Annotated in this window: 35 protein-coding genes and 1 riboswitch (1 of these 36 cut by a window edge); of the genes, 28 read left to right on the forward strand and 7 right to left on the reverse strand. The window is 53.5% G+C overall.

Going from position 1 to position 51,960, the window contains the following annotated elements; all coding sequences use genetic code 11:
• The 4 genes from TJ79_RS21970 to TJ79_RS21985 all read left to right on the forward strand — a co-directional run.
• Positions 1-1,223, forward strand: partial view of a PT domain-containing protein gene (locus TJ79_RS21970; RefSeq protein ID WP_040952499.1) — the 3' portion only. It extends 547 nt beyond the left edge of the window; 1,223 of the gene's 1,770 nt are visible here — the last part of the coding sequence; its start codon lies beyond the left edge, outside the window; its stop codon occupies positions 1,221-1,223.
• 189 nt (positions 1,224-1,412) lie between these two features.
• A complete protein-coding gene (locus TJ79_RS21975) occupies positions 1,413-1,940 on the forward strand; it encodes a hypothetical protein (protein WP_040952500.1) in 528 nt (175 codons plus the stop codon).
• Positions 1,941-1,964: 24 nt separating this feature from the next.
• A complete protein-coding gene (locus TJ79_RS21980) occupies positions 1,965-2,369 on the forward strand; it encodes a GNAT family N-acetyltransferase (RefSeq protein ID WP_040952501.1) in 405 nt (134 codons plus the stop codon).
• Positions 2,370-2,557: 188 nt separating this feature from the next.
• A complete protein-coding gene (locus TJ79_RS21985) occupies positions 2,558-5,071 on the forward strand; it encodes a U32 family peptidase (protein WP_040952502.1) in 2,514 nt (837 codons plus the stop codon).
• A 340-nt stretch (positions 5,072-5,411) separates the two neighbouring features.
• Here the strand turns inward: TJ79_RS21985 and TJ79_RS21995 are convergent, their stop codons facing one another.
• Both TJ79_RS21995 and TJ79_RS22000 read right to left on the reverse strand, forming a co-directional pair.
• Positions 5,412-6,032 (reverse strand): ABC-2 transporter permease, encoded by a 621-nt coding sequence (locus TJ79_RS21995; RefSeq protein ID WP_040952504.1) that lies wholly within the window; start codon positions 6,030-6,032, stop codon positions 5,412-5,414.
• A gap of 28 nt (positions 6,033-6,060) precedes the next feature.
• A complete protein-coding gene (locus tag TJ79_RS22000) occupies positions 6,061-6,945 on the reverse strand; it encodes an ABC transporter ATP-binding protein (protein WP_052339862.1) in 885 nt (294 codons plus the stop codon).
• A gap of 237 nt (positions 6,946-7,182) precedes the next feature.
• On the opposite strand from TJ79_RS22000, the gene TJ79_RS22005 reads away from it, so the two are divergent.
• Together TJ79_RS22005 and TJ79_RS22010 are read left to right on the forward strand one after the other, a co-directional pair.
• The gene (locus TJ79_RS22005) at positions 7,183-8,469 is read left to right on the forward strand and encodes a glycoside hydrolase family 18 protein (RefSeq protein WP_040952505.1); all 1,287 of its coding nucleotides are present in this window, start codon (positions 7,183-7,185) and stop codon (positions 8,467-8,469) included.
• A gap of 240 nt (positions 8,470-8,709) precedes the next feature.
• The gene (locus TJ79_RS22010; RefSeq protein ID WP_040952506.1) at positions 8,710-11,499 is read left to right on the forward strand and encodes a glycoside hydrolase family 3 C-terminal domain-containing protein; all 2,790 of its coding nucleotides are present in this window, start codon (positions 8,710-8,712) and stop codon (positions 11,497-11,499) included.
• A gap of 191 nt (positions 11,500-11,690) precedes the next feature.
• On the opposite strand, the gene TJ79_RS22015 is transcribed toward TJ79_RS22010, so the two are convergent.
• Positions 11,691-12,308 carry a TetR/AcrR family transcriptional regulator gene (locus tag TJ79_RS22015; RefSeq protein WP_040952507.1) on the reverse strand — a complete coding sequence of 206 codons (618 nt, stop codon included), beginning with the start codon at positions 12,306-12,308 and terminating at the stop codon, positions 11,691-11,693.
• Positions 12,309-12,422: 114 nt separating this feature from the next.
• On the opposite strand from TJ79_RS22015, the gene TJ79_RS22020 reads away from it, so the two are divergent.
• From TJ79_RS22020 to TJ79_RS22055, 10 genes are all read left to right on the forward strand, one after another.
• A complete protein-coding gene (locus TJ79_RS22020) occupies positions 12,423-12,992 on the forward strand; it encodes a cysteine hydrolase family protein (protein WP_040952508.1) in 570 nt (189 codons plus the stop codon).
• 96 nt (positions 12,993-13,088) lie between these two features.
• Positions 13,089-14,285, forward strand: a complete 1,197-nt coding sequence (locus tag TJ79_RS22025; protein WP_040952509.1) for a multidrug efflux MFS transporter — start codon at positions 13,089-13,091, stop codon at positions 14,283-14,285.
• A gap of 369 nt (positions 14,286-14,654) precedes the next feature.
• Positions 14,655-18,128 (forward strand): galactose-binding domain-containing protein, encoded by a 3,474-nt coding sequence (locus TJ79_RS22030; protein WP_040952510.1) that lies wholly within the window; start codon positions 14,655-14,657, stop codon positions 18,126-18,128.
• 216 nt (positions 18,129-18,344) lie between these two features.
• Positions 18,345-20,450, forward strand: coding sequence for a sensor histidine kinase (locus TJ79_RS26250; protein WP_081757081.1), 2,106 nt, complete (start codon positions 18,345-18,347; stop codon positions 20,448-20,450).
• Between the two features lie 20 nt (positions 20,451-20,470).
• On the forward strand, positions 20,471-21,553 hold the full coding sequence (locus TJ79_RS26255; protein ID WP_052339864.1) for a response regulator: 1,083 nt from the start codon (positions 20,471-20,473) through the stop codon (positions 21,551-21,553).
• A 175-nt stretch (positions 21,554-21,728) separates the two neighbouring features.
• Positions 21,729-21,860 carry a chemotaxis protein CheB gene (locus TJ79_RS26890; RefSeq protein ID WP_202903360.1) on the forward strand — a complete coding sequence of 44 codons (132 nt, stop codon included), beginning with the start codon at positions 21,729-21,731 and terminating at the stop codon, positions 21,858-21,860.
• A gap of 14 nt (positions 21,861-21,874) precedes the next feature.
• Positions 21,875-22,264: a hypothetical protein gene (locus TJ79_RS26260; RefSeq protein WP_052339865.1), complete on the forward strand. Its 390-nt coding sequence runs from the start codon at positions 21,875-21,877 to the stop codon at positions 22,262-22,264.
• Between the two features lie 26 nt (positions 22,265-22,290).
• Positions 22,291-23,949 (forward strand): EAL domain-containing protein, encoded by a 1,659-nt coding sequence (locus tag TJ79_RS22045; RefSeq protein WP_052339866.1) that lies wholly within the window; start codon positions 22,291-22,293, stop codon positions 23,947-23,949.
• A gap of 20 nt (positions 23,950-23,969) precedes the next feature.
• Positions 23,970-24,473: a chemotaxis protein CheX gene (locus tag TJ79_RS22050; protein WP_040952511.1), complete on the forward strand. Its 504-nt coding sequence runs from the start codon at positions 23,970-23,972 to the stop codon at positions 24,471-24,473.
• A 146-nt stretch (positions 24,474-24,619) separates the two neighbouring features.
• Positions 24,620-24,802: riboswitch (cyclic di-AMP (ydaO/yuaA leader) on the forward strand.
• A 150-nt stretch (positions 24,803-24,952) separates the two neighbouring features.
• Positions 24,953-25,369 (forward strand): hypothetical protein, encoded by a 417-nt coding sequence (locus tag TJ79_RS22055; RefSeq protein ID WP_040952512.1) that lies wholly within the window; start codon positions 24,953-24,955, stop codon positions 25,367-25,369.
• Between the two features lie 89 nt (positions 25,370-25,458).
• Here TJ79_RS22055 and TJ79_RS22060 read toward each other — a convergent pair whose 3' ends face one another.
• The 3 genes from TJ79_RS22060 to TJ79_RS22070 all read right to left on the reverse strand — a co-directional run bounded on the left by TJ79_RS22060 (position 25,459) and on the right by TJ79_RS22070 (position 28,264).
• Positions 25,459-26,808, reverse strand: coding sequence for an FtsW/RodA/SpoVE family cell cycle protein (locus TJ79_RS22060; RefSeq protein ID WP_040952513.1), 1,350 nt, complete (start codon positions 26,806-26,808; stop codon positions 25,459-25,461).
• Positions 26,793-27,137 (reverse strand): PadR family transcriptional regulator, encoded by a 345-nt coding sequence (locus TJ79_RS22065; RefSeq protein WP_040952514.1) that lies wholly within the window; start codon positions 27,135-27,137, stop codon positions 26,793-26,795. Before TJ79_RS22065 ends, TJ79_RS22060 begins: the two co-directional genes overlap by 16 nt.
• A 137-nt stretch (positions 27,138-27,274) precedes the next feature.
• Positions 27,275-28,264 (reverse strand): oxidoreductase, encoded by a 990-nt coding sequence (locus TJ79_RS22070; protein ID WP_040952515.1) that lies wholly within the window; start codon positions 28,262-28,264, stop codon positions 27,275-27,277.
• Positions 28,265-28,453: 189 nt separating this feature from the next.
• On the opposite strand from TJ79_RS22070, the gene TJ79_RS22075 reads away from it, so the two are divergent.
• On the forward strand, positions 28,454-30,043 hold the full coding sequence (locus TJ79_RS22075) for a sigma-70 family RNA polymerase sigma factor (protein ID WP_040952516.1): 1,590 nt from the start codon (positions 28,454-28,456) through the stop codon (positions 30,041-30,043).
• Positions 30,044-30,148: 105 nt separating this feature from the next.
• On the opposite strand, the gene TJ79_RS22080 is transcribed toward TJ79_RS22075, so the two are convergent.
• Positions 30,149-30,829, reverse strand: a complete 681-nt coding sequence (locus TJ79_RS22080; protein ID WP_040952517.1) for a metalloregulator ArsR/SmtB family transcription factor — start codon at positions 30,827-30,829, stop codon at positions 30,149-30,151.
• A 202-nt stretch (positions 30,830-31,031) separates the two neighbouring features.
• On the opposite strand from TJ79_RS22080, the gene TJ79_RS22085 reads away from it, so the two are divergent.
• From TJ79_RS22085 to TJ79_RS26270, 11 genes are all read left to right on the forward strand, one after another.
• Positions 31,032-32,321 carry an ABC transporter ATP-binding protein gene (locus tag TJ79_RS22085; RefSeq protein WP_052339867.1) on the forward strand — a complete coding sequence of 430 codons (1,290 nt, stop codon included), beginning with the start codon at positions 31,032-31,034 and terminating at the stop codon, positions 32,319-32,321.
• Positions 32,314-33,024, forward strand: a complete 711-nt coding sequence (locus tag TJ79_RS22090; protein WP_040952518.1) for an ABC transporter permease subunit — start codon at positions 32,314-32,316, stop codon at positions 33,022-33,024. Before TJ79_RS22085 ends, TJ79_RS22090 begins: the two co-directional genes overlap by 8 nt.
• 14 nt (positions 33,025-33,038) lie before the next feature.
• A complete protein-coding gene (locus TJ79_RS22095; RefSeq protein ID WP_040952519.1) occupies positions 33,039-34,442 on the forward strand; it encodes a GldG family protein in 1,404 nt (467 codons plus the stop codon).
• Positions 34,439-35,356: a DUF4340 domain-containing protein gene (locus TJ79_RS22100; protein ID WP_040952520.1), complete on the forward strand. Its 918-nt coding sequence runs from the start codon at positions 34,439-34,441 to the stop codon at positions 35,354-35,356. Before TJ79_RS22095 ends, TJ79_RS22100 begins: the two co-directional genes overlap by 4 nt.
• A 146-nt stretch (positions 35,357-35,502) precedes the next feature.
• Positions 35,503-36,933, forward strand: coding sequence for a pyruvate kinase (gene pyk / locus TJ79_RS22105; protein WP_040952521.1), 1,431 nt, complete (start codon positions 35,503-35,505; stop codon positions 36,931-36,933).
• A gap of 231 nt (positions 36,934-37,164) precedes the next feature.
• Positions 37,165-38,784 (forward strand): amidohydrolase, encoded by a 1,620-nt coding sequence (locus TJ79_RS22110; protein ID WP_040952522.1) that lies wholly within the window; start codon positions 37,165-37,167, stop codon positions 38,782-38,784.
• A gap of 332 nt (positions 38,785-39,116) precedes the next feature.
• Positions 39,117-39,878: a cell wall hydrolase gene (locus TJ79_RS28290; RefSeq protein WP_052339868.1), complete on the forward strand. Its 762-nt coding sequence runs from the start codon at positions 39,117-39,119 to the stop codon at positions 39,876-39,878.
• A 184-nt stretch (positions 39,879-40,062) separates the two neighbouring features.
• The gene (gene pcrB / locus TJ79_RS22120; RefSeq protein WP_052339869.1) at positions 40,063-40,770 is read left to right on the forward strand and encodes a heptaprenylglyceryl phosphate synthase; all 708 of its coding nucleotides are present in this window, start codon (positions 40,063-40,065) and stop codon (positions 40,768-40,770) included.
• A gap of 26 nt (positions 40,771-40,796) precedes the next feature.
• A complete protein-coding gene (gene pcrA, locus TJ79_RS22125) occupies positions 40,797-43,103 on the forward strand; it encodes a DNA helicase PcrA (RefSeq protein ID WP_040952523.1) in 2,307 nt (768 codons plus the stop codon).
• Between the two features lie 337 nt (positions 43,104-43,440).
• Positions 43,441-45,444 carry an NAD-dependent DNA ligase LigA gene (ligA, locus tag TJ79_RS22130; protein ID WP_040952539.1) on the forward strand — a complete coding sequence of 668 codons (2,004 nt, stop codon included), beginning with the start codon at positions 43,441-43,443 and terminating at the stop codon, positions 45,442-45,444.
• 255 nt (positions 45,445-45,699) lie between these two features.
• A partial coding sequence (locus TJ79_RS26270) for an Ig-like domain-containing protein (RefSeq protein ID WP_052339870.1) occupies positions 45,700-51,960 on the forward strand: 6,261 nt, incomplete at its 3' end.

A 51,960-nucleotide genomic window follows, 5' to 3' on the forward strand; every position in this document is an offset into this window, starting at 1 on the left:
TATCGAAGATTCAAACCCCATATGAGAGTTCTAGCGAGAAGATTCCCGATCTGACTTTCGAATGGAAGAGTGACACGGAGGTGTTGGTGACGGCAAGTACCGTGGCCGGGGGTAACTTTGTATTGGATGCCCGCAAGGCGAGGACCAGCTCCGGTACGATTCTTGAACGGACTGCCGTTCTGGATGTGATCGTATCAAAGGCGGGCCAGATTTGGCGAGTCTCTTTGGAGGGAAAAGGGAGTGAGAAAGTGGCGGATCTTGCGAAGCCGTACCCCCTGCAGACCGATGGCGATTCTGACGGCCCTGTTTTTGCCGTCCGTTATACCGAAAGCTGCGAATGCGACGCACCGATTGAACGCCTATACAACCTTGTGGATCCGGAATCGGGCATGCTGACTGCTTATGATGGGAAGTTGTTCACCAGCTATGAAGGGCCTGGCCATTTTGTCGCTGATACCCGTGGGTTTTTCTATACGGCATCCGAAAATGCCGGAAGTCCTCCGGCGAAGGGCGAAACGGCTTATTCCGTAGACGTAGGGGGTTACGTGTTTGGCACGGGATTCACGAAGGACCACTCGCTGCTCTTGATCGCGGCCGGTGATCAGAAGGAACCCAAAGGGAAACCTCTCGACTTGATCGTATACCGGTTAGCCGACGGCAGCATGAAGCGATTAAGCGGCGCATTGAACGGAGTATTGGAGACAGATCCTCTGAATGGCGGTTATGAGCCGGTAAGATTCATACCGTACGGCGGACGTATCGTGACCAACATGTCGGCGACGGCTGACAGAGATGGCCGGCTTTTGGCTTACGATGTTGCGAAAGGCGGAGTGGTCATCTGGAACAAGCCCTCCGGCGATGCCTATCCCGTCAGCTTTACCGATGACGGAAAATATGGCATTTACAGCGACGGCGCGTTTTATACGGATGAATCGGTGATGGACACGAAGATACAGATGTCCAATTGGGGCATGTGGATACCCGGTACCCATAAGTATTTGCATATTACCGGCCTTTCCGGGCGTTATGGTGCGGTGATGCAGCTGTGGGATGCGGATACCGGTGGGCAGGATGAGGTTGCAAATGTCGTTGTGCCCGAAAATTCACAGCTTATCGGGATAAGCAAGGATGGAAAGTATGCCTACATCAACATAGCTGGGGCATGGAACGGAACATCCGTGGAACAACCCGAAGGGGGAGAAATAGGAGCACCTAAGGGTTAAATGGGAAGCCGATAAAAGAAAAAGCCATCCACTCCGTGCAGCGTCATGGGGCGGGCGGCTTTTTTTGCTTTTTTTTGGGAAAAGGCGCAACTTGGAAAAGGTTTTGGGAGTCTATTCCATTGGGGCGGAAAGCGGTTACAGCTATTATAGTTACTCAAAGAAGTAGGAACTGTTAAAAGGAGGGGCTAAGTGAAAGAGTCACTTTCAATTATTTCTCTCGTCATTTTAGTTTCTGGAATAATGATTGGGTTTGCAGATAAGAGTACATTAATTGTACTTGTTAGTGTGATCGGCGGGCTTTTGCTCTTGGGAATATCGAAGATTATGAGTATTGCAGAGGGAATTCATTACAGAGCTCTTCAATTGCCATTGTCCGAGCAACAGCTCAAATTAATCATGAGAAAATCAGAAAAGTATAGGTTAGAATCGAGCGCTTTTAGCATATACCCCAATATGAGAACCGAGTATTCGTTGCTGTTGCTCGATGGAGAATTTTATCTGAACGCAGATGCTTTCCACGACTATCTTAAAAGGGACGGCATGGAGTATACATTTGCTCTGCCTAATCAAGCTCCTGTAGTGATAATGAGGTCCTATTCATATAGTAAAGGTGTTGAATTGTTTGGATTCCAAAATCAAGGCTATTTAATGCTGAAAAGTATTCATGTTAATCCAACCATTAAAGGCAGCAAGGTTTTTCTTGAGGATTTGAAATGAAAAAAACTCTTGGGAGACTAAAAAATGACAATTACCTACGCAATGAATAAGCCGATATCCGCTTCAGAACTGGTAGAGCTATTTACGAATTCCGGTATTAACAGATCGATAGATAACCTTGAAAGAATTCAAACAATGATAGACAACGCAGATGAAATCATCTCCGCTTGGGAAGACGACAAATTGGTTGGAGTATTAAGAGCATTAACGGATTATTCTTATAGTTGCTATATTTCGGAATTAGCCGTTCATAAACAATTCCAAAGGCTCGGCATTGGAAAAAACCTCATGGATCTATTAATCGAAAAGCTAGGGGATAAAGAGATCAAGTATATGCTGACATCGTCCAATGCCGCTATTGGTTTTTATAAAAACTGTGGGTTTGAACAAGACGAAAGAGCGTTTGTGATTAGAAGAAAAGTGAATTAATATTCTCATGATCATATCGATGCCATTTCGGAGACCATCCGTTTTATGGATTAGGATACCTTAAGTCAATTTACCCGTTTCGCCTATAATTGGGTTGCCGGGCAGCGTTGCCCAGTGGCATCCGACGGGTTTTTCCGGTAAACTGGACATGCAGCGGATGCTGTAATTTAGTTCACACGGAGGAATCCATGCGGAAAGTTCGCAGAGAAGATATAGAGTTGTTGTCTCCAGCAGGAGATTGGGAGTGTTTACGGGCGGCGGTAGCCAATGGAGCGGATGCCGTCTATTTTGGCGTGGAAAAATTCAACGCTCGCGCGAGGGCGAATAATTTTCGCAGCGAGGAGCTGCCGGAGATTATGTCGTACCTTCATTTATATGGCGTAAAAGGGTTCTTGACCTTCAACATCCTCGTCTTTGAAGACGAGTTGGCGGATGCGCAAGAGCTGATCGAGATGTGCATTCATGCGGGCGTAGACGCGGTGATCGTTCAGGATTTGGGGTTGGTAAAGCTGATCCGCCAGCTTTCACCGGATTTTCCGATCCACGGATCGACCCAGATGACGGTGACTTCGCCGGAAGCGGTGGAGTTTACGAAACCTTTTGACATCGAACGGGTGGTGCTGGGTCGGGAAAACAACCTGAAGCAAATCCAGACCATCGGGGAGCAGGCGCAGCAGCCGATGGAGATTTTCGTTCATGGAGCGATCTGCGTATCGTATTCGGGACAATGTTTGACATCGGAGATGTGGGGCGGACGCTCTGCCAACCGGGGCGAGTGCGCCCAAGCGTGCCGCTTGCCGTACGATCTGATGGTAGATGGCGTGCACAAGCCGATGGGGGATATTTCTTATCTGCTGTCTCCTAAGGATTTGGCGGCCATTGAGCTGGTTCCGGAGCTAATCGAGGCGGGGGTTACGTCCTTTAAAATCGAAGGCCGGATGAAAAGCCCCGAATATGTGGCTAACGTGACCAGTAAATACCGCAAGGCGATTGATCGTTATTTTGCCGGCGAGACCAGCGGGCCGACGAAGGAAGAGCTGCGGGAGCTGGAGCAAAGCTTTTCCCGCGGGTTCACTTACGGATTTCTTAAGGGAACGAACAACAAGCAACTGGTGGAGGGAACGTATCCGAAAAGCCGGGGCGTGTTCCTCGGCCGGGTGAAGCAAATTCTGCGGGACGGTGTCGTCTGCGAGCTGGATGCGCCGCTGAAGCGGGGCGACGGTATCGTGTTCGACGCCGGGGATCCGACGCAGAAGGAAGAGGGCGGCCGAGTGTATGACTTGCGCCGCCGTGGCGCAAAGCTGGAGGGCGAGGCCGCGGGCGGCCTCATCGAGATCGTGCCGGGTCGCAGCGATGTGGACCTGTCGCGGGTGCATGTCGGCGACAGGGTCTGGAAGACCAGCGACCCGCACCTGGACAAGCGGCTGCGCCAAACCTTCGAGACCGATAAGCCGTACCGGGTGCATCCGGTACGAGTGCTGGTCACGGGGGCGGCGGGGCAGCCGCTGAAAACCGTCTGGACGGACGTTCGCGAAGAACGGTCCGTCCAGGTGGAGTCCGAGCCGCTGCTCGAGCCTGCTTTGAAACGGCCGTTGGATGAGGCCGTTTTGGGCGAGCAGCTCGGGCGGCTCGGGGGCACGGTTTTCGAGCTCGCAGAGCTCGACGTCCGCCTGCAGGGGGACGTCATCGTGCCGATGCGCGAGCTCAACCGCATGCGCCGCGAGGCCGTGGAGCAGCTCGAGGCGGCGCGGCAGGCGCCCCGGCGCTACACGCTGCGCAGCGGCGTGGACGCCTACGCCGATGCGGCGCTTAGCGCTGCGCCAGCCGCGCCTGGCTCCGCCGCGTCGGAGCTGACGGCGCTCTGCCGCAGCCTCGAGCAGGTGCACGCGGCTCTCGCCGCCGGCATCGACTTCATTTATGCCGATTTCGAGTTCATCAAACAATTCCCCGCAGCGGTCGAAGCCGTGCGGAAGGCAGGCAAGCGCATCGCTCTTGCCACACCGCGGATTCATATGCCGGGGGAAACGGGCTATTTTAACAACATCCTCAAGCTTGAGCCGGATGCCGTTCTGGTCCGCAATACCGGAGCGCTTTACTACTTCATGAAGCATCGGCTGACCCATCCGGATGATCCGAAGCCGGAGCTAATTGGCGATTTTTCATTGAACGCGGCTAACCATAAAACCGTCGCTTTGTTCCTGGAGGCGGGCCTTAGTCGGGTGACACCGTCTTACGACCTTAACATTCAGCAAATGGTCGACATGCTCCGGCGTACCGATGCCTCCAAGCTGGAGTTGGTGATCCACCAGCATCTGCCGATGTACCATACGGAGCACTGCGTATATTGCACCTTCATGAGCGAGGGTACCAATTACACCAACTGCGGGCGCCCCTGCGAAGAACAGCGGGCATCCCTGCGGGACCGCATCGGCATGTCCCACCCGGTCCGGGTGGACGAAGGCTGCCGCAACACGGTATACAACGCCATCGATCAATCAGGCGCCGAATATTTGCCAGAATTCTTGAACCTTGGCGTGAACCGCTACCGGGTCGAGTTTCTGGAGGAAACCCCAGCACAGGTGAGGGAAGTTCTTAACCTGTATCAACAAGCGCTGGCTGGACAAATCTCCGGAACAAAAGTGTGGAAGACGCTTAAAGCGACAAACCAGTTGGGCGTTACCCGCGGTCAATTGGTGAAGTAAACAGACGACACGATTCCAAAAAAACAACGATCGCCTTCCACCGGATATGGGGGAGTGATCGTTGTTTTTTACTGCGTATACCGAATGCTATGAAAATAGTCCTCACTGCCGACTAACTCTTTTTTTGATCTGTGTCCGGATCACGATTACGAAAGAGATTAAAAAGACGTAGAAAATCAAAAACTTGACCATGTAAATGAAATTGGCACTGCTCATGAAATCAGAAAAAGTGTAGACTTTCCTTTTTACACAAGAAAGGATGAAGCACGTGATAAATCCCAATGTATAGATCATCGGCCTCTTCATAGGTTCCCTCTCTTTCACTCAAGCGGCGGTGATTCTATGCTTTACTGGCTTTTTCCTTTGCCAACTTATAGCTTGCGCCATAAATGAGAAAAGCGATCAGGTTTGCGATGATTATGAAGGGCGTTGATAGAATCGGCGGGAAATCGATCTTGAGATCCAGCGAGTTTTTGGCGAGAATGCCGATAACGAAAAACAGCCCAATCATGACATACACGGAATTTTGCGCATAAAAATAGTTCTTCCAAAAATACAGAAACAGATAGATCGAGAAGTAGATTAAAAAACAGGCTACACTCAACCAGGAAATCCGCATCATATCCGTATAGGAATCATCTACAAGAAAGTACTGCGCGGCCAAAATGTAAATTTGCGTAATCGCCAAGATAAGCAGGGCCTCCATATATCGGCATGCAATTATCGTGGACTCCCGGATTGGCAGGGAGCGCAAGAACACTTTCACATCCTGCGAATCCTCGATGTAGCAGGACTTTCCAACAATGATCCCGACGTTTACGAGGGGCAATAAAACATTCATAAACCAGGTCTTGCCGCCGCCGTCCAGTTTTAAGGCGAACGGAAACAGAATCGTATAGAGAATCGCGATATAAATATATTTCTTATTAATGGCGAAATCTTTTTTTAGAATGGTTATCATGCTTTTATCACCTCCGTGACGGGCAGATTTAACAGCGAACATTAGGTTGAGCATTGGCATGCTTCAGATAAAGCAGAACTTCGTCCAGAACAAGATGTTTAAAGTTCAATTCGCTATATTTGGATAAATCGTCGCCAAGACTATCCGTATCGACAATGATCGTTCCTTTTGTGTGAAAACCTTTATTCTGAAAAAGACTCTGTAGGTTTGCATCGGTAATTTGATCAGGCGCAACCTTCTTAAATCTCCGGCTTATCTCTTCTTTTGTCGTATCGCAGATGATTGCTCCGCTATCTATATAAATGATGGAGTTAGCGATCTTTTCGATATCATCTGTTATATGAGACGAGAAGAACAAGGTGGTGCCGCGTTCTCTGGACAGGCGGTATAAAATATCCAGCAGTTCATCCCGTACGATGGGGTCAAGGCCTGAGGTAGGTTCGTCCAAAATAAGAAGTTCGGGATTATGGGAAAGGGCCAGGGCCAGCGAAAATTTAGTCCGCATCCCTTTGGAAAGCTCCCGCATTTTTTTTGATAGGTCAATCTCGAATACCTCTCGGGTTAACCTCTCAAATTGTTTGTCGTCCCAGTACTGCTTGTAGACGGATTTTACGAAATTGGAGATGGTCTTTATTTCAACGCTTTCGTAAAACTGGTTGTTTTCCCCAACGTAACCGATACGGATTTTCAAATCTTCCCGGCCCGCTGTGAGCTCCTCGCCGTTAAACAGGATTTTTCCTTCTTGATAGTTGATGATATTAAGAATTGATTTGATAGTCGTTGTTTTCCCGGCACCGTTGGCTCCTATGAAACCTGCGATATCTCCCCGGTTAAGCTTGAATGAGACATGTTTTAGGGAAAAAGAACGATAACGCTTGACGAGACCGTCTACTTCCAAAACCGGTTTGTCCATCGTATAGTCCATCCTTTGCTAAAAGTTAAAAATTTACATTTTCATTTTCCAATTTTATTCCAAAATGGATGGTTTTTAAATAAAGTTAATTTGTCATTTATGTGAAATAAGGTCTGCTAATGTCGGCAGTAAGTCCAGAGTAACTTCGGACCCAAAGTGGCATAACGATAGTCCTCGCGCGAATACCCATAAGAGATGCAAAAAAATCGGCGTGTCTCATGAGGGGGAAAGCTCTCGATGCAAATTCAGGTGGTCCAACCCGGGCAAACGCTCCATCAAATATCGGTAACCTATGGAGTATCAGTAGAGGAAATCGCGGAAGCCAACGAACTGCCGCCCAATATTGAGTTGGTCGTGGGCCAAGCGTTGGTGATTCCCATCGTCGGCTCGTATTATTGGGTGCGCGATGGGGATACCTTAAACAGCATTGCTGCAAAATATGGCATTACGGTGCAGACGTTGGCGGACGCGAATCATATTTCCCCTACCGGCTCTGTATCACCAGGGAAACGACTCTACATTCCGCCCAAACCGCGGCGTTTCGCCGAAATCAACGCGTATATTGAGCCCCGGGGTGACAGTGTGTCACCCGCTTTGCTTAACGCCGCCCGGGAAGCAGCTCCCCATTTGACCTATCTCGCACCGTTCAGCTTCCGCATCAGGCGGGATGGAACGCTGGCTCCGCCCCCGTTGGGCAGTCTCCCTGTCTTGGCTAAGGAGAACGGTGCCGTGCTCATGATGGTGATGACCAATCTGGAGGGAGGCCAGTTCAGCGCCGAATTGGGGAGTGTCATCCTGAATGACCAGCAGGTCCAGAATCGTCTCTTGGACACGATCATCAGGACGGCGGGTAAGCTAGGCTTTCGGGACATTCATTTTGATCTGGAGCATCTTCGCCCTGAAGACCGGGAAGCCTATAACCGCTTTCTGCGTAAGGCCGCAAACCGGATTCATGAGGAAGGCTTGCTGATTTCGACGGCTTTGGCGCCCAAGACGAGTGCAACCCAAGCAGGAGCATGGTATACGGCTCATGATTATAGAACCCATGGGGAGATCGTCGATTTCGTCGTCATCATGACCTATGAATGGGGCTACAGCGGTGGTCCGCCGATGCCGGTTTCGCCTATTGGTCCGGTGCGGAATGTGTTGGAGTATGCACTTACGGAAATGCCCGCCAAGAAAATCATGATGGGCCAAAACCTGTACGGCTACGACTGGACGCTTCCTTTTGTGCCAAGTGGAGCTTATGCCAAAGCCCTCAGTCCCCAGATGGCCATCGCCGTCGCCCGCGACCATCAGGTCCATATATCCTACGACGAAAAGGCGCAGGCTCCGCATTTCCGCTACCGGGACGAGGATGGCAAAGAACATCAGGTTTGGTTTGAGGACGCCCGCTCCATCCAGGCGAAATTTGATTTGCTCAAGGAACTGGGATTGCGGGGCATCAGCTACTGGAAGCTGGGACTCAGCTTTCCGCAAAACTGGCTGCTGATTGAAGAAAATTTCAGAGTGACGAAAAAATAGTTGTGCAAGTATGCAGCGATATAACAGAATGGCCGTTTCCTTGTGGAGACGGTCATTTTTGGTTATGTGCCGACGATTTCCGGACAACCTCCTTTTTGTAACATCTTATATTCGGTTACTCTTTGATCTTTCGGGGGAATTTCATTATAGTGAAAGGAATGGGTTCGCGGACTGGGCGGAAAGGTAAATTTGCGGCCGCCAGCGAGGCGATCCCGCATTTACGACATCAGGAGGATACAAGTGAATACAGAGAGATGGGGAGTACCATTACCAGGCTTTGCCGAGTTCAGCCGGAAGGTTGCCGCCGAAGGCGCGGTGCTTTTGAAGAACGAGGGCAACGTTTTACCCTTGCAAAAGGGCGATAACGTCGCGATTTTCGGGAGAACGCAGATCAACTATTACCGCAGCGGTACGGGCTCAGGGGGCAGCGTCCACGTTACCCATACCACTAATCTGCTGGATGGGCTGCGGCAGAAAGCCAGCATTGCGGTAAATGAAGAGCTGGCGTCCGTCTATGAAAAATGGATTGAGCAAAATCCTTTCGACAACGGCGGCGGAGGCTGGGCGGCGGAGCCTTGGCACCAAAAAGAAATGCCGCTTACCGATGAGTTGGTATCCGCAACGAGGAAGCAGTCGAACAAGGCCATCATCGTCATTGGCCGTACCGCTGGCGAGGATCAGGATAACGCTGACGAGCCAGGAAGCTACCAGTTGAACGCCGACGAAATAGAGATGCTGAGGCACGTGACGGCCCATTTTGAACAGACGGCGGTTGTGCTGAACGTATCCAACATTATCGACATGCGCTGGATGAACGACGAGAGTTATGAACATCCGATTCCGTGCGTGATCTATGCTTGGCAGGGGGGCATGGAAGGGGGCAACGCCATCGCCGACGTTTTGGTCGGAGACGTGACCCCGAGCGGTAAACTAACCGACACCATCGCCTATTCCATCGATGATTATCCCTCCACCCGCAACTACGAGAATGAAGATAAGAACCTGTACCAGGAAGACATTTATGTGGGGTACCGGTACTTTGAAACTTTTTGTCCGGATAAGGTTCAGTTTGAGTTCGGTTATGGGATTTCCTATACCACGTTTACCGTTGTGCCGGAAGAAGCCAAGCTGACCGAAAAAGACGGCATCACCTGCGTGGAGACCGGAGCGACAGTTACCAACAGCGGTAGCGTTTATGCGGGTAAAGAAGTCGTTCAAGTCTACTATGAAGCGCCTCAAGGCAAATTGGGCCGGCCCGTCAAAGCGTTGGCAGCCTTCGGGAAAACCAAGCTCCTTCAGCCGGGGGAATCGCAGCGTCTGACCGTGAGTTTTCCGGTGACGGCCATGGCTGCTTATGATGACGGTGGCGTGACCGGACATGTTTCGGCGTATGTTTTGGAGGCGGGCACGTACCGTATTTTCGTCGGCAACAGCGTTAAAAATGTGGCGCAAGTCACTATAGATGGCCGCGAAGGATATGTTGTGGACGAGCTGCAAGTGGTGAAGCAGATGGAAGAGGCGTTGGCGCCGACGGAAAGCTTCACGCGGATGAAGCCGGGCGCCCGGCGGGAAGACGGCACGTATGAGCTGATCTTTGAGCCTGTGCCGACGCAAACGGTATCCCTGGCTGAACGGATCGCCGCGAACCTGCCGGAATCCTTAGAGCAAACGGACGATCAAGGCTATACCTTGAAAGATGTTTATGAGCAAAAGGTGAGCATGGACGCCTTCATCGCCCAGCTCAGCGATCACGATTTGGCTACCATCGTTCGCGGGGAAGGCATGAGCAGTCCGCTGGTTACGCCGGGAACGGCTTCAGCCTTCGGCGGGGTAAGCGACCACCTGTTCAAATTCGGCATTCCTGTCGGCTGCACGGCGGACGGCCCTTCGGGCATTCGCATGGATAGCGGGCAAAAAGCAACCCAAGTGGCTATCGGCACCCTTTTGGCTGCTTCATGGGATGCGGAACTGGTCGAGGAACTGTACGTGATGGAAGGGCAAGAACTCGTGAGCAACGAAATAGACGCTCTGCTGGGACCGGGCCTCAATATTCGCAGAAGCCCGCTTAATGGGCGGAACTTCGAATATTTTTCCGAGGATCCGTTAGTAACCGGGATATTTGCCGCCGCTTGCACCCGCGGCATCCATAAAGGCGGGGCCAACGCCACGTTGAAACACTTCGCCTGCAACAACCAGGAAAAATACCGCAGCAAAGTGGATTCCGTTGTTTCGGAGCGCGCCCTGCGGGAGATTTACTTGAAGGGTTTCGAAATCGCCATCAAAGATGGCGGAGCAACTTCCATCATGACCGCGTACAATCCGGTCAATGGTCATTGGGCAGCTTCCAACTATGACCTGAACACGACCATTCTCCGTAAGGAATGGGGTTTTGCCGGTATCGTGATGACGGACTGGTGGGCGAAAATGAATGATGTCGTCCACGGCGGACCGGAGGACGTCAAGTTCACCAACTGGATGGTGCGGTCCCAAAACGATCTGTATATGGTCGTCAATAACTACGGCGCCGAGATCAACTCCATGGAGGACAACACGTTGGAATCCTTGGAAAACGGTACTCTGACTCGCGGCGAACTGCAGCGCTGCGCGGCAAACATCTGCCGCTTCCTGATGAAGGCCCCGGTATTCTCTCGTGACCAAGTCATCGAGGAAACGGTGCATACATTCGCTGCCGCCAGCTCCGTACCTTCAGCGGGACAAGCCCACGACCTGTCCGCGAATCCGCAAGTGAAGCCATCGGCAAGCGATTCATCTTATATGAAAGTCGGGGAGGCCGGCGAATACCGGATTATCGTGAGCATCATGTCTCCGGACACCAACTTGGCGCAAAGCGCATGCAATTTAACGCTGAACGGCCAACTGGCGACAACTATCCAAACCAACGGCACCGACGGCCGCTGGATCCGCCAGAAGCTGGCGAAGGTCGAACTGGAAGCCGGATACTACGAGCTGAAACTCGACTTCGTCAAGCCGGGTCTGCAAGTCGGCTGGATCGAGTTTAATCGGGTTTAAGACTAAAAGACCGCAGATGCGAACATCTACGGCCGGGCTTGCCGCTTCAAAGGCGGTCGGCTGTCGGTAATACGGAATAGGAAATGACCGTTACCTTAGCAGTGGGACGGTCATTTCCCTTTTTGGAAAGATTAACCATATGGGCCGCTCATTGAGCGGCTTTTATTTTATGTCTAAAGAAAAGCGCCCCCTCATTCCTCCGGCAAAAACGTCAAAATGAGCTGCTCCAAGATCATCTCCGGCGCATAGCCCCGCACGTCCCGTTGAAAGTGGTAGGAATCCCTGAGCAGCGCCATCATCAGTACGTCAGCTTTGAATACGCTGTTGGGCGCCGGCGAGCGGCTTGGCTCGGATGCGGCGATTTCATCCAGAAGTTCGACGAACAGTTTATGCAGCTCGTTATAAACCGGGTTTTGCGACAGCGGGCGTTTACGGGCGGGCGACGCGGATTCTTCGACTCCGCTGAGCAGCTGTGCTTTCATTTCCCGGAAACGGATGAAGAGGCGGAGCAGTCCTTTCAGCCTCTCGCGCGGAGGTTCGTCCCGATTTTCGTTCATATAGGTCTCGATACCGTCGAATAGCAGATCCAGATGGTCTTTGATCAATTCCTGGCACAGCTCGCTTTTGTTGCGAAAACGCCGGTAGAGGGTGCCTGGGCCGATCTCGGCCTCCGTTGCGATTTGGTTCATGCTGACGTTTTCCACGCCAAACTCCTCAAATAGCTTATGTGCCGCTTTCAGAATGCGCTGGCGGTTCTCCGCAGCGTCGCGGCGTTCCGTCCGGACTGGGGTGATGTCTGTTTTGCTCATCCTTGTCACTTCCTCTCCAATGAACTGCCGTCTTGACAAACGGAGATGTCTCCGCTTAAATAAGAGGAGAGGTCTCCGTTTAATATTATCATGAGAAAAAGGAGTGCACAACCGATGCAAAATGATGCTCAAAAGACCGCATTGCTGGTCATGGATATGCAAAACTCCATCGTCTCGCGGTACGCCAATAACGAAGAAATCCTGCAACCCTTTCAAAAAGCGGTGGAAGCTGCCCGGCAGCGCTCCATCCCCGTTATTTTCATAAGGGTCGGATTTAGCGAAGGCTACCCAGAGATTAGCCCGAGAAACAAAATGTTCGCTGGTTCGGCTCAGCGTGGCGGCATGACGACGGATAGCGATGCAACGGAAATCCATGAATCCCTTAAGCCCCAACCAGGCGAGCCGGTCGTGACCAAAGTGCGGGTCAGTGCATTCGCAGGCAGTACGCTGGAAGTGATCTTGCGCGCCAAGCAAATCGACTCGTTGGTTCTGTGCGGGATTTCCACCAGCGGAGTTGTTCTCTCCACCTTGCGGGAGGCGGCGGATAAGGATTTTGCCCTAACCGTGCTGTCCGATGCTTGCCTTGATGCCGATCCGGAAGTTCACCGTGTGCTCATGGAAAAAGTATTCCCGCGCCAAGCCGAGGTACTCACCGCCGACGGTTGGATCGATTCACAGAGTTGATACAAAATATAAAGCGCCTCTTCGGGATCGACTTCCCGGGAGGCGCTCCTCTTTCTCGCGAGACTCGATGGAAATGACAGAAAGAAGGCTTTGTACGTGCCCATTTGGAAAAGAAACTTGATTGTCTGTTGGTTCGGAATGTTCGTTACCGGTGTCGGGATGAGCCAGATCGCGCCGGTGTTGCCTTTATATATAAGACACTTGGGGGTAGAGGACTCCTCCGTTATCGCCCAATTTTCCGGGATCGCTTTTGGGATTACGTTTATCGTCTCGGCGATTTTTTCACCGATATGGGGGCTAGCCGCCGACCGCTTCGGGCGTAAACCAATGCTGCTCCGGGCGAGCCTCGGCATGGCCATCGTTATCGGATTCATGGGTTTCGCGCCAAACGTCTATGTCCTCATTGCATTGCGGCTGTTGCAAGGGGTGATCACCGGATATGGTACCGCCTGCACGACTTTGATCGCCACCCAAACGGATAAGGAGCACGCAGGGGCGGCCCTCGGCATCCTGTCTACGTCTAACATTGCCGGTTCTTTGCTGGGACCGACCATCGGCGCTTTTATCGGGGAAAACTTCGGCCTGCAAAATGTTTTCTTCATTACAGGCGGGCTGATGCTGATCGCTTTCCTAACCACCGCGTTTTTCGTAAAAGAAACTTTTGTCCGCGAAAATAAAAAGACGCTGAGGATGAAAGAAGTATGGGATCAGATACCGGAAAAAAGCTTGACGATCACGCTGTTCGTCACGTTCTTCGTGCTGAACGTCGCCATGTACTCGGTTGAGCCGATCATCACCGTGTATGTTTTCCAATTGACCCGCTCTGCCGGTCATGTCGCCCTTATCGCCGGCATCACGTTCTCCGCATCGGGGCTGGCGAATATTCTGGCTGCTCCACGGCTTGGGAAGATGTCCGATGAGATCGGGGCCCATAAGGTGATGCTGATTGCCCTTGTGGCGGCAGGGATCATCTTTATTCCCCAAGCTTTCGTAACTGCCGCTTGGCAGTTGATGCTGCTGCGCTTTTTGCTGGGGCTGACGGCAGGGGGCTTGAACCCATCGGTCAATGTTTTGGTTAAAAAGATAACGCCCTCGTCGCTGACCGGGCGGGTTTACGGCTTTACGATGTCAGCGGCGTATTTGGGCGTTTTCGGCGGCTCGGTTCTAGGCGGACAGGTGGCAGGCTGGTTCGGCGTTCGGTATGTCTTTTTCATTACCAGCGCGCTTTTGTTGGCCAATGCGGTTTGGGTGTATTTTAAAGTTTATAAGAAACTCAGTGTAAAAGAAGCATAATTGGTATAACCGAAAGATTTTGCAAGTCGAGCTTTTTCGGGAGGTGTCCTGATGCTCGGCTTTTTTTTGTGCGCAGATTATTAATTTCATTATATATTTATGGCATTTAGGGTGGTTTTTGTGAAATGTAATCGATTTTACTAAGTAAAAATGGCACTAATGTCCGTAGAAATGGACATGGTATCTATAACTATAGTATTCCACAATATGGAAGCAATTTGTTTTTGTTGTACTCACTATCAAATTGGAAAGAGAAGTAAGGGGGTGATCGGAAAAGCAAGCGAAACCTCAAAAATGTCGTTATGTCAATCGTTTGATTGCAAGCGCTTTCTAAGGTGGATTACCGATTGGAAAAGACAAAGGAGGAAGATGAAGAAAATGGAGATGAAGGTGGACAAGCTGAAACGCTGTTCTCTTACCTTTCTGATTTTGGCCTTGATCATATCGAGTTTTTCCTTTCGTCCAACTGCTGCTCATGCGGCCACCAATCTTGCGTTAGGTAAAGCTGTAACGGCAAGCGGCTACAATGATGTGTACCAACCGTCGAATATCAATGATGGAAATGCGGCTACCTACTGGGAGAGTACGAATAATGCTTTTCCCGTTTGGGTGCGGATTGATCTCGGCAGCCTTCAGAGTGTGAACCAGGTGGTGCTGAAGCTCCCGGCAAGCTGGGAGGCGCGGACCCAAAATATCGCGGTATCCGGAAGCACTGACGATTCTACCTACACGGCTTTAGCGGCAGCCGCCAACTATACGTTTGATCCATCGAATGGGGGCAATTCCGTCACTATTTCATTTACAGCTACCAATGTCCGCTATGTGAAGTTGACCATTGCCTCCAACACGACATGGCCTGCCGGGCAAATTTCGGAGCTTGAAGTGTATAGTACCGCATCGCCAACGGTCACACCAACGGCAACGCCAACCGTCACGCCAACCGTAACACCGACCGTTACACCGACGGTGACCCCAACCGTCACGCCAACGGTTACTCCTACCGTAACACCTACTGCTACGCCAACAGCGACTCCGACGACAACGCCGACCGGCAGCAACCTTGCACTGAACAAGCTGATTGCGGCAAATTCCACCGTCTATACTTATGTGGCGACTAATGCCAATGACGGTAGCTTGACCACTTACTGGGAAGGAGCCGGCGGTTCGTATCCGAACACGTTGACGGTTAGCCTTGGGGCAAATGTCAACCTCAGCTCCATCGTGCTGAAGCTCAATCCGGATGCGATTTGGGCGAAGCGCACCCAGAACATTCAAGTGCTGGGCCGCGACCAGAACGGAGGCAGTTTCGTCAACCTGGTGTCTGCAACAAATTATGTTTTTGACCCGGCCACCGGCAATACGGTGACGATCCCAGTTTCCGGTACAGCCAGCGACGTACAGTTGAAAATCGCCTCCAACACAGGCTCCAGCGCAGGCCAAGTGGCGGAATTCCAGATCTACGGAACGCCGGCGCCTAATCCTGATTTGACCATTTCCGGCGTTAGCTGGACTCCGGCTTCTCCGGTGGAAACCGACAGCGTGACGCTGAAAGCAACGGTGGTCAACAGCGGGACAGCGGCATCGGCGGCTACGGCGGTGAACTTTTACCTTGGGACGACCCTCGCAGGCTCGGCTAGCGTCGGCGCTCTGGCGGCAGGAGCAAGCACGGATGTGTCTCTCGCCATCGGCACAAAAGACGCCGGCTCTTATCCGGTTACGGCTAAGGTCGATGAAGCGAACACAATAGTCGAGCTGAATAATGACAACAACAGCTTGACCAGTGCAACGCCACTTGTCATTGCACAGGTGCCCAGCTCCGATCTGGTGGCGTCAAGCGTGTCCTGGAGTCCCGGTAATCCTTCGGCGGGCAATACCGTCAGCTTCTCGGTCACTCTGAAAAACCAAGGAATCTCTGCATCCGCCGCCGGTACTCATGCAGTTACCCTTACCTTGACCGATGCAAGCAGCGGGGCGGTAGTCAAGACGTTGAATGCAACGTACACCGGGTCTCTTGCTCCGGGAGCGAGTGCCGCGCCTTTGAACATGGGAACCTGGACGGCGGTTAACGGCAAATACAACGTGACGACGCAAGTGGCGGTAGATGCCAACGAGCTGCCCGTAAAGCAGGCGAACAATACAAGCTCTCAGCCGTTTTTTGTCGGACGAGGCGCAAACATGCCCTATGACATGTATGAAGCCGAGGATGGTTCAATCGGCGGGGGAGCAGCCATAGTCGGGCCGAACCGCACCATCGGCGATCTGGCAGGCGAAGCCTCCGGGCGCAAAGCCGTCACTTTAAACAGCACCGGCAGTTACGTTCAGTTCACGACTCGGGCTAATACCAATACCCTCGTCGTTCGTTTCTCCATACCGGATGCAGCGGGAGGCGGCGGTATTGATTCCACGTTGAACGTTTACGTTAACGGAACGTTTTCCAAGGCGATTCCGTTGACTTCGCGCTACGCCTGGCTGTATGGAAACGAAACCAGCCCCGGCAATAGCCCGTCGGCAGGCTCGCCCCGCCATATTTACGACGAAGCCAACATGATGTTCGACACAACCATCCCCGCCGGAAGCACCATCCGTCTGCAAAAAGACGCTGCCAATACGACCAACTATGCCATTGATTTCATCAACTTGGAGCAGGTGGCGCCAATCGCCAACCCGAACCCGGCCAAGTACGTCACTCCGGCGGGCTTTACCCATCAGGACGTGCAAAATGCGCTGGATAAGTTCCGGATGGACACTACCGGCACTTTGGAAGGGGTTTATCTCCCGGCGGGAACCTATACGACTTCGCAAAAATTCCAAGTCTATGGCAAGCCGGTGAAGGTGATCGGTGCCGGTCCTTGGTACACCCGTTTTGTCGCCCCGTCCGGTCAGGACAATACGGACGTTGGGTTCCGGGTGGAAAGCTCGGTGAACGGATCGACCTTTGCCAACTTCTCATACTTCGGGAACTACACGTCGCGGATTGACGGACCGGGCAAAGTGTTCGATTTTTCCAACGTAGCGAACATGACCATCGACAACATTTGGGTCGAGCATCAGGTGTGTATGTACTGGGGAGCTAACACCGACTACATGACCATCAAAAACTCCCGCATCCGGGACACTTTTGCCGACGGCATCAACATGACCAACGGCAGTACGAACAATCTGGTTTCCAACAACGAAGCCCGGGCGACGGGGGACGACAGCTTCGCGCTGTTCTCAGCCATTGACGCAGGAGGAGCGGACGAGCGGGACAACGTCTTTGAAAACTTAACCTCGCTCCTGACGTGGCGTGCGGCGGGCGTAGCGGTATACGGTGGGTATGCCAACACCTTCCGCAACATCTATATTGCCGACACCCTCTGTTATTCCGGTATTACGATTAGCTCCCTGGACTTCGGCTATCCGATGAACGGGTTCGGGGCGACGCCGACAACCAACTTGCAAAACATCACCATCGCTCGGGCGGGCGGCCATTTCTGGGGTGCGCAGGTTTTCCCGGCGATCTGGGTGTTCTCCGCATCCAAGGTGTTCCAGGGAATCCGGGTCAGTGACGTGGATATCATCGATCCGACCTATGTAGGCATCATGTTCCAAACCAACTATGTCGGCGGGCAGCCGCAGTATCCGGTAGCTGACACCATTTTCACCAATGTGACCATTTCCGGCGCGCAAAAGAGCGGAGACATCTACGATGCCAAGTCGGGCGTAGGGATCTGGGCCAACGAGATGCCGGAGGCGGGGCAAGGGCCTGCGGTGGGTACGGTTATTTTCAACAATTTGAAAATGATCAATAACTACTTGAACATCAAGAACACGACGTCGACGTTTACAATTACGGTCAATTAAGCGATTGTCGGCGGTCGGTGAAACCATCAGAAGCAGCGGAAAAATAGCCGTTCCCCTATCGGGGGAGCGGCTATTTTTTGTTGACAGATTTGCGACTCGCCAAATAGTGTCTTTTGGCCTATCCGTTGTTGTAAGGAAATAGACTTTATCTTATTATTTAAATAACATTCCTATTAGATAGAGGGATACAAACGGAAGGATCTGGATGTTTGATAGATGGGTGGGACACATGTGGCTTTACGACTCAAACAACTGGATCATTTTAATGGCTACAAGACCGTAGTTTCCATCATCATGGGGCTGCTCGGATTTGCCGGATGCTTTATTCCGGTAAGCTTATCTTATGACGGCATGACGATTTTGGTCATCTGGAGTCTGATTTTCCCCTTAATGGCCGTGAAGGCATGGGGCGGAAGGTACGGTTTGTTCGGTATCATACCTGTATTTGTGCTTTTTTTCCCGGGGTATGTTCAGCGTTATGGAGTCCTGGCTTGCTTCGTCATCGGCTGCAGTTACGTGTTGTGGATCGCCATTCACAGCTACGGAGCTGTCGGGAAAAGGCCGGGCTCCTTATTTCGAGATTCATTTTTCCTGCAGACCGTGTACAGTCTGTTTTTTCTCCTTCTCTATCTCTGCGTCTCACCGCTAATGCGTATTGGGGTAGAGGATCACGAAATCTCGGTTAGGATCGGCCTGCCATTCGTTGAAGGTTTTCTCATGGTGCTGGTTTGTGAAAGGGTGCTGCGTATGCCCTATATTGGAAAATGGTTCGACCCAAGCTCCGGTTCCGAAGACAATTCGTCGCCAATCGCCGACAAGGCGGAGAATAACTCCCAATCGAAGGAATGGAAGGAAAAGAAGAACTACAGGCTTCTTATCGAAGAGATGCTGAACGGTTTTTACATCGTGGAGCCGGTGTTTAACGAACGGCAGGAATTCGCGGATATCCGCTTTGTCGATGTCAATCGGGCCTTTGAACGGCATGCTACCAGAAAGATACACGAGGTGCTGGGCAAAACCTGGACGGAGGTGTACGGAGTCCCCAACCGATACTTGACCTACTACGAGCAGGTATACCGAACCGGAGTTTCCCATATCCGCGAGTCTTATCATCCCTCCATTCAGCACAAGCGGTATTTGGCCAACATTTTTAAAATGAATGAGCACCACATCGGCGTCATATACGAGAATATTACCGATCAGATCAAGGCCGAGGGTGAAATCAAGACGCTGGCGGCCAATCTGAATGCTATTTTCGAGAGTACAAAGGAAATGATTTGGCTCGCCGATGAAAATCATCAGCTCATTATGTATAATCAGGCTTTTCAAGAGGGCGCGAAAAGATTGCTCGGGATCGACGTGAAGCCTGGCTTGGTTCCGAACGACTTTTTTATGGTGGATAAAGCGCAGGTTTTTGCGAACTGCTACGACAGGTCGATAAAAGAGGGGCAATTTGTCATCGAGGAAGATCTCGACGGAACCATCGTCGAGGCTTCGTTCAACCCTATCTTCATCGATGGGTGCGCAGCCGGTGTGGCTGTATTCTGCAAGGACATCACCGAGCAGAAGCGTGCCGAACAGGAAATCATGCGGCTTAACAGCGAGCTGGAGCAGCGGGTTATTGAAAGGACGAATGAACTGGAAGCCGTCATCCGCGAACTGGAAGCATTCACCTATACCGTGTCCCATGACCTCAAATCCCCGCTACGGGCGATTGATGCGTACAGCCGAATCATGCTAGAGGATTACCCGGAGCAATTGGAAGGCGATTTGAAAGAAATGACGGGACGTATCAAGAACATTAGCAGAGAGACGATTGTGCTTATCAACAAGCTACTGAAGTATTCGACATCGATCATGAATGAGGTGAACCGCGAGGAGATCGATATGCAGGAGCTGGTGACGGCCGTCTTCCGTGAGCAGGTGGTCGCTTTTCCGGAAAGACAAATCCAGCTCGTACTGGAAACCGAACTGCCTCAAGTGAAAGCGGACGGGAGCCTGATGCGGCAGGTGGTGGACAACCTCATTTCCAATGCCGTCAAGTTTACGAAGAATCGGGAGCATGCGGTTATTACCGTCGGCCACGTTAGTAGATTTGAAGATGTGGAGATCTACGTGCGCGACAACGGGATCGGTTTCGACATTGCGGATTCCAATGAGCTGTTCGTTTTGTTTCAGCGCTTGCATACGGTGGATGAGTTTGAGGGGACGGGCATCGGTTTACCCACTGTCAGCAAAATCATCCGCAGGCATGGTGGAAGAACCCACATAATAGGGAAGCCGGATGAGGGTGCGACGGTTTATTTTACATTGCCGTTTTAATGAAGGTGGGGAGCGCAACGATGTTTACGGTGATGTTAGTCGATGATTGTGACATTATGCGGGTGGATGTGAAACGACTGAGGCTATGGGGGGAGGCTTCGGGATTCGTCATTTCCGCAGAGGCGGGTGACGGACAAGAAGCGCTGGATAAATTGCGGCAGCAGCCGATGGATGTAGTCATCACCGACATCCGCATGCCGAAGATGGGCGGCATCGAGCTGCTGCGCTGCATTTCCGAGGAGAACCTAGCGCAGGCAACGGTTTTGCTCAGTGATTTTACAGAGTATGCCTATGCGCGGCAAGGCATGCTGTACGGCGCCTTCGATTATATCGGCAAGCCGGTGAACGGGGAGAAACTTGCCGAATTGCTGGAGCGAATCCGCAAGAATCTGGAGACTAAGCTGCAAGCGGAGATGAGGTTGAGCGATCTTCAAGGAGTCGTTAATGAAATCATGCTGACGGCGGGCAACATCGACCTCATCGTCGAGAAGATCGGTCGGGGGGATGCAGGCAGCCCCGATTTAACGGCAAGTCTCGTGGAGAAGGTGGCGATGGCATTGAATGGCGATATCGCCAGGGCGTCCTTGGTACTCAAAACGGCGTGGAACGGCATTATCGCCAAAACGCTGGAGAAGCACGCGTGGCTCTCCGCCTTCGCCGATGCGAGCGAATGGAAGCGGGATGTGATCGGATGCGGGGATTGGGCGGAGATCAAGGCGGTGCTCGGTGCGGGGGAACGCTCCCTGACCGCTTATATGGACCGGTTCATGGGCCATCACGGCAATGAGTTGGTGAACCGGGCGTGCCTATACATTCTTGAGCACATTGAAGAGGATGTGTCCGTAAAAGGGCTGACCGAAAAGCTGTTCATCAGCAAGTCGTATTTGAGCGATCTCTTCAAGGACAAAATGGGCATATCGCTATTGCAGTACATCACGACGGCAAAGGTTGCCAGAGCGAAGAGAATAATCTGCGAGACGAATTTGAAAAGTTACGAAATCGCCTATAAGTTGGGTTTTCAAGACAATGAGTATTTCAGCAAGGTATTCAAAAAGCACACCGGGTTGTCCTTAACGGAATTTCGACAAAATCAGGCAATCTAAAGCTGGTGGGGAGCACGGCGAATATAAGGAAAGAGCGGCATAATGCTTGCTCTTTCTTTTTTTGTCCATAAAAAGGAGCGGACATTTTTCGGGGCATTTCCCCATTTTTCTACATGTTCTTTTCATAGCGCTCAAGCTAAGATCAGGGTACGGCAGACACTGAGAGATTATGGAAATGATGATTGGCCAAGATGCCGGCTCTTCTGTCGTTTTCGGCATGCCAAAGGCGGCATTCGAGATAGGGGCCGTCGAGAAGCAGGAGGCGCTTTCCCGGATTCCGCAGTTGCTTGTTGATATGCTGAGATAGAGGAGGGGATCGGGATGAATTCGCAGGTTAGACTGGCATCGATGCGGAAATGGCTTATGCATAACCTGTTTCGTGCAGGCAAAGTCATGGATCCGCGAAAGGTTTCCCTGCGCATCGCAAGCATCTATGTCCTTTTAGGTGCAGGGTGGATCTTGCTATCGGACCAAATCCTACAATGGAGTGTATTCAACAAGGAGATCCTTACCCTCGTCAGCATGATGAAAGGCGGGCTCTACGTTCTGCTTACCGGTGCGATTCTTTTTAAGGTGATTTATTCGGCTATGCAAAGAATCGGCGCCAACGAGGATCACGAGAAAATGGAACGAACGCATCAAAAATGGGTGGCGTCCGACGTCACACTGCAATTGCAGTATGATGTCTTGTTGGATCAGCAGAGAAACTAATCGAAAACGAGGAGCGCTTCCGCAGCATGGCGAATCAGGATATGCTTACCGGCTTACCTAACCGCATGGCGCTGATAAGGGACTTATCGGAATGGATGGCGGACGGGAAGAATGGTAACGGCGCGCTATTGTTTTTGGATATGGATCGTTTTACGTATATCAATGCTTTCTTGGGTCATGCCATCGCTGATCAACTGATCCGACAGGTGGCTATTGAAATCGCTGAGGCATTGGCCGGATGTGGTTCCGTCTACCGCCTCGGAGGGGACGGATTTGTCGTCCACGTGCGGGACGGGCAGTGGGCTTGGGATATCGCGGGTTTAGTCGAAGGAATCTTTGAACGGTTCAAACAGCCGGTGAAAACGGATGGCGGCATTGTGCATGTCGGGTTTCACATCGGAGCATCCCTTTATCCGGAACACGGACTTCAGCCAGATGAGGTGATTATGCGGGCCGATATTGCTTTGTACAAAGCCAAAGAAGAAGGGAACCGATTCGTCCTGTACAGTCCGGTGATGGACGAATCGATTTTGGAGCGTGTGGAACTGGAGAAGCATTTGCGGAGTGCCTTGACGAACCGAGAGCTTGAGCTTCATTACCAGCCTCAGTTGGATTTGACGACGGGGGAGGTTGTCGGGTTCGAGGCACTGTTGCGCTGGAACAGCAAAGAGCTCGGAAGCGTCTCCCCATCCAAATTCATCAAAGTAGCGGAGGACGCCAATCTCATCCAAGAGATCGGCGAGTGGACGATGCGCCGTGCGTGCATGTTCATCAAAAAACTGCAGATGAACGGATTCAGCGATCAGACCGTTTCCGTCAACGTTTCAATCCTGCAGCTCATGCAGGATCATTTTGCCGAGATGGTGATGGAGATTCTGAATAGCCTGGAACTGAGCCCGGAGTGCCTGGAGCTGGAACTGACCGAATCCATTTTAATGGAATCCTATGAGCTAATCGGCGGCAAGCTGATGAAGCTGAAAGAATTTGGAGTGCGGATTGCCCTTGATGATTTCGGCAAAGGCTATTCATCCCTACATTATCTGCTGGAGCTTCCCATCTCCACTTTGAAAGTCGATAAGACCTTTATCGATAACATCGACCGAGGGATGAAGGAACGGACCTTGGCGGGGCATATCGTTTCCATTGGCAGAAGCATGGGCTTGTGCGTAGTGGCCGAAGGCGTTGAAACCCAAAAACAGATGGAGTATCTGGTTCAGCAAGGATGCCACAGAGTTCAAGGCTACTATTTCAGCAAACCGATTCCGGAAAAAGCGGCTGAGGAATTGCTGGTCGCAAATGCTGGAGATGGAATGAGTCAGCTCTTGTCCGCCCTGATTATCGAGGATTCGTTTTACGCGGCCGATTTGGATGTGAGAGAGCTGCGCAAGGCAGGCTTCATCGTCCGGTATAAACGGGTAACCGACAAGAAAGGGCTGTCAGCTGCCCTACAGGAGATGAGGTGGGACCTCGTCATCAGCGATAACATCCCCCAGTTTGGCTCCTTGCAGGCCCTTGCCATCCGCAACCGGATGTGCCGCGACATTCCGTTCGTCATCGTATCGGAAAACATATCCCGGCATGAAATCGAGCAAGCGATGGCTGATGGCTGCACGGCGTTTGTTTCAAAAGAAGAGTTGCACCAGTTGAGAGAGACGGTTGCCGCAATTTTTGCAGACAGCGACTGAAAATGGAAGAGGGGAAGGCCATGAATGCAGGGATTATCAACCAACTGATTCATGCCGCAAAATCGGTGTTACATTCGTTATGTCAAGAGGAAGCCGCTGTGGGGGAGGCTTTTGGGGGAAGATCATCTTTTCCGGCGGACTCGATGATTATTGTTGTAGGTATTGTGGGAGACCTCCGGGGTCAGGTTTATATTGAACTGCCACAAGAAACGGCGAAAGGGATCGCCGGAACCATGATGCGTGGGTTGATCATTCAAGAAGTAGATGACATCGGAAAAAGCGCCGTTTTGGAGATGGCGAACATGATCATGGGGAATGCGTGCATCCTGCTGAGTATAAGAAAGCTAGATGTAGATATCACGCCGCCTGCGGTTTTGATGGGCAGCCACATGAACATTACTGATTCCCAGCCAACGCTGGCAGTTCCCTTAATCCTTGAAAAGCACGGAACCGTCATCATGCATATCGCCATCGAGACAGTGACGGAGCATAAAATGAGAGAAAACGACCTCCAGCCAGCTTAAGAGAGAGGTATAACGATAATCCGGCAAGTAAGCGCTTTTTATCGAGAAATACACCAAAAAGGGCCCTTTGCAGGCTGCAACGCTTCTTTACAGCCGCATTCGGCGGGAGTATGATACGTCTCATGAACTGAAATATCTGACATACAGCGTCAAAACCGCTGAATTTCCGGTGATAAGCCGGAAAACGGGGGAACCGAAGGGATGCTTGGGGATGAAAGTCCAAGGATCTCAGGGGTGAATCCAGCTAGACGTTTTTTTCGTCTGGTTGGTAGGGCGACTTCCGCGTCCGAATCCGACAGCTAACCTCGTAAGCGTTTGGGAGTGGCGCCCGTCCGGCCGTCTATTAACGTGTCTACATAGACCGTTTCAAAGAAGCCACGGGAAAAGCCCTCTTCCCGTAGGCTTCTTTTTTGTGTGCGGCTGCATCGGCTCACCGGTGTAGGCGGTGTTTCATTAAAGTCCTTAGGAGGGATTCGTCCTTGGAAAAAGAATGTGTACTGGTCGCCGCGTCCCTGCCTGCAGGTGAGTCGCTGTTCCGGCTTTTGGCGTATCGCAAGGTGCCTTTTGCGGTACTGGTCAATCAAAAGGAGCAGAAGGAAAAGCTGCTGAAGCTAGGGATCGAGCGCATCGTCGAAGTCGACACGCAAAACCCGGCCAGTTGGTCGGCGCCGGATTTTTCGATTTGTCGGGTGTTTTTGTTTGAGGACAGCTTGAATTTGACCTGCCGTTATTTGCAGATCATCAAGCAGTGGACGGACGCTCCGGTTTATGTAGTCACGGGCAGCTGCAAACCGCGGACGTTGTACAAGAGCCTCGGAGCAGAACGGGTGGTCCATTGTCCGAACGGCGATCTGTCGTCTCTCGGGATCAAGACGTATCAAAGCGTAAGTGTGTAAAGTGTAAGGTGGGGGAAGGGCTAAGAAAGCGGGAAGCTCCCGAAACGACTGCTTAACGGCAGACCGGATCGGGAGCTTTTTTGCATTGTTTACATTTGTTGGGGGGCAGGAATCATCGGCTGTCTGCGGTAAATGCCCAGGATCAACCCGGCCATAGACATTTCGGCGACGGTATGCAAGCCTCCATAGCCGATGAACGGGAGAAAGAGACCGCCGATGGGCAGCAAGCCGAGGGTCATGCCGATGTTCCATGCTGTCGGAACGATGAAGAGCAGCAGGATGCCGCGGGCGAGAGTTTTTCCGTAAGGATCGCGAATGGCGAGAGAGATTGCGGCCAACCGGTAGAGGAAAAGAAGGATGGCTGCGCATATGGCCAAGCCTGCTGCCCAACCCATGCTGTGGATGAGGTAAGTGAGAATCAATTCATTGGCTGAAGCAAACATATTGGGATTTGATGAGGCGAATCCCTTGCCCAGCCAGCCGGAATCGTGGATGGCGGTTTGGATGAGCTGGTTGTAGAAGTTGCCATCTGGGTTACGATTAGGGTGGAGGAAACTGTTAAGTCGGAAAAAGTAGGTATCGAAGCGGACTTGAAAATACGCAGTATTCACAAACAGCAGGAAGGGGACGGCTGATAGAATCGAAAGACCGGCAACGGGAAAAAGATTTCGCCGGGAACCCCTAATCAATATTGCGCTGGAAGCAACGGCATACAAGAGCAACGGGATGAGGCTTAGATTCAGCAGCAGGAGAAGGCACGGCAACGCGGTAAACAGCAGCCACATTTTCCAGATAGGAGCCCGGTTCCACTTAGAGGTATGCAGAATTCCAATCATTCCCGCCAGTAGCAGGTATGGGGAGACATGGATCAACTGCTCGGGCGTAAATAGTCGGAGTTGCTCCCAATGCAGGTATACCTGCTTCTCTGGGAGTGCGATGGCATAGAGTAAAAAGGCGGCGGCGCCTCCAAACAATGGCCAGGACAGGATGTGCAGCTTCCGGTAATCGGTGAAGTAAAGGAGGATTAGCAAGGCGCCTCCAACCAGGGTAAACCAACCGTCATTCCGTAGCAAATATCCATAGAAACGGGGCTCGGCTATGTCTACCGCATACATGGCGACGGAGCCGATAACCGTAAGCAGGGCGAGAAGTGCTAGCAACAGCCAATCAGTTCGGGGTTTATGAGCTCGGTGAAACTGTTTGCCCAGCTCGGCGGGATCTCCCATCCGTTCTACCGCCCGGAGTACTACTTCCTCTTCCGGGAGTTCATGCCCTGCGTCAGCTTGCAATTGAGCAACCGTTTCATCTAAATGGCTTAACAACTCCCATTCCACCTGCTGATGCATCTCCCGTGCCCGGATGGGACGGCAAACCTCCCGAAGAAACCGCTGCACGCATTCGTAATCCTTTAGATTGGTTAACGTCATGAACGAATCCAAGCTTGCTCCCCTCCTATTACCTTGTCTACTGCCGACCGGAAAAGACGCCATTCCCGGGCTTTCTCCTCCAACTGGCGCCGACCGTCTTCGGTGATGCGGTAATTTTTCCGCTTCCGACCTTCCGCCTCGCTCCAATAGGCTTCTACCCAATGCTCTGCTTCCAGCATGTGCAGAATGGGATACAGCGTTCCTTCCTTAAAGGTGAGAATACCCTCCGATCGCGTCTCGATTTCCTTGGCCATTTCATATCCGTACATATCTTTACGGGCCAGGAGAGTGAGGATCAAGGGAACGGTACTGCCTTTCAGCAGTTCTTTACTGATTTTCACAACGGGCCCCCCTTTCTATGATGCATCGTATATCTATGTATAGGTTAATTGAAAATATTGGATAATACAAGTGGGTGGACAAAAAAACAAGCCAGGCGCTCTCGAGAGCCCTGGCTTGTTTATTGGTAGAGCTGTGGTTATATTTTGACAACGAGTCGGCCTTGCACATTGCCGGCCAAGATGCTGTCCATTGCCTGCGGCACCTCTTCCAGGGAGATCTCCTGATAGATGAGCTGCAGATTGTCTGGCTTCCAGTCCCCGGCCAGCTTGTTCCAAATGCTGATCCGTTCAGGATGAGGGCAGAAGACAGAGTCGACGCCAAGGAGACTCACGCCCCGCAAAATGAACGGATACACCGTGGCCGGCAGCTCCATCCCGCCGGCCATGCCGCATGCGGCGACGGCTCCGCCGTACTGCGTCGCCGCCAGCGCGTGGGCGAGCGTCGCTCCGCCCACCGGGTCCACCACCCCGGCCCAGCGCTGCCGCGCCAGGGCCGGCGGTGTCCCTTGGGGCGCGTAGTCGCCGCGCCCCAAAATCTCGGCTGCGCCCAACTGGCGCAGCCAATCACGGGCCGCCGCCTTGCCGGTGCCGGCGGCCACGGTGTAGCCTCGCCGCGCCAAGAGCGCGACGGCGAGGCTGCCTACGCCGCCGCCGGCACCGGTGACCAGCACCGGCCCGCGCTCCGGCGTTAGCCCGGCGGCTTCGAGCCGTGCCACGCACAGCGCCGCCGTCAGGCCGGCAGTGCCGTAGGCCATGGCCTCCACCGGGGTGAGGCCGGCGGGCAGCGGCACCGCCCAAGCGGCGGGCACGCGGGCGTACTGGCTTAAGCCGCCAAAGTGGGATACGCCGAGGCCGTAGCCGGTGACCAGCACGGCGTCCCCTTCGCGGAACCCGTCCGCCTGAGACGAAACCACCGTGCCCGCCAAATCGATGCCGGGAATGAACGGGTACTTGTTCACGATCTTCCCGTCCGGTCTCCCGGCTAATCCGTCTTTATAATTCAAACCGGAATGGCTGACTTTGATCAGCAGCTCACCCTCCGGCAGATCATTGAACGTCCATTCCCTAATTTCCCGGGTAAAAACATCGCCATCACGATCAACCGTCAATGCCCGAAACATCGTCATTTCTCTCTTCCTCCTCTTCGGCCTCTATCTTTGCGCCGTCTTGTCCGCCTTTATTCTATACCTTTGACCGCTCATTATCCACTCACTGCCAATTAGGCATTCGCGATGCGATATAATGAATCGGTGTAACCTTATTCCGGAAAATCGGCACCTATTATATAGAACAAAAAGGAAGAGAGGTCGGGCTGCATGAGGCAATGGGTCGAGGCGGTCAAACCGGCACAAAGCGGCGATGCGGAAGCCTTTGGGGAATTGGTCCGACATTTTCGCGGCATGGCCTTTAGGTTGGCATACGAAAAAGCAGGGGATGTGCATCTGGCGGAAGATGCGGTCCAGGAGGCTTTTACGGAGGCATACCTGCACTTGGGCAAGCTAAACGAGCCATTGGCCTTTCCAGGATGGTTAAAAACCATTGTCGCCCGGCAGATTTCGCGGATGCTGCGTTCCAAGGAGGAAGGGCGTTCCCCGCTGCCGCTTATGGAAACCGCGCGAGGATTCGCGGACATGACTGACGTTGTGGACGTGATCATGCGGAAAGAAGGGGAGCGGGCATTGTGGGATTCCGTGGCGGCCTTGTCCGAGACGTTGCGGGTTCCCATGCAGCTGTTTTATCGGTATGGCTACTCTCTTGCGGAGATCTCCAACGATCTGGGCATTCCGGTTCCTACATTGAAAAAACGCCTGTTCGACGCCCGCCGGAAGCTTAGAACCGCGCTTCCCATTTCCGACCTCGCTTCGATGTTCAATCACTTAGTTGAGGAGGGTGTGCGTATGCTGCATATTGTCAATGGAGATCAAGTGGGGAACCTGCTAAAACAGGGCATCGTGAAGGGCGATGTGTTGGTTTGGAGAGAGATCTATTCGGTGGGTCCGGTATTTGAGACGCTATCGGGTGAAAAAGAACGCCAAGTACGGGCGCAGGATTTGGAAAGAACCCTCGGCATTCCGGCGGACACGTATATCTCTGGTTGCATCCGGCAAGAGGAAACATTAGCGGACATTCAGCGTTACGAGGAAGTCGTGCTGTGGTTTGAGCATGATCTGTTTGATCAAAGCATGCTTGCTTATTTATTGCACGAGTTGAGCAAACGCAAGCTGGAAAGCACAAAACTCAGCCTGCTTTGCATCGGGGAGTTTCCCGGTATCGAGCTGTTCCATGGACTTGGGCAGCTTTCCGCCCAACAGCTCTCGACATTGACCGGGACGTGGCGGACCATTGGGCGACGGGAGATGGAGCTCGGAAACGAGCTTTGGCGGGCATACGCATCTTCCGACCCATTGCGCCTATGGAACCTTTTGGAGTTGAAAAAGGAGGCAATCGCCTCATCCGCAAACCCATTCGCTTATGAGGCCTTTAAGGCGCACCTTTCGCGGCTGCCTTCCATTCGTAACGGCCTCGGCGTCGTGGAGCAAGCGACCCTGGAAGCCGTCCGTTCCGGAACGGAGACTCCGCTGGAATTGTTCCGTCAAGTCACCGATACACTGCCGGTTCTGGGCATGGGGGACCTGGAATTTTGGATGTACCTTTGGGCTTTGGCGCAAAGCCCCCAACCGCTGTTGATCATCAACGGAGTTGAGCCCGGGGCCGACTTTAGGCAGGTTTCGGGGTTCCTGCAGCGAAGAGTCCAGCTGACCGCTATCGGGGAACAGATCCTGGACGGGTCTGCGGATCGGGTCGCCTTGCAGGGCATCGACCAATGGTATGGCGGGCTGCATCTCCATGGCCGCGAGGTCCCGTGGCGCTGGGATAGTGCCGCTGGAGAGCCTGTTCGGGTTTAAAGAGGTCTCCCCAAAAGTCGGTTTCTTCCACGCATTCGGTTGAACAAAACCATTATAAACGAACACGGGCCGTACCCTCTTCCAACAGGGTCGGCCCGTGAATCGTTACTTCAAATCTTGCCACTTCGTCCATAACTCCCGGGGGTTGAGCTCGTAGATTTCTTTTTCCCGGTACATGAACTGCTGCATGATCATCTCCCGCCGCAACGTGGCGTAATCCTCGTGATAATTTTTGATGAAAGCATTGATTTCCTTCTCTGTGTACGTCCTTCCCATTTCCAGTTTTTCGGCAAGAGACTCCAGCACGATCAGTTTCTTTTTATGTTGGGCGGGAAGATGCTTCAGGCGTCCGTCCGCTGTGAAGAAGTTTTTCAAAACCGTAGCGCGGAGCTGGTCCTCCGCTTGCTTTCGGGTTTCATCCTCCACTGTCGGCGCGTGTTCATTTGCGTATGGGTGTTCCATCGTTTCATCGCCTCCTTTCGTAGAATGTGCGGGTACGTGCCCCTCTGGCAACCCGCGGAAAATAAATTCCAGGCTGGCTGCCGCCTTGTCTTTTAACATACCGGTCGATAGGGAAAAATAGTGAGTATTCTTCTCCCGCCGTTCATGGATCAGCCCGGCTTCCCGCAATTTGGCGGTGTGGTGGGTGATAGTAGGCTGGGAGATTCCTAATTTTTCGGCCAGTGCCTGTCCGCTGCGTTCGCCGCTCGCCAGCAAGTGCAAAATACGGATGCGTGTGGGATCGGCCAGGGCTTTATGGTAAGTCACGATCTTTTCTAGTTGCATAATCGGTACCTCCTGAATCAACTTAAACAAATGTCTAATTAGATTATATTCTAAGTAGACGAAAGTTTCAATAGGCACCGGGTTGGCTCATCCGGTATCATTTTTTAATCTTCTTTTCAGCTTCCTTTAAGGTGGGTTTAGATTTCATCCGCTAAAGTAAAAGCCGAATGACTTTTGTAAGAGGTAAAGGAGGGGCAGCGTCTTGCTTGAAGTAAAAAAAGTAAGCAAGTTGTATGCAAACCGGCGAGGAGTGGAAGAGATTGATTTTTCCATGAACCGCGGGGAGATCGTCGGCTTTCTTGGGCCTAACGGAGCCGGAAAAACGACGACCATGCGGATGATCACCGGGTACTTGAATCCGACCCGAGGCAACATTCTGGTGGACGGACATTCCATGAGCGATCATCCGAAAAAAGCGAGGATGAAAATCGGCTACTTGCCGGAGACACCGCCTTTGTATGCGGAAATGAGGGTAAAGGAATATTTGCGCTTTATTGCCGACCTCAGGTCCATCCCCGTTCGCGAGCAAAAGCGGCAGATCGCCGAAGCGGTGGACAAGCTAGGACTTGTCGGCCGGGAAAATCAGGTGATCCGCGGTCTTTCCAAAGGCTACCGGCAGCGTCTTGGCTTAGCTCAGGCGATTTTGCACAAGCCGGATCTGCTCGTTTTGGATGAGCCGACATCCGGTTTAGACCCGTTGCAAATCATCGAGATCCGTCAGCTCATTCGCGAGCTTGGCGAAAACCATACGGTTCTGCTCAGCACCCATATCCTTCCGGAGGTAACGACCCTCTGCAACCGCGTACTGATTATCAATCAAGGGAGGATCGTCACGGATGGACGTCCCGACGAGTTGGCCCGGAATATGGGCGAAACCTTCGAAGTGGATCTGGAAGTGAAAGGGCCGCGGGAGATTATTGTGCGTGAACTGCGCAGCTTGCCTGCCGTTGCTTCGGTTACGGTAATCGGCGAGGATGCCGGCACAGGAACAGTCGTTTTGAACGGCCTCGGCGCATCGGATCTGCCGGAAGAACTTCATGATCCGGGACAATTGGAGGCTAGCGTGGAACCGGACGGCCTGGTTGTTCTGCAGGCTGACGAAGATACCACCGAAGATTCCGGCGTCGCCCCAGGAGCAGGCGAAGAGTCCGTCGAGTCCGACGAGCCGGAAGGCGCCGATGCAGCCGAAGGAGCACCTAACGATTCGGCCGATACCGTCGTTGCGTCCGCAGCACCTGACGTGCCGGCCCCATCTGCCGCAGCCGCCACCGTTCGTCTGCATGTCACCGCCAAGGAACGGGACGATTTGCGTGAGGAAATCTTCTTCCGCATGGCGAGATTGAATTACCCGATTCTGGAGATGCGTCGGATCAGCATGAGCCTGGAAGATATCTTCCTCAAGTTGACCACGGACGAGGCAGCGGTGCAGGCCCACGACCATGATGGAGATACTGGCGCAGATGCGGCAAAGGAGGCTGGTTCGGATGCGTAGAACCTGGGCACTCGCCCGCAAAGAGCTGCAAATGTATTTTTACTCGCCGACGTCGTATGTGGCCTTTGCTTTCTATTTCCTCGTCAGCGGCTTCTTTTTCAGCAGCGATTTCCTGTCCACCCAAAGCATAGACATCCGCCCGATGTTCGGCAATTTCATGGTGGTCTACCTGTTCGTCATCCCGCTGTTGACCATGCGGCTCATTTCCGATGAGCTTCGGCTCGGTACGGACGAACTGCTGCTCACGTCTCCCGCCAGCGTAACGGAGATCGTGCTGGGCAAATATATCGCAGCATTTTTCGTCCAGTTTGCTCTCACTGTCGGGGCGCTGGTTTACCCGCTGATCTTGAGCTCTTTCGGCAAACTGGATCAGCCGACGCTATGGCTTTCTTATCTGAGCCTGTTGCTGCTCGGCGCAGCGATGATGGCTGTCGGTCTGTTCGCCTCTACTTTAAGTGCCCACCAAATGGTGGCGGGCATCGTCGCCTTCGCGATCCTGCTCTTGCTCTGGATGATGGATTGGCTTGGGTCCGGCGTGCTTTCGGGCATCGCCGATTGGCTGAGCTTCTTCTCCTTGCCCGGACATACGGCCAACATGCAGAAGGGCTTACTCAACCTGACGGACATTATTTACTATGTCGGATTCATCGTCGTGTTTTTGGTCATCACGATTCAAACCCTGGAACGGAAACGTTGGAGATAAGGAGGTAGACCGATATGAAAAACTGGTTAAAAGGAACGAACGCAGCGGTGCTCTCTATCGCTGTTGTCGCCGTCTTCATCTTACTCATGGTCTTCCTTCACTCGGCGAAGGACGTCCAGTGGGATATGACTTCAAATAAAAGCTTCACGCTGTCCGAGCAAACGAACACGACTTTGAAGGATCTGGATCAAAAGGTGCATGTAGTCGTATTCACGGCTCCCGGCGCCGATTACTATACCCGGCAAATTACCGACTTGCTGGAGACCTATCACAAGAAAAACAGTAACCTAACCTGGGAATCCGTCGATCCCGCCAAAAAGCCTTCCATCGCCGAGAAATATGAGGTGACCGATTACGGCACCATTGTGATGGAGATGGGCACCAACCGCAAGACCTACTCGTACAGCGATATTTTCACAATGAATGCCGCCCAAACGGGCTACGACTTCGCTGGCGAACAGGTTTTGACCCAAGGGATCATAGGCTTTACCTCGAAGGAAAAGACCAACGTCTACGTCCTGACGGGTCAAGGGGAGTATTCTTCCACTGAGCTCACGCAGCTCACGAAAAGCCTGGAAGGCGAAAACTACGTCGTCACCGACCTCAATCTGTTGAAAGAGGCGAAAATTCCCGACGACGCCAAAGCCCTCTACGTGCTCGATCCGAAAAAAGATTTGACCGACGCAGAGGCGAAGCTCGTTTTGGATTACGTCAAAGGCGATGGCAAGCTGATGATGGCCTTGGGCGTAACCAAGGATATGGAAACATGGAAAAACTGGAATGACGTGTTGGCCGCCGTCGGCGTTAAGAACGTGCAGGCACTGGCTGTGGAGAGCAAAAAATCGTTGATGACGGACCCGCTGACCATTATTCCAGAGTACGGCAATCACGACATTACGGATAAGCTGTCCCAAGCGAATGAATCCTTGGTTATGCCGGCTTCCATCGCTTTGAAGGAAACGGATAAGCACGAGGGCCTGACGCTCACTCCGCTCCTTACGACGTCCTCCGACAGTTATGGTAAAACCAATGTGAACGAAATCTTGAACGCCGCCCAGCAGCTGACCGAAAAAGATATCGCGAAGGCCGCCGCCGACGTGGCGGGTCCGCTGGATCTGGCTTTCGCAGTTGAAGATGCCAACAGCAAACCGAAAGCCGTCGTGATCGGCAACGGGATTTTCCTGGGTGATCAGTGGTTTACGCAGTATGGCAACCGCGACTTCTTCATGAACAGCGCCGGCTGGCTGCAGGAGCAGAAGGGTGGCATCACCATCCGCGCCCGTGAAGATGTGGCTGTGAAGCAGGCGCTGCTGACACCGGCTAAGAGCAATACGATCTTCGTTTTGACCGTGGCCGTCATCCCTGCCCTGTTCTTGCTGGCAGGAGGCACCATCTGGTGGAGGAGGCGGAGAGCATGAAGCGTCTGATACCCACCCTGCTGCTCGTGATCATCTGCATCGGCGGGTTCTGGTACGCCTCAAGCCAAGGCTATCTCAAAGGGAAAAAGGCCGATGAGGCGAAGCCGCTTTTTCAAATGAAGGCGGCGGACGTTCAATCCTATACCATCGAAAGCGGCGAAAACAAAGTGGACATGGTGAAAAGCGGTGACGGGTGGTCGATGACGACCCCCTCCCCCGTTCCGCTGAAGAGCTATACGGCGGACGGTTGGCCGGAAAGCTTCGCCGCGCTCACTTACGCATCTATCGTTGAGAAGAACCCGACGGATTTGGCCGAGTACGGTTTGGCGGAACCGGTGTGGAAGCTTGGAGTGAAGCTGGCTGACGGCACAACCCATCAGCTTTTGACCGGGAAAAGCCTGCCCATTGCCGGCAGCAGCTATGTTAAGCTGGCGGATTCGCCGGTGGTGTACGAGGTGAAGGATACAGATATGCAATCGCTGATGGTGACGGCGAAGGATTTTGCCGACATGAACGCGATCCATATGGATTATGACCAGGTGACGGCGATTTCTGTGGCCTGGAAGGGTCAAAGCTGGAAGCTGGAGAAAGCCGAAGCGGATAAAACCGTCTATGAAACCAAGTGGAAAATCGGTTCTAAAGAGCTGGAATCCGCAGCCGGCACCGGCATCCTCGACAAAGTACGAGACTTGGCGGCGACGGACCTGCCTGTCGATGCGGCTAAGGCTTCCATCGGTGACAAGCCGGATTTGACCCTCACGATATCGGAAAAGAAGACCGACGGCACGACCACTGAACTTTCCTATAAAGGGAAAATCGCGGATCAAACCGTCAATCTGCTGGAAGACGGCGGGAAATGGGCATATGCTGTCCCCCTTGCTTCCATCGAAGAAATCGTTAACGCCGGTAAATAGTACGATCTCGGGCTGCCGATATTAAATCGGCGGCCTTTTTTTGCGCGGGGGAATAGATTTCAGAGGCTTGTTGGGCTATGCTTATACTAATATGGACAAGTCGGATTTTTATAAGTGATGAAGGGTGCTAGCGAGGAGGGGCTAATATGCGCAAAACGAAAATTGTTTGTACGATTGGACCGGCCAGTGAATCTCCGGATATGCTCCGCAAAATGATGGAGGCGGGCATGGATGTCGCCCGTTTGAATGTCGCTCACGGCGGGTTTGAAGAACACGGAGCGCGAATCGATGTCATCCGCGCCGTCTCCCGGCAATTGGGGAAAACCGTGGCCGTCATGCTGGATATCAAAGGCCCCGAAGTCCGCATCGGTGCGATTCGGGATGGGGCCGTCCCGCTTACGCCTGGCGCGATGATAACGCTTACCACGGATGTGGTCGAAGGAGATGCGGAGCGGGTTACCGTTACCTACAAAGACCTGCCGCAGGATGCCTGCAAAGGCACCGTTATTCTCATCGATGACGGGCTGATTCGCTTGGAGGTGACGGAGGCTGGCGGCAGTGAGGTGCGCTGCGTCGTTGTCAACGGCGGAGTCTTGAAAAGCCGCAAGGGAGTCAATATCCCGGGATTGCATGTCAATTTGCCTGGCGTTACCGAGCGTGACGTACAGTTTATCCGTTTTGGCATTGAAAAACGCATCGACGTCATCGCCGCTTCCTTTGTGCGGAAAGCTGCGGACGTGATGGAGATCCGCAGCATTTTGGAAAAGGAAAACGCCGGCCACATCCGCATCATCGCGAAGATCGAGGATCAGGAAGGCGTGGACAACCTGGATGAGATTTTAGAAGCGGCGGATGGGATCATGGTCGCCCGGGGTGATATGGGCGTAAACCTGAACGCTGAGGAAGTACCTCCGGTGCAGAAAATGATCATCCGTAAATGTAACGCCGCGGGTAAGCCGGTTATCACCGCCACGCATATGCTGGAATCGATGCAGGTCAACCCACGGCCAAGCCGGGCAGAAGCCACCGATGTCGCGGGTGCCGTGTTTGACGGCAGTGACGCCGTGATGCTCTCCGGCGAAAGCGCAGCCGGCAAGTATCCGCTGGAATCCGTCAAGGTGATGGCGCGAATCGCCGAGCGGGCTGAGCAAGGAATAGTGCATACTCTTGGGGAGCCATGGTCCGATCCCGCCTATAGCTCCAGCACGGTGAGCATCACCGAAGCGGTCTGCCGTTCCGCCGTGCATGCGGCGACGGAGCTGCGGGCGGCGGCCATCGTCGCCCCTACCATGAGCGGCTTTACGGCACGGATGGCGGCGAAATACCGGCCGGAATGCCCGGTGCTGGCGGTATCTCCGGACGAAAAAACGCTCCCCGGCCTCTGCATGGTCCGTGGCGTCATCCCGCTTAAAGGAGACGAGATCGAGGATACGGACCACATGATCGAGATGTGCGAGGTTCGCGCCGTGCGGGCCGGTTATTTGAACGCCGGCGACTTGGTGGTACTGGTGGCGGGCGTCCCTGTTGGCGAGTCGGCTCCCACCAACCTGATCAAGATTCACCGCATCGGCGAATAGGGCATTCGGCTAGTATAATTTGAACGAAAGAATGGGATGAAGGAGCGGAGAAACCGATTGTTCTGGAAAAGCGTCAGCGGTCGCCTTTGCAATCAGATTCCTCCCTCTAAGGAGTTGTCGAATCAGGGAATCTGAGTGCAACAGCGACTCTCCAGAATAATCAGGTTTTGCAGCGACGTAATCCTTACAATCTTTCGTTCCGTTTATACCACCTGTTAGGAGGGGGGAAGAATGTCCGGCACGCTTTTTTTAAACGGAAGACGTTCGGATTTACCCCGACCGGGACGGGATATCCCGGAGGATTTGGCGGTCTACGCAGAGAACGGAATCATCCGGGCGGTCGGCAGTGGACAGGAGCTTCGCCTTCAACTCACAGGCCGGGACTATCGCACGGTAGACTGGGAAGGCGGCTACGTGCTTCCTGGATTGGCGGACAGTCACATGCATTTGTCGATGCACGGCATGAAGCTGGCGGCATTGGATTTTTCGGAGGCCCGATCGAAGGATGAGATGCTGGAACTCTTGCGACAGCGGGCGGAAACGACATCTCCCGGAGAATGGATTCTCGGGCTTAACTGGAACGAAAATGCCTTTACACCGGCGGTTGCGCCGACGATTGACGAACTGGACGCCGTGACGGAGCGGCATCCGGTGATGCTCACTCGGGTTTGCTTCCATGCTTATTTGGCCAATTCGGAAGCTTTTCGCCGGGCCGGTTTGACGGAAGGCGCGCCGGACCCGGAATCCGGCGCATATGGGCGGGATGCGGAGGGCCGGTTTAACGGCATGGTCTACGAGGATGCGGCTGCTCCTTTTCAGAAGGTGCTGCCGGAGCCGGACTATGCGGCGAAGAAGGAATGCATCCGCAGGGCTAGTCTGGACGCTTTGAGGTTAGGGCTTACGGCTTCCCATACCGATGACTTGCGGTTTTTGGGCAGCCTGGAAACGATGCTGCGCATTTACCGGGAGCTGCGGGAGGAAGGGGTGCTGCTGCGCACGAACCAGCTTGTGTACTATCCCTTTCTGGAGGAAGCTGCTGCTCTCGGGCTCAAGGCGGGCAGCGGCGACAGCTGGCTGAAGATCGGAGCGGCCAAAGTGTTTGCCGACGGCGTCCTGGGCGGACGGACGGCACTTTTGAGTAAACCTTACGCGGATGATCCCGGCAATCGGGGCATCGCCATCCACTCCCAGGAAGGGCTGAACGCCATCGTCGCCAAGGCGCGGGAGACCGGCCTGCCAATGGCGGTCCACGCTATCGGAGATGAGGCGGCGGCCATGACCCTAAATGCCTTGGAGCTGCATTCGGGTGTGGGGGTTACCGAACGCTATCCCGACCGGCTGATCCATGCCCTGGTGCTGCGCCCCGATCTGGTGGAGCGGATGGCTCGGCTGCCGCTGGCAGCGGATATTCAGCCCCACTTTGTGGTCAGCGATTTTCCTTGGGCGCTGGAACGCATGGGAGATGACAGGCGGGAGTACCTCTACGCCTGGAGAAAGCTACTGGCCGCAGGGATTCCCTGCGCCGGAGGAAGCGATGCGCCCATTGAACCGCTGAACCCGTTTCTGGGGCTGCATGCCGCCGTCGCTCGCCGTAGGCCTGGCGTCCTCCACGATGGCTACCTGCCGCAGGAGAAGCTGACGCTTGCCGAGGCCGTGGACCTTTTCACCGTAGGCAGCGCCTATATCGAGGGTGAAGCGGCGGTACGGGGCAAGCTGGCTGTCGGCTATGCGGCGGACTTTACCGTCGTCGACCGGGACATTTTCGCCTTAGCGGACCGGGTGGACGAACTGGCGGATACCGAAGTACAGATGACGGTGGTAAACGGCGAAACGGCTTATTCACGGCATTAACGATTTTTTTATAAGGGAAGCTCTCGACGGCAAGGTGATGCTGTTCAGGTGCTTCTTTTTTGCTATATAATGCTTCATTAGGGTTGACTTTACTTTGGGTCAGTGTCGGCGCAAAGCCGTTTATCCTTGGTGCTGCGTCAAAAGCGAGCAATTTGGTTATGTACTTCAATGAGGTCTTGTCTATGCGAAAGGCGCGGCAACCCGTCGAAGAGAGAAACCGATTGCCTTGTCACCATGCAACAATGTTTTTCGGTCTTACATAAAAAAATGACGGGTGCCTTCCTAAGACCTCTTGCGCACAGGAGAATTCGCTTTAGGAGGTCATGCGGCAAATGATGAAACGGACATTGATTCCGATTTTTTTTGTGTTGTTTACATGTTTTAATATTTACGGAGCCACGGCCGATCGTGCCGAAGGCGAGGCGGTTGACCACTCGAATCCGGTTGTCGGAGAAGCGCGAGAAGTGACAGACAATTGGCTAGCCAGCCGGTTGTCCAGTCGGGCGGCGGCCAGAGCGGATGAGCGGGCAGATTCCCAGGACGTCCCGGACAAATCGGAGCCGGTGGTGATTCAATCCGCCGATGATGGTATTGGTGGAGACAAAGGAGAAAAGGCTAATGAAGCGAATACACCCAAGTCATCCAAGGCGGCAGCTTCTGCAGCTACAATCGCGGTAAAAACAGCCGACACGAAAAATCGGTCCGCTTCCGCCATCGATACGATGGAAGGCATCCGGTTGAATGATGGGGAGTTGGAAATTCTCGCTCGCGTCATATATTCAGAAGCCCGGGGCGAGTCTTTTGAAGGCCAGGTAGCGGTTGGAGCCGTCGTGCTGAACCGGGTGCTGTCGCCGCGTTTTCCCGACACGATCAAGGCAGTGGTTTTTCAAAAGGGGGCGTTTACCGCCCTGCGCGACGGACAATACCGGCTGGCGCCGGATTCCATCGCCTATGCTGCCGCCCTGGAGGCGCTAAAGGGCGTCGATCCTACCGGAGAAGCGATCTATTACTACAACCCGAAAATCGCCACCTCGGATTGGATTCGCACCCGCCTCCAAACGGCTGAGATCGGCAACCACATTTTCGCCCGCTGATGCGGGCTTTTTTCATTATGAAGCGAAGTTGCCAAAAGGCACATTGCCGAACACGAGTTCCCTGTTTTATACTGAAGAAAGAAGCGGATCGGCCATTTGACACCTTCCTGCCCCTGACATAGACTTTAGAGTGTCGGCCTTACGGCGAGCCGTCCGATTCTGCAGAGGTGGAGGGAACAGGTTCGTGGTGATAAAGGAATGGAAGCATGTATTTAAGTTGGACCCTGAGCGGGCCATAAGCGACGAAGCTCTAGAGCGGCTTTGTCTGTCCGGAACCGACGCGATTATGGTGGGCGGTTCGACGGGGATCACCTACGACAACACTGTCGACATACTCTCTCGCGTCCGCCGCTATGAAGTGCCCTGCGTGCAGGAAATATCGGCAATCGAAGCGGTTGTGCCTGGGTTCGACCTCTATTTCATCCCGGCCGTGCTCAACACCGATGATGCCCGTTGGATGACTGGAATGCACCACACTGCATTGCGCCGGTACGGTTCCTTCATGGAATGGGACAAGCTGATTCCGGAAGGGTATGTCATTTTGAATGACGAGTGCACGGCTGCCCAGCTTACCGGCTCAAGCGCTCCGGCTGACGCCAAGGATTTGACCGCATACGCACTAATGGTGGACCGGCTGTACCGGATGCCGGTTTTTTACGTGGAGTACAGCGGCGTTTTCGGCAATATGGAATGGGTGGCTCAGGCGAAAAGCGCTCTTCAGCATACCCGGTTGTTTTACGGAGGCGGCATCCGCACCGCAGAGCAAGCGAAGGCGGCAGCGGCGGCAGCCGATACCATTGTCGTCGGCAACATCATTTACGAAAATTTGGAGCAAGCGTTAACGACGATCCAAACGAAGCCGTTCCCGAATGTGGCGGCGCAGTTCGTATAGATTCGTATAGAAAGGTAAGATTTTTAATGAACCAAGCTCAAAGCATTTACGAGGCGGTCAACCGCCTGAATCCCGAGCAGAAGCAAGCCGTCGAAACCGTTGGCGGTCCTTTGCTCATCATGGCCGGAGCGGGCAGCGGTAAAACCCGGGTGCTCACCCACCGGGTCGCGTATTTGATCGCCTCGGGCAAGGCGGCTCCCTGGAGCATCCTTGCCATCACCTTTACCAACAAAGCGGCGCGGGAAATGAAGGAGCGGGTGGAACAGCTCGTCGGTCCCGGTGCCCGGGATATTTGGGTATCCACCTTCCACTCCATGTGCGTGAAAATATTGCGCCGCGACATCACCCGCATCGGCTATACGTCCAGCTTCACCATCCTCGACTCCACTGACCAGCTTTCCGTGATCCGAAACTGCATGAAGGAATTGAACGTCGATACGAAAAAATTCGAGCCCAAAGCCGTCCAAGCCGCCATGAGCGCCGCAAAGAACGAGCTGTTGACACCGGAGAGGCTTGAGGCGAAGATCGGGGATTATTTTGACGGGATCGTGGCCAAAGTCTACCGGTTATACCAGAAAAAGCTCAGGGCTAACAACTCCCTGGATTTCGACGATTTGATCATGACGACGATTCAGCTCTTTACTGAAGTTCCGGAGGTGCTGGATTTTTACCAAAATAAATTCCAATACATCCATGTGGACGAATATCAGGATACGAACCGTGCCCAGTATATGCTCTGCCGGATGCTGGCGGATAAGCATCACCGCATTTGCGTCGTTGGCGACTCCGACCAGTCCATCTACCGCTGGCGGGGGGCGGATATCAGCAATATCCTCAATTTCGAGCACGACTATCCGGAAGCGGTGGAAATCCGTCTGGAGCAGAACTACCGCTCCACCTCCAATATTTTGAATGCAGCCAATAAGGTCATCGCTAACAACCTGGGCCGTAAGGTGAAAAACCTGTGGTCCACTAAGTCGGAAGGTCCGAAAATTCGCATCTACCAAGGGGATTCGGAGCACGAGGAAGGCTATTTCATCGCTTCTCAGGTTCAGGAAAATGTCCGCGGCGGAGCCAATTACCGGGATCATGCCGTTCTGTACCGCACTAACGCCCAGTCTCGGGTGATTGAAGAAATTTTGATCAAGTCGGATATTCCTTACCAGATCGTAGGAGGCATCAAGTTCTACGACCGGAAGGAAATTAAAGATATACTGGCCTATCTGCGCCTGATTTCCAATCCCGACGATGACGTCTCGTTGGCGCGGATCGTCAATGTGCCGAAGCGCGGCATCGGCGATACCAGCATCGACCGTTTGGCGGAGCTGGCGGGAGAGCGGGGCGTGTCCATGTTCTCGCTACTGGCGGAGGCTCATTTCCTCGACATCAACAATGGCCGGGCCCGAAATGCCTTGGCCCAGTTCCATGAGATGATTTCCAATATTCATAAAATGGCCGATTACCTCTCCGTTACGGAGCTTACGGAACAGATTTTGGAGATGACCCAATACCGCATGGAGCTGCAGCGGGAAGGAACGTTGGAAGCCCGCTCGCGGATTGAAAATATCGACGAATTCCTGTCGGTGACTCAGGAGTTCGAAAAGCGCAGCGACGAAAAGAGTCTCGTCTCTTTCCTGACGGATCTTGCCCTTATCGCCGACATCGACACGATGGATCAAGATCAGGAAGGGCCCGGTGAAAACGCCATCGTGCTCATGACGATGCATAGCGCCAAGGGGCTGGAATTTCCCACCGTTTTCATCATCGGCATGGAGGAAGGGGTATTCCCTCACAGCCGCGCTTTCATGGATAACGAAGAACTGGAAGAGGAGCGGCGGCTGGCTTATGTCGGTATCACCCGGGCAGAGGAGAATCTGTACATGACCTGCGCCCGCATGCGCACGTTGTTCGGCCGCACCGCCACCAATGCGCCTTCCCGCTTCCTCGCCGAGATTCCTGAGGAACTGAAAGAAGATTGCTCGCCGGCGAGAGACCGCTACGGCAGCTTTGGCCGCAGTGGCGGCAGCAACGTGTTCGGCGCGAGAAGCGCCGGCGCAGGGTATGGCGGTGCCGGGGCATCCGCCGGCGCCGGTTACGGCGGCCAGTCTGCTGCCGCGCCGCGCCCCCTCGCGCCCAAGCCCGCCACGCCGAACGTCAACCTGAACCCTGGTGACTTCAAGGTGGGCGACAAAGTTGCCCACGGCAAGTGGGGTACCGGGGTGGTGGCAGCGGTGAAGGGCAGCGGCGACGACACGGAGCTGCAGATCGCCTTCCCCGCTCCCGTCGGCCTAAAACGCCTCCTGGCCAAGTTCGCCCCCATCACCAAACAATAAGGCCACGCAAGGCGGCTCACGCATTGGTCGAAGCTTGACGAGAACCTTTCGAATCGTCGGAGATGGAACGGAGGAAATTTGAACTGGAGGAGCGTCAGCGTTCGCCTTTGTTTTCGGATTTCTCCCTTAAAATGTTTTTCTAATAAAGAAATCCGAAAACAACAGCGACCGGAAGTTTAAATTGTCCGCAGTTCCGGCTGCCATGACGATAAGACGGTTTCCGTATCGTTAGCGCACGCCAAATCGCACCACCTTGCAAGGCCTACCCAACAACCGAAAGGATGACGGAAACGTGGCGGATCAACAGAGCCAACAGGCGGGAGACCCCAGCGAATTGATGAAAGACCTCATCGCCGAGATCGAACGGCACAATTACATGTACTACACGCTGGATCAACCTGACATATCCGACAAAGAGTACGACCGGCTATATGACCGGCTGGTCGCGCTGGAGCGGGAGACAGGCGTCGTACTGCCTTTTTCTCCAACCCGCCGGGTAGGGGGAGAACTGCTCAAGGGCTTCGCCGAACATCGGCACAAAGCCCGACTCTGGAGCCTGGATAAGGCACAAAACCAGGCGGATCTAGAGGCATGGCATGCCCGCGCCTCCAAGCTGGTGGAGCAGTACAATACCGCTCATCCTGATGATCCGCTGCCTCCGCTGTCTTTTGTTGTGGAGTTGAAGTTTGACGGATTGACCTTGAACCTGACCTACGACGGAGGTGAGCTGGTTCAAGCCGCCACCCGGGGCAATGGAGTGCAGGGTGAAGGCATCTTAGCCCAAGTGCGCACCATCCGCTCCATTCCGCTCTCCATCCCTTACACCGAAGGGGTTATCGAAGTGCAGGGCGAGGGCATTATGTTCTTGTCCGTGCTGGAGGAGTACAACAAGACGGCGGCAGAGCCGCTCAAAAATGCCCGCAACGCCGCGGCCGGCGCCTTGCGCAACTTGAACACTACCGTAACGGCGTCGCGGAATTTGGACGCTTTTATCTATAACGTGGGGTACGCCGATCACCTGCAATTCACCGACCATCAGGAAATGGTGGCCTTCCTCAAGGAAAATCGCTTCAAGGTCAACGAGCGCATCCATTACTTCTCCACCCTGGAGGAAGTGGCGGCGGAAGTGGCCCGCATCGAAGAAGAGCGGCTGGGCATGGACTATCTCATTGACGGAGCCGTCGTAAAAATCACCGATTTCCGCACCCGGGAAGTACTGGGCTACACCGACAAGTTTCCCCGCTGGGCCGTGGCTTACAAGTTCGAAGCGGAGGAAGCGACGACGATTTTACGCTCTGTCTCCTGGGAAGTGGGTCGTACGGGCAAGCTGACCCCGGTGGCCAAGGTGGACCCGGTGGAGTTAGCGGGGGTTACGGTGCAAAACTGCACCTTGAACAACATCGGCGACATCGAGCGGAAAAACCTGAAGTACGCCATTGGCAGCCTTGTGCTGATCCGCCGGTCCAACGACGTCATTCCCGAGATATTAGGCAAAGCAACGGATGAAACCGACGGCGAAGAAATCCTCTTCCCGGAGGTCTGTCCGTCTTGCGGAACAGCTTTGGAGATGCGGGGAGCGCATATTTTCTGCCCCAATAAGCTGGCCTGCCGGCCGCAGCTCATCGGGCGTGTCACCCATTTTGCCTCTAGGGATGCGATGGACATCGAAACCTTCAGCATCGCCACCGCCGAGCAGCTTTACGACAGCTTGGGTGTAAACGACCCTTCCGGTCTTTATTATCTAACCTTGGCAGAGCTGATGGGACTGGAACGTTTCGGCGAAAAGAAAGCGCGCAACCTTTTGGACGCCTTGGAAAAGAGCAAAACTCGCGATCTCAGCTCCTTCCTCTTCGCCTTGGGCATCCCTAACACCGGCAAAAAAACCACTGCCGTACTGGCCGAGCATTTCCGTTCGCTGGAACGGGTAGTGGGTGCCACGGCAGAGGAATTGATCGGGCTTCCCGATGTGGGCGGCATTGTGGCCGACAGCATCGTCTCCTTTTTCAAAGAGCCGGTCATGGTGGAAAGCATCAAACGAATGCTGGAAGCGGGAGTATCTCCGGTCATGGAGGAGAGGACGGAAACCGTCAGCACGGATAATCCCCTATACGGCAAAACCGTCGTCCTTACCGGCACGCTCCAAAGCCTTGGGCGGGATGAAGCGACGCGGAAGCTGGAAGCCATGGGTGCCAAAGTCACCGGCAGTGTCTCCAAAAAAACTGATCTCGTCATCGCCGGGGAAAGCGCCGGCAGCAAGCTGGCCAAAGCCTGGGATTTGGGCATCGCTGTCATCGACAGCGAAGAGGAACTGTTGCGCCTATTCAAGGAAGCCGGCGTCTAGAGATAGGGAAAGCTTCAACAATTGAAAAGATTAGATATCCCCTGGCCATCTGGTCAGGGGATTTCATTTTTTTCGACAAAATTCGAAATCGTGGTTTTTGTAATGCATTTCATAGTTTTGCTCAGTAATTCTAGAGTCCTATTTCTTCTACAATGATGGGGAGGGTGCCATGGAATCGAGGGAAGCATTTTGGATCTGCAAGCAACTGAAGCACCCCTGGTTCAAAGATTCAATTTCTTGATGTGGAGGCTATCTATGAAAACTTTCAAAAAGGTTATGGTATGCACACTATTGTTGGCCTTGCTAACCACGAGTGGGTTCGGATTTCCTGCGAGTCGAATCGTCTCCGTTGTAAGCGCTAGCAGCGTGAGTTCCGCTACCAATTTAGATTTTGAAACGGGAGATTTGACCGGCTGGTCCAAAACGGGGACAGTTGCCGCCCAGACCTCGGACAAACACAGCGGGGCAACGTCCGCCAAGCTTTCGGCGGCGAATTCAACCTTGTCTCAAACGATAACGGGCATTTCGCAAGGCAGCTACACGCTGTATGCCTGGGTGAAAGGCTCGACCAGCAGCACCACCAATCCGGCTTACATAACCGTGACCAATACGGGCGGGCCTGATTCCCGGCTACTGATCGACGGATACATCAGCAGCACGGAATGGACCCAGGTGGCGATTCGCAACGTGCTCGTCTATAACGGACAAGCCACCCTTACCTTTGGTTCGGGCAGCGGCACGAATCTGTCGGTCGACGATTTGGAGCTGGCCCTGGACAGCGACGATAATAACCCGGTCGCAAACTGGGGATTTGAAACCGGCGATTTGACCAACTGGACGGTGAACGGTGGGGTTTCCATCGGTTCCTCGTCTGTTGATACCGGCCTTGGAGCCGCCGTGCTCGAAGCGAATTCCCAGATCAGCCAGACGATCAACGTTGAGCCGAATACGACCTATATTGCTTCGGTTCGCGCCAAGGTGGACAAACAGGATACTTGGGAAACGCTCTACCAGAAAAATGACCTGGGCGACACCGGTCAACTTGTGAATGTGACCTCCTACTGCGATCGGGTCAATCTGGGCGTCAAGGACCTAAACGGAACTGTGCTTCGTCAGGCACCCGCCGGTACGGAGGGCTATTCGCTGTTGACGGTCCGGTTCAAGACGGGGCCGAACGATCATCAAGTTACGCTTTATGCGAATACAATCAAGGATGCGAACTACGAAAAAAGTGTAGCCACCTACAACTCCACCGGTCCCAACGCCAGCCATGACCAGTGGACGGGCAATGGTGCCGACAAGGCCTATGTCGACAACTTTGACGTTTTCGCCTTAGACAACAGCACGGTCAAAGGGGCGGACATCTCTTTCCTGCCTGTAATCGAAGACAAAGGCGGCAAATATTTCAACAACGGTGTTCAGCAGGATTGTCTGACGATTCTGGCCAATCATGGCGTGAACGCAATTACGGGCATGCTGTTCGTCCATGCCGGCAACTTGGTTTACGATCAGAGCAACCCGAAACAAGTAGTCTATGCCTACTTTACGGACGAGGATGGAAACCCGTTCCCGCAATATATGCAAGCCGGCTATTTCGACAAAACCCACGCTCTTGCGCTTGCCAAGAGAGCGCAGGAGTTGGATTTGAGCTATTTGCCGAGCTTCCATTTCAGCGACTACTGGATGAGTGCAGGCAAAGCGTATACTCCGCTGGACTGGATGTATGTCAATTCAAGCGGCAAGCTGGTGGATCAATCCCTCGACGAGATGACGACCACCATGTACAACTATGTCTATGACATGATCAAGAGTTTGATCGATCAGGGCACTACCCCAATCGGCGTTAAAATCGGCAACGAACAGGACGGAGGCATCGCCTGGCCGAACGGAAAAGGCTATTCGTCTGCCGGCTTTAAAGCGCTGATCAATTCCGCCTACGCTGCAGTTCACGATGCGGCGCCGGGAGTAAGTGCATTCATCCATTCGAATAACGGGTATAATCCCGACTACTCGAATACAGTCTTTGGCACGCTGCGTACGAATGGAGTCAGCTTTGACGGGCAAGGGTACTCGCTTTACAGCGGCCACTCCACGGACGCCATTCTGTCGATGATTACCAACAACAACTCGCTTTTCCCCGAAAAAGATTACCTTGACGTTGAAACCGGATATACCTTTACGAAGTACAATCCGGACTTTGGCGAAGAGAGCGGCTCGATGGGACAGTCCAGCTTCTATGCCGCAAACAGCGCCAACGGGCAATACAACTGGCTGCTGGATTATATGCAGGCAATGCGGGATGTTCCCAATCCCCACGACCGGATGCGCGGCTTCTTTTATTGGGAGACGGACTGGATCGTGGTCGAAGGCGCGGGTTATGCAACAAGGGGCGGCAACTCGGTAGACCGCCGTACCATGTTCAATAACGGCGATGCTTCGATCAAGGAAATGGGCAGCACCGCCAACGGCAAAATGGGTGATATGCTCGAAAGCATGTACGCTTATCTATGGAGAGGACATGCCAAGACCAAGCCTGCCACTGCGCAGACACCGCTAAAGGGATTTGGCACATACAGTGTCCAGAAGGCGAGTCCGACCGCCATTTCGCTGGATCAATCCGCCCTTAGTCTGGTTGCGGGTAAGACAACAAGACTGCTGCCAACGATTTTGCCGGCTTCCAATACTAGCTCGGACAAGCTTGTTTATGACAGCAACGTGCGATGGGCTTCCAGCAATGAAAGTGTTGCCATCGTAAACGATTACGGATATGTGACGGCCAAAGCGTCCGGGACGGCGCGAATTACGGTGACTACAGTTGACGGAGGATTATCCGCTTACACCGATGTAACCGTCACCTCGCCGACAACTGCGGGCAGCTTGACGCTCAAAGTCGGGGGAGCCGTTCCGGGAAGCACGGTAAGCGCCAAAGTGTGGGATCAGCAGACGCTGGTCGCGACTCTGCCTGCCGGCGCAAGCAATAAACTCGTCAAATATACGTCCAGCAACCCAAGCGTCGCTACTTTCCTTGGGGAGTTCTGGCAATCGACGAATCCCGGAGTTTTTTACCAACAGACGGATGTTACGACAAATGTGAAATTGAATGTCATCCATGATGGCACTACGGTCATTACAGCGGAGGCAGTGGACGGATCGGCTTCGTCCTCCTATACGTTGAACGTATCCAAAGTTGCGGTGACAAGCGTTACGTTGAACAAAACCAGCGCAACGGTCAGCCTAGGCCGGACGGAAAAGTTGACTGCGACAGTGTCGCCTTCCGACGCCAGCTTCAATACCGTAACGTGGACGTCCTCCAATCCGGCAGTAGCGACAGTCGACGCCAACGGGCTGGTGCAGACAAAGGGTACGGGCACAACGACCATTACCGTGACTTCCAATGACAATCCGACTCTCAAAGCATCCGCCGAGATTACGGTTGTACCGGTTATGGTAACCGGCATCACGCTCAGCAAATCGACGCTTAATCTCATGATCGGCACATCTAAGCAGATTACGGCCGTCATCACGCCGGATGATGCCTACAACAAGACGGTTCAATGGGAATCCTCCGATCCATCGGTTGCGACCGTGGATGCGAACGGCAATGTAACCGGGGTGAAAGAGGGGACGGTTGTCATTACCGCCAAGACAGCCGACGGAGGATATACGAAGACATGCGTCATTACCGTACAATCGACTCCAGTCGCCGTAACGGGAATCAGCTTGGACCAATCGAGCTATTATGTCGCATCCGATTATTTCTCCACCACGAATCCTTCGGCAAGTGCGCCTGTGGTGCAATTCAACGCCCACATTGCTCCGGCCGATGCGACCAATACGGACGTTGAATGGACTTCCAACAACAAAACCATCGCATCGGTGGATGCATACGGCAACGTAACCGCTCTGAAGGCCGGTGTTGCGGTCATTACCGCCAAGACGAAAGACGGCGGCTTCACCGCTCAGACGACGGTTTATGTTCCGTCGGTCAGTGAAAGCTTCGACAATCGGACTCTGGGTGACAACTGGGCGGCAACTTCGGGATCTGCGGGTACTGCTGCCGTGTTTTCCGTCGGCACTTCAACGCCGACAGGCTACAGCAGCCCTGTCTTTTCGCTGACGGCCAGCGGCAATGGCGCTAGAGCCGAATATAAAAGCTTTTCGGTCACTAATGACAAAATCGTGCTGAATTTCGACTGGAACATCGGCGCCCCCGCAAATGGAACAGGGCAGCTCCGCATCCAGGATAGCGCGCACAACAACTACCTGACGTTAGGCATTCCGACAGGCGCGACGGGGACAATCCTTTACGATACAAGCGCCTCGATCGCTTCCAATACGCCAATTACCACTACGGGCACGGCGGTCTCGTCTTCTGGCTTCAAGACGGCTAATGCAACCTATAACGTTAAGGTTACCTTGGATATGTCGGCCAAGAAAACCAGCTTTACGATGACCAACAAAGCCGATTCCAGCATGACGGCGACGGTTAGCAATCTGTCCTTTGCATCCGGAACCACCTTCAAAAATGATTTGGGTTTCCTCGAATTTTATATGACGAGGGTCAGCTCCGTATCCTGGACGACCTGGGTCGATAACTTCAATGTGTATACCGCGGCACCGACTGCCGCTTCCGTGACACTGGACAAGACATCGATCAGCTTGCTCGATATTCCCGGTACGCCGGGCAATACCGCGCAATTGACGGCTACCGTAAGTCCAAACATGTCCGGCGTGAACCAAGCGGTTACCTGGACATCCAGCGATGCATCTGTTGCTACCGTGAACAGCACCGGTCTCGTTTCCGCTGTCGGGGACGGGGACGCAACCATCACCGCAACATCGGTTGCCAATCCGGCGTTGTCCGCTGCAGCAAGCGTAAGCGTGCATCCGATCATCCCGGTTGAGGCAATCGGAATTACGGATGAGGGCGGGAATGCCGTCGATGAAACGGTCGTACCGATGGCTACGGGCCAAACGAAACGACTTACGGCATTCATGAATCCGGGTGTTGCCGATTACCGGTCGATTACCTGGAGCTCTGCCGATGATTCGATTGCGACGGTAGATTCAACTGGACTCGTAACGGCGGTCGGCTCGGGCGAAACGGTGATTACCTTGGCCGTAGACGCGTATGCGGATCATGGCGGCTACGCAGGTACGAAAAGCTTGACCGTTCAAGTCTCCGGAGCTCCTCAGTTGATCACTTCCGGATTGGCGAAAGCGATTGCCGATGCGATTGACGCAAAGCTCTATCCGGATATCTATTACACGCCGGAAAGCTTGAACGCTTATCAAACGGCACTGACTGCGGCGCAAAATGATTTGTCCGCCGCTCAGTCCGAGCATTGGGATGTGTCCTATCAAAACCGGATTAACCAGGCTGCGGCAGCGCTTAATGCAGCGGTTGCCGATCTTACCAAAAATGCCAGCATTCCGGCAACAAGCTTGAGCCTTACCCCAACCAGCTTGACGCTGACAGCCGGCAAAACAGGGGTGTTGACGCCAGCCTTTACGCCGGCATACGCCACCAGTCAGATCCAACAATGGACATCGAGCAATCCGGCGGTTGCGGTTGTCAACAACGGCGTGATTATTACGCTTAGCGCTGGCTCTGCGACGATTACGGCAATAAGCGACAATGGAAAATCCGCTCAGGCAACAGTGACGGTCAACTCCGATCTATCGAGCGGTTACGCCTCCAATGGCGGTTCCATTACCGCAAGCAAAACCCAGTCTGGCAAAAATCCGGCATCTCCGGTGACGAATCCCGGAACGGCATGGTCTAGCGGAGGAAACTTGCAAACCTCTGGCACTCCGATTTATTGGCAGATTGATCTGGGCGCAAAAGCGCGGATTGATAGCTTGACCCTGAATTTCTGGCAGTCCATGAAATTTACTGTGGCAGTTTCGGACGATGGCTCCAACTGGACAACAGCCATCGACAACAGCGACAGCTATGGCGGTTCGTACGAAGTGTTTACGATCAACATGCCGTCAAACACGGTAGGCAGATATATTCGTCTTACGTTCTATGGCGTGTCCACGACAACGGATTGGGTAGGCATGGAGAGGTTCCAGGCCAAAGGGGCCTTTATCGACCCTGCAGTGGCTGTAACACTTCAGAGCCCGGCAGTGCTGGAGCTTGGCCAAACGATGCCATTGGGAGCTGTACTACAGCCGGCAAACGCTGATCCGCGGATTGTTTGGAGCTCCAGTGACGCGAACGTGGCAGAGGTCGATGTATACGGCTTTGTTACGGCGAAATCCGTCGGTCAGGTGACGATTTCCGCCACGGCGAAGAGCGGCGTATCCGCTTCTGCACAAATAACAGTGGTTTCAGCGGTTACACCGGTAACGGGAGTGACCCTTGACAGGACCGTCGTCAATCTGACGACCGGTGGAACCATGCAGTTGGCGGCAACCGTTAACCCGGCAAATGCCACCAACAAAGCGGTAACATGGTCATCCAGTGACGAGAATGTCGCAACAGTCAGCACCAATGGTCTCGTAACCGCG

The sequence above is a fragment of the Gorillibacterium massiliense genome (assembly GCF_000455485.1).
Lineage (GTDB): Bacteria > Bacillota > Bacilli > Paenibacillales > NBRC-103111 > Gorillibacterium > Gorillibacterium massiliense.

Bases quoted from the DNA above. Each gene is read 5' to 3' on its own strand.
- TJ79_RS21985 (WP_040952502.1), top strand. From the start codon at position 2,558: ATGCGGAAAGTTCGCAGAGAAGATATAGAGTTGTTGTCTCCAGCAGGA.
- pcrA (WP_040952523.1), top strand. From the start codon at position 40,797: ATGAACCAAGCTCAAAGCATTTACGAGGCGGTCAACCGCCTGAATCCC.
- TJ79_RS22005 (WP_040952505.1), top strand. From the start codon at position 7,183: ATGCAAATTCAGGTGGTCCAACCCGGGCAAACGCTCCATCAAATATCG.
- TJ79_RS22110 (WP_040952522.1), top strand. From the start codon at position 37,165: ATGTCCGGCACGCTTTTTTTAAACGGAAGACGTTCGGATTTACCCCGA.
- TJ79_RS21995 (WP_040952504.1), bottom strand. From the start codon at position 6,032: ATGATAACCATTCTAAAAAAAGATTTCGCCATTAATAAGAAATATATT.
- ligA (WP_040952539.1), top strand. From the start codon at position 43,441: ATGAAAGACCTCATCGCCGAGATCGAACGGCACAATTACATGTACTAC.
- TJ79_RS22095 (WP_040952519.1), top strand. From the start codon at position 33,039: ATGAAAAACTGGTTAAAAGGAACGAACGCAGCGGTGCTCTCTATCGCT.
- pyk (WP_040952521.1), top strand. From the start codon at position 35,503: ATGCGCAAAACGAAAATTGTTTGTACGATTGGACCGGCCAGTGAATCT.
- TJ79_RS22020 (WP_040952508.1), top strand. From the start codon at position 12,423: ATGCAAAATGATGCTCAAAAGACCGCATTGCTGGTCATGGATATGCAA.
- TJ79_RS22015 (WP_040952507.1), bottom strand. From the start codon at position 12,308: ATGAGCAAAACAGACATCACCCCAGTCCGGACGGAACGCCGCGACGCT.
- TJ79_RS22090 (WP_040952518.1), top strand. From the start codon at position 32,314: ATGCGTAGAACCTGGGCACTCGCCCGCAAAGAGCTGCAAATGTATTTT.
- TJ79_RS22075 (WP_040952516.1), top strand. From the start codon at position 28,454: ATGAGGCAATGGGTCGAGGCGGTCAAACCGGCACAAAGCGGCGATGCG.
- TJ79_RS21980 (WP_040952501.1), top strand. From the start codon at position 1,965: ATGACAATTACCTACGCAATGAATAAGCCGATATCCGCTTCAGAACTG.
- TJ79_RS22050 (WP_040952511.1), top strand. From the start codon at position 23,970: ATGAATGCAGGGATTATCAACCAACTGATTCATGCCGCAAAATCGGTG.
- TJ79_RS26890 (WP_202903360.1), top strand. From the start codon at position 21,729: ATGATGATTGGCCAAGATGCCGGCTCTTCTGTCGTTTTCGGCATGCCA.
- TJ79_RS26250 (WP_081757081.1), top strand. From the start codon at position 18,345: ATGGGTGGGACACATGTGGCTTTACGACTCAAACAACTGGATCATTTT.
- TJ79_RS22100 (WP_040952520.1), top strand. From the start codon at position 34,439: ATGAAGCGTCTGATACCCACCCTGCTGCTCGTGATCATCTGCATCGGC.
- TJ79_RS22070 (WP_040952515.1), bottom strand. From the start codon at position 28,264: ATGACGATGTTTCGGGCATTGACGGTTGATCGTGATGGCGATGTTTTT.
- TJ79_RS22080 (WP_040952517.1), bottom strand. From the start codon at position 30,829: ATGCAACTAGAAAAGATCGTGACTTACCATAAAGCCCTGGCCGATCCC.
- TJ79_RS22000 (WP_052339862.1), bottom strand. From the start codon at position 6,945: ATGGACAAACCGGTTTTGGAAGTAGACGGTCTCGTCAAGCGTTATCGT.
- TJ79_RS26255 (WP_052339864.1), top strand. From the start codon at position 20,471: ATGTTTACGGTGATGTTAGTCGATGATTGTGACATTATGCGGGTGGAT.
- TJ79_RS26260 (WP_052339865.1), top strand. From the start codon at position 21,875: ATGAATTCGCAGGTTAGACTGGCATCGATGCGGAAATGGCTTATGCAT.
- TJ79_RS22030 (WP_040952510.1), top strand. From the start codon at position 14,655: ATGAAGAAAATGGAGATGAAGGTGGACAAGCTGAAACGCTGTTCTCTT.
- TJ79_RS22045 (WP_052339866.1), top strand. From the start codon at position 22,291: ATGGCGAATCAGGATATGCTTACCGGCTTACCTAACCGCATGGCGCTG.
- TJ79_RS28290 (WP_052339868.1), top strand. From the start codon at position 39,117: ATGATGAAACGGACATTGATTCCGATTTTTTTTGTGTTGTTTACATGT.